General features: G+C 69.8%; 53 protein-coding genes and 3 pseudogenes (1 of these 56 cut by a window edge). 22 read left to right on the top strand and 34 right to left on the bottom strand.

From position 1 onward, the window contains the following. Positions 1-209: the start of a GTP-binding protein gene (locus ACZ4Z5_RS09595; protein WP_468259103.1), read on the bottom strand. Its footprint begins 979 nt before the window's first position; the window shows 209 of its 1,188 coding nt (coding positions 1-209); it begins with the start codon at positions 207-209; its stop codon lies beyond the left edge, outside the window. Further along, on the bottom strand, positions 206-376 hold the full coding sequence (gene rpmF, locus ACZ4Z5_RS09590; protein WP_360583757.1) for a 50S ribosomal protein L32: 171 nt from the start codon (positions 374-376) through the stop codon (positions 206-208). Before rpmF ends, ACZ4Z5_RS09595 begins: the two co-directional genes overlap by 4 nt. A 468-nt stretch (positions 377-844) precedes the next feature. On the opposite strand from rpmF, the gene ACZ4Z5_RS09585 reads away from it, so the two are divergent. The 3 genes from ACZ4Z5_RS09585 (at position 845) to ACZ4Z5_RS09575 (ending at position 2,807) form a co-directional block, all read left to right on the top strand. Next, positions 845-1,180: a hypothetical protein gene (locus ACZ4Z5_RS09585; protein WP_468259101.1), complete on the top strand. Its 336-nt coding sequence runs from the start codon at positions 845-847 to the stop codon at positions 1,178-1,180. Between the two features lie 560 nt (positions 1,181-1,740). Beyond that, on the top strand, positions 1,741-2,133 hold the full coding sequence (locus ACZ4Z5_RS09580) for a hypothetical protein (RefSeq protein WP_468259099.1): 393 nt from the start codon (positions 1,741-1,743) through the stop codon (positions 2,131-2,133). Positions 2,134-2,138: 5 nt separating this feature from the next. After that, entirely contained in the window at positions 2,139-2,807 is a 669-nt protein-coding gene (locus ACZ4Z5_RS09575) for a nucleotidyl transferase AbiEii/AbiGii toxin family protein (protein WP_468259604.1), read from the top strand. A gap of 175 nt (positions 2,808-2,982) precedes the next feature. Here the strand turns inward: ACZ4Z5_RS09575 and ACZ4Z5_RS09570 are convergent, their stop codons facing one another. The 3 genes from ACZ4Z5_RS09570 to ACZ4Z5_RS09560 all read right to left on the bottom strand — a co-directional run bounded on the left by ACZ4Z5_RS09570 (position 2,983) and on the right by ACZ4Z5_RS09560 (position 4,609). Further along, entirely contained in the window at positions 2,983-3,600 is a 618-nt protein-coding gene (locus ACZ4Z5_RS09570) for a hypothetical protein (protein ID WP_468259096.1), read from the bottom strand. Between the two features lie 143 nt (positions 3,601-3,743). Continuing rightward, a complete protein-coding gene (locus tag ACZ4Z5_RS09565; RefSeq protein ID WP_468259094.1) occupies positions 3,744-4,142 on the bottom strand; it encodes a hypothetical protein in 399 nt (132 codons plus the stop codon). Then, positions 4,139-4,609 carry a hypothetical protein gene (locus ACZ4Z5_RS09560; protein WP_468259091.1) on the bottom strand — a complete coding sequence of 157 codons (471 nt, stop codon included), beginning with the start codon at positions 4,607-4,609 and terminating at the stop codon, positions 4,139-4,141. Before ACZ4Z5_RS09560 ends, ACZ4Z5_RS09565 begins: the two co-directional genes overlap by 4 nt. Before the next feature lie 30 nt (positions 4,610-4,639). On the opposite strand from ACZ4Z5_RS09560, the gene ACZ4Z5_RS09555 reads away from it, so the two are divergent. The 6 genes from ACZ4Z5_RS09555 to ACZ4Z5_RS09530 all read left to right on the top strand — a co-directional run bounded on the left by ACZ4Z5_RS09555 (position 4,640) and on the right by ACZ4Z5_RS09530 (position 9,278). Further along, positions 4,640-5,095, top strand: a complete 456-nt coding sequence (locus ACZ4Z5_RS09555) for a hypothetical protein (protein ID WP_468259088.1) — start codon at positions 4,640-4,642, stop codon at positions 5,093-5,095. After that, on the top strand, positions 5,092-5,973 hold the full coding sequence (locus ACZ4Z5_RS09550) for an aminoglycoside phosphotransferase family protein (protein ID WP_468259085.1): 882 nt from the start codon (positions 5,092-5,094) through the stop codon (positions 5,971-5,973). Before ACZ4Z5_RS09555 ends, ACZ4Z5_RS09550 begins: the two co-directional genes overlap by 4 nt. Next, positions 5,970-6,701: a glycosyltransferase gene (locus ACZ4Z5_RS09545; protein WP_468259082.1), complete on the top strand. Its 732-nt coding sequence runs from the start codon at positions 5,970-5,972 to the stop codon at positions 6,699-6,701. The genes ACZ4Z5_RS09550 and ACZ4Z5_RS09545 overlap by 4 nt, the downstream gene beginning before the upstream one ends. A gap of 186 nt (positions 6,702-6,887) precedes the next feature. Continuing rightward, on the top strand, positions 6,888-7,601 hold the full coding sequence (locus ACZ4Z5_RS09540) for a PIG-L deacetylase family protein (protein ID WP_468259601.1): 714 nt from the start codon (positions 6,888-6,890) through the stop codon (positions 7,599-7,601). Further along, positions 7,598-8,212: a dTMP kinase gene (locus ACZ4Z5_RS09535; protein WP_468259079.1), complete on the top strand. Its 615-nt coding sequence runs from the start codon at positions 7,598-7,600 to the stop codon at positions 8,210-8,212. Before ACZ4Z5_RS09540 ends, ACZ4Z5_RS09535 begins: the two co-directional genes overlap by 4 nt. A 7-nt stretch (positions 8,213-8,219) precedes the next feature. Next, entirely contained in the window at positions 8,220-9,278 is a 1,059-nt protein-coding gene (locus tag ACZ4Z5_RS09530) for a glycosyltransferase (protein WP_468259076.1), read from the top strand. Here ACZ4Z5_RS09530 and ACZ4Z5_RS09525 read toward each other — a convergent pair. Continuing rightward, complete coding sequence (locus ACZ4Z5_RS09525) at positions 9,248-10,327, bottom strand: phosphotransferase (protein ID WP_468259074.1); 1,080 nt, start codon at positions 10,325-10,327, stop codon at positions 9,248-9,250. The genes ACZ4Z5_RS09530 and ACZ4Z5_RS09525 overlap by 31 nt on opposite strands. Before the next feature lie 136 nt (positions 10,328-10,463). Then, a pseudogene (locus ACZ4Z5_RS09520) lies at positions 10,464-10,682 on the bottom strand (ABC transporter permease); the annotation flags it as partial. 294 nt (positions 10,683-10,976) lie between these two features. Here ACZ4Z5_RS09520 and ACZ4Z5_RS09515 point away from each other — a divergent pair. Beyond that, complete coding sequence (locus tag ACZ4Z5_RS09515) at positions 10,977-12,710, top strand: AIPR family protein (protein WP_468259072.1); 1,734 nt, start codon at positions 10,977-10,979, stop codon at positions 12,708-12,710. 395 nt (positions 12,711-13,105) lie between these two features. Here the strand turns inward: ACZ4Z5_RS09515 and ACZ4Z5_RS09510 are convergent, their stop codons facing one another. From ACZ4Z5_RS09510 to ACZ4Z5_RS09495, 4 genes are all read right to left on the bottom strand, one after another. Beyond that, positions 13,106-13,936 (bottom strand): hypothetical protein, encoded by an 831-nt coding sequence (locus ACZ4Z5_RS09510; protein WP_468259069.1) that lies wholly within the window; start codon positions 13,934-13,936, stop codon positions 13,106-13,108. A 114-nt stretch (positions 13,937-14,050) separates the two neighbouring features. After that, a complete protein-coding gene (locus ACZ4Z5_RS09505) occupies positions 14,051-14,419 on the bottom strand; it encodes a hypothetical protein (RefSeq protein WP_468259067.1) in 369 nt (122 codons plus the stop codon). A 144-nt stretch (positions 14,420-14,563) separates the two neighbouring features. Beyond that, positions 14,564-15,892 carry a class I SAM-dependent RNA methyltransferase gene (locus tag ACZ4Z5_RS09500; protein ID WP_468259064.1) on the bottom strand — a complete coding sequence of 443 codons (1,329 nt, stop codon included), beginning with the start codon at positions 15,890-15,892 and terminating at the stop codon, positions 14,564-14,566. Between the two features lie 102 nt (positions 15,893-15,994). Beyond that, positions 15,995-18,040 carry an APC family permease gene (locus ACZ4Z5_RS09495; RefSeq protein ID WP_468259062.1) on the bottom strand — a complete coding sequence of 682 codons (2,046 nt, stop codon included), beginning with the start codon at positions 18,038-18,040 and terminating at the stop codon, positions 15,995-15,997. Positions 18,041-18,563: 523 nt separating this feature from the next. Between ACZ4Z5_RS09495 and ACZ4Z5_RS09490 the strand changes: the two genes are divergently transcribed. Both ACZ4Z5_RS09490 and ACZ4Z5_RS09485 read left to right on the top strand, forming a co-directional pair. After that, positions 18,564-19,232, top strand: a complete 669-nt coding sequence (locus ACZ4Z5_RS09490; protein WP_468259059.1) for a potassium channel family protein — start codon at positions 18,564-18,566, stop codon at positions 19,230-19,232. Continuing rightward, positions 19,232-19,909 carry a potassium channel family protein gene (locus ACZ4Z5_RS09485; protein ID WP_468259057.1) on the top strand — a complete coding sequence of 226 codons (678 nt, stop codon included), beginning with the start codon at positions 19,232-19,234 and terminating at the stop codon, positions 19,907-19,909. Before ACZ4Z5_RS09490 ends, ACZ4Z5_RS09485 begins: the two co-directional genes overlap by 1 nt. 194 nt (positions 19,910-20,103) lie before the next feature. Here ACZ4Z5_RS09485 and ACZ4Z5_RS09480 read toward each other — a convergent pair whose 3' ends face one another. The 7 genes from ACZ4Z5_RS09480 to ACZ4Z5_RS09450 form a co-directional block, all read right to left on the bottom strand. Continuing rightward, positions 20,104-20,841, bottom strand: a complete 738-nt coding sequence (locus tag ACZ4Z5_RS09480) for a DUF3159 domain-containing protein (RefSeq protein ID WP_468259054.1) — start codon at positions 20,839-20,841, stop codon at positions 20,104-20,106. Between the two features lie 3 nt (positions 20,842-20,844). Further along, entirely contained in the window at positions 20,845-21,243 is a 399-nt protein-coding gene (locus ACZ4Z5_RS09475; protein WP_468259051.1) for an OB-fold nucleic acid binding domain-containing protein, read from the bottom strand. Positions 21,244-21,410: 167 nt separating this feature from the next. Then, positions 21,411-22,136, bottom strand: a complete 726-nt coding sequence (locus tag ACZ4Z5_RS09470; protein WP_468259048.1) for a response regulator — start codon at positions 22,134-22,136, stop codon at positions 21,411-21,413. Between the two features lie 166 nt (positions 22,137-22,302). Then, positions 22,303-24,849, bottom strand: coding sequence for a DUF4118 domain-containing protein (locus ACZ4Z5_RS09465; RefSeq protein WP_468259046.1), 2,547 nt, complete (start codon positions 24,847-24,849; stop codon positions 22,303-22,305). A 298-nt stretch (positions 24,850-25,147) separates the two neighbouring features. Continuing rightward, the gene (locus ACZ4Z5_RS09460) at positions 25,148-25,918 is read right to left on the bottom strand and encodes a DUF3710 domain-containing protein (protein ID WP_468259043.1); all 771 of its coding nucleotides are present in this window, start codon (positions 25,916-25,918) and stop codon (positions 25,148-25,150) included. Between the two features lies 1 nt (position 25,919). Further along, on the bottom strand, positions 25,920-26,441 hold the full coding sequence (gene dut, locus ACZ4Z5_RS09455) for a dUTP diphosphatase (protein WP_468259041.1): 522 nt from the start codon (positions 26,439-26,441) through the stop codon (positions 25,920-25,922). Next, positions 26,441-27,025 (bottom strand): PaaI family thioesterase, encoded by a 585-nt coding sequence (locus ACZ4Z5_RS09450; RefSeq protein WP_468259039.1) that lies wholly within the window; start codon positions 27,023-27,025, stop codon positions 26,441-26,443. The genes dut and ACZ4Z5_RS09450 overlap by 1 nt, the downstream gene beginning before the upstream one ends. Positions 27,026-27,083: 58 nt before the next feature. On the opposite strand from ACZ4Z5_RS09450, the gene ACZ4Z5_RS09445 reads away from it, so the two are divergent. After that, complete coding sequence (locus ACZ4Z5_RS09445) at positions 27,084-27,560, top strand: DUF3093 domain-containing protein (RefSeq protein WP_468259036.1); 477 nt, start codon at positions 27,084-27,086, stop codon at positions 27,558-27,560. A gap of 263 nt (positions 27,561-27,823) precedes the next feature. Here ACZ4Z5_RS09445 and ACZ4Z5_RS09440 read toward each other — a convergent pair whose 3' ends face one another. From ACZ4Z5_RS09440 to ACZ4Z5_RS09425, 4 genes are all read right to left on the bottom strand, one after another. After that, positions 27,824-28,699, bottom strand: a complete 876-nt coding sequence (locus ACZ4Z5_RS09440; protein WP_468259033.1) for a hypothetical protein — start codon at positions 28,697-28,699, stop codon at positions 27,824-27,826. A 12-nt stretch (positions 28,700-28,711) separates the two neighbouring features. Beyond that, positions 28,712-29,008 carry a DUF4193 domain-containing protein gene (locus ACZ4Z5_RS09435; protein ID WP_468259031.1) on the bottom strand — a complete coding sequence of 99 codons (297 nt, stop codon included), beginning with the start codon at positions 29,006-29,008 and terminating at the stop codon, positions 28,712-28,714. Positions 29,009-29,401: 393 nt separating this feature from the next. Next, positions 29,402-30,634, bottom strand: coding sequence for a sensor histidine kinase (locus ACZ4Z5_RS09430; RefSeq protein WP_468259028.1), 1,233 nt, complete (start codon positions 30,632-30,634; stop codon positions 29,402-29,404). Positions 30,635-30,639: 5 nt separating this feature from the next. Then, positions 30,640-31,293, bottom strand: a complete 654-nt coding sequence (locus ACZ4Z5_RS09425) for a response regulator transcription factor (protein WP_468259026.1) — start codon at positions 31,291-31,293, stop codon at positions 30,640-30,642. A 355-nt stretch (positions 31,294-31,648) separates the two neighbouring features. Here ACZ4Z5_RS09425 and ACZ4Z5_RS09420 point away from each other — a divergent pair, with 355 nt between their 5' ends. Continuing rightward, entirely contained in the window at positions 31,649-31,822 is a 174-nt protein-coding gene (locus ACZ4Z5_RS09420; RefSeq protein WP_468259024.1) for a hypothetical protein, read from the top strand. A 124-nt stretch (positions 31,823-31,946) separates the two neighbouring features. Here the strand turns inward: ACZ4Z5_RS09420 and ACZ4Z5_RS09415 are convergent, their stop codons facing one another. Continuing rightward, complete coding sequence (locus ACZ4Z5_RS09415; protein ID WP_468259022.1) at positions 31,947-32,747, bottom strand: inositol monophosphatase family protein; 801 nt, start codon at positions 32,745-32,747, stop codon at positions 31,947-31,949. A gap of 10 nt (positions 32,748-32,757) precedes the next feature. Then, a complete protein-coding gene (locus tag ACZ4Z5_RS09410) occupies positions 32,758-33,885 on the bottom strand; it encodes a ferrochelatase (RefSeq protein WP_468259019.1) in 1,128 nt (375 codons plus the stop codon). A gap of 291 nt (positions 33,886-34,176) precedes the next feature. On the opposite strand from ACZ4Z5_RS09410, the gene ACZ4Z5_RS09405 reads away from it, so the two are divergent. From ACZ4Z5_RS09405 to sepH, 3 genes are all read left to right on the top strand, one after another. Further along, the gene (locus tag ACZ4Z5_RS09405; RefSeq protein WP_468259017.1) at positions 34,177-35,412 is read left to right on the top strand and encodes an MFS transporter; all 1,236 of its coding nucleotides are present in this window, start codon (positions 34,177-34,179) and stop codon (positions 35,410-35,412) included. Continuing rightward, positions 35,384-36,691, top strand: coding sequence for a D-arabinono-1,4-lactone oxidase (locus ACZ4Z5_RS09400; protein ID WP_468259014.1), 1,308 nt, complete (start codon positions 35,384-35,386; stop codon positions 36,689-36,691). Before ACZ4Z5_RS09405 ends, ACZ4Z5_RS09400 begins: the two co-directional genes overlap by 29 nt. Positions 36,692-37,114: 423 nt before the next feature. Beyond that, the gene (gene sepH / locus ACZ4Z5_RS09395; RefSeq protein WP_468259011.1) at positions 37,115-38,188 is read left to right on the top strand and encodes a septation protein SepH; all 1,074 of its coding nucleotides are present in this window, start codon (positions 37,115-37,117) and stop codon (positions 38,186-38,188) included. Between the two features lie 570 nt (positions 38,189-38,758). Here sepH and ACZ4Z5_RS09390 read toward each other — a convergent pair. Next, the gene (locus ACZ4Z5_RS09390; protein ID WP_468259009.1) at positions 38,759-39,592 is read right to left on the bottom strand and encodes a sulfurtransferase; all 834 of its coding nucleotides are present in this window, start codon (positions 39,590-39,592) and stop codon (positions 38,759-38,761) included. 184 nt (positions 39,593-39,776) lie between these two features. Between ACZ4Z5_RS09390 and ACZ4Z5_RS09385 the strand changes: the two genes are divergently transcribed. Beyond that, on the top strand, positions 39,777-40,568 hold the full coding sequence (locus tag ACZ4Z5_RS09385) for a VOC family protein (protein ID WP_468259006.1): 792 nt from the start codon (positions 39,777-39,779) through the stop codon (positions 40,566-40,568). Here ACZ4Z5_RS09385 and ACZ4Z5_RS09380 read toward each other — a convergent pair. The 3 genes and pseudogenes from ACZ4Z5_RS09380 to ACZ4Z5_RS09370 form a co-directional block, all read right to left on the bottom strand. After that, positions 40,525-41,089 (bottom strand): annotated as a pseudogene (locus tag ACZ4Z5_RS09380) (thymidine kinase); the annotation flags it as partial. The gene ACZ4Z5_RS09385 and the pseudogene ACZ4Z5_RS09380 sit on opposite strands and share 44 nt — an antisense overlap. Positions 41,090-41,199: 110 nt before the next feature. Next, the gene (locus tag ACZ4Z5_RS09375; RefSeq protein WP_468259003.1) at positions 41,200-41,700 is read right to left on the bottom strand and encodes a hypothetical protein; all 501 of its coding nucleotides are present in this window, start codon (positions 41,698-41,700) and stop codon (positions 41,200-41,202) included. Continuing rightward, positions 41,701-43,692: a pre-toxin TG domain-containing protein gene (locus ACZ4Z5_RS09370; protein WP_468259001.1), complete on the bottom strand. Its 1,992-nt coding sequence runs from the start codon at positions 43,690-43,692 to the stop codon at positions 41,701-41,703. Between the two features lie 304 nt (positions 43,693-43,996). On the opposite strand from ACZ4Z5_RS09370, the gene ACZ4Z5_RS09365 reads away from it, so the two are divergent. Continuing rightward, on the top strand, positions 43,997-44,260 hold the full coding sequence (locus tag ACZ4Z5_RS09365) for a hypothetical protein (protein ID WP_468258998.1): 264 nt from the start codon (positions 43,997-43,999) through the stop codon (positions 44,258-44,260). A 563-nt stretch (positions 44,261-44,823) separates the two neighbouring features. Here the strand turns inward: ACZ4Z5_RS09365 and ACZ4Z5_RS09360 are convergent. The 4 genes from ACZ4Z5_RS09360 to ACZ4Z5_RS09345 all read right to left on the bottom strand — a co-directional run bounded on the left by ACZ4Z5_RS09360 (position 44,824) and on the right by ACZ4Z5_RS09345 (position 51,819). Then, complete coding sequence (locus ACZ4Z5_RS09360; RefSeq protein ID WP_468258995.1) at positions 44,824-45,696, bottom strand: hypothetical protein; 873 nt, start codon at positions 45,694-45,696, stop codon at positions 44,824-44,826. After that, positions 45,693-46,724, bottom strand: a complete 1,032-nt coding sequence (locus tag ACZ4Z5_RS09355; RefSeq protein ID WP_468258993.1) for a hypothetical protein — start codon at positions 46,722-46,724, stop codon at positions 45,693-45,695. Before ACZ4Z5_RS09355 ends, ACZ4Z5_RS09360 begins: the two co-directional genes overlap by 4 nt. A gap of 1,253 nt (positions 46,725-47,977) precedes the next feature. After that, positions 47,978-50,737: an ATP-binding protein gene (locus tag ACZ4Z5_RS09350; protein ID WP_468258990.1), complete on the bottom strand. Its 2,760-nt coding sequence runs from the start codon at positions 50,735-50,737 to the stop codon at positions 47,978-47,980. A gap of 41 nt (positions 50,738-50,778) precedes the next feature. Beyond that, a complete protein-coding gene (locus ACZ4Z5_RS09345) occupies positions 50,779-51,819 on the bottom strand; it encodes a hypothetical protein (protein WP_468258987.1) in 1,041 nt (346 codons plus the stop codon). Between the two features lie 697 nt (positions 51,820-52,516). Between ACZ4Z5_RS09345 and ACZ4Z5_RS09340 the strand changes: the two are divergent. The 3 genes and pseudogenes from ACZ4Z5_RS09340 to ACZ4Z5_RS09330 form a co-directional block, all read left to right on the top strand. Beyond that, positions 52,517-52,810 (top strand): annotated as a pseudogene (locus ACZ4Z5_RS09340) (site-specific integrase); the annotation flags it as partial. Positions 52,811-52,912: 102 nt separating this feature from the next. Continuing rightward, positions 52,913-53,401, top strand: coding sequence for a MarR family winged helix-turn-helix transcriptional regulator (locus ACZ4Z5_RS09335; RefSeq protein ID WP_468258985.1), 489 nt, complete (start codon positions 52,913-52,915; stop codon positions 53,399-53,401). After that, positions 53,398-54,690 carry an MFS transporter gene (locus ACZ4Z5_RS09330; RefSeq protein WP_468258982.1) on the top strand — a complete coding sequence of 431 codons (1,293 nt, stop codon included), beginning with the start codon at positions 53,398-53,400 and terminating at the stop codon, positions 54,688-54,690. Before ACZ4Z5_RS09335 ends, ACZ4Z5_RS09330 begins: the two co-directional genes overlap by 4 nt. 81 nt (positions 54,691-54,771) lie before the next feature. Here the strand turns inward: ACZ4Z5_RS09330 and ACZ4Z5_RS09325 are convergent, their stop codons facing one another. Then, positions 54,772-54,921 (bottom strand): hypothetical protein, encoded by a 150-nt coding sequence (locus ACZ4Z5_RS09325; protein WP_468258980.1) that lies wholly within the window; start codon positions 54,919-54,921, stop codon positions 54,772-54,774. A 109-nt stretch (positions 54,922-55,030) separates the two neighbouring features. After that, a complete protein-coding gene (locus ACZ4Z5_RS09320) occupies positions 55,031-55,681 on the bottom strand; it encodes a thymidine kinase (protein ID WP_468258977.1) in 651 nt (216 codons plus the stop codon). Between the last annotated feature and the right edge of the window lie 115 nt (positions 55,682-55,796).

Below are 55,796 nucleotides of genomic sequence, written 5' to 3'. Positions count from 1 at the left end.
TCCTCCGTCCGCGACAGCGCCGCCTCGCCACCGCGCACCAGCGCCGCGTCGATGTTGATCTCACTCATGTCGTTGACGATGACCGCTACCCGCAGGCCGTCACGGTTGCTCAGCACGTGGTTGAGCAGCGTGGTCTTGCCTGCCCCGAGAAAGCCCGACAGCACGGTCACCGGCAGCCGCCGGTCGGCGGTGTCACCCCTCACGCTCATCCCTCGGGACGCAGCAGACCACGCTCGTACGCCTTCAGCAGCCTCTGCGGTACGAGGTACACGGAGCCGTCCACCGTCAGGGGCACGAGCTGAGGCGTCGTGGCCTTCCACTGGGCGCGGCGGTGACGCGTGTTGCTGCGGGACATCTTCCGCTTGGGGACGGCCATGAACTACCTCCGGGGGAGCAGGGGAACGACCGACACCCTACCTGGAAATGGATTCCATTACCAAAAGGGTCAGCGCACCCTGCAGTCCTCCAGAGGGGCCGCCCGCAGGACGTCGTCTCCCACGCGCGGCAGGTGCGGGGGTGGTTGACCAGCCGGGCCGAGTTGCCGACCACGGCGATGCTGCTGGTGTTGTGCAGCAGGGCGGCGAGGACCGGGTTCATGGAGCCACCGGCCCCGGCAACCAGGCCGAGCAGGTTGACGCCGATCGCGAGGCCGTAGTTCTGCCGTACGACGCGTAGGGTGTGGCGGCTGAGTTCGACGACGGCGGCGACCTGGCGCAGGTCGTTTCCGGCGAGGGCGATGTCGGCGGTCTCCGGAGCCACGTGTGAGGCGTGTTCGCCCATGGTGATGCCGACGTCGGCGAGGGCGAGGGCCGGGGCGTCGCAAGTTGCCGTGCTGGAGGCCACCGTGGGCGATCTCGTGTGCCAACAGGTCCCGGGTCAGAGCCTCGAACCGGTCCGCCAGGCGGTCGACGGCGAACCGGTCGGCATGATTTTCCTCGAGCCACGAGGACAGGGCGACGGCCTCGATCCACTCCATCTTGTGGACAGGGTAGAGGTCCTTCCCCACGCGGATGGCGTCGGGAAGGTACTCGAAGCCGAGCCTCCACGGCTGGGAGAGCTCGACCGAGTCCAAACGTGCGAGCCGAGCGCTGATGGCCTGGTAGCGGCTCTCCTGGTCAGGGACGTGACGGGTGAAGCATCTGACCGCGTAGCGCTGCCCCGACGTGGCAGAGGTCAGTGAGAATACGCTCGCGCGTAATCATTGAGGTTATCAACAGAGCCACACCGCTACGTCGAACCCCACCCGCCCGATGTAATGGGCCCTCAGAACGAGCGTCACGGGAGCGTCGACAACCCGACGGGCGTGCGACCGCTGCTCGCGCCGCCGTCGCCTGCCCCCATTTGAATCCGCAGGTCAAGCCCGCATCGCCGACCAGCCCCGCGCTTCACCTGTTGGACGGGCGGTAGCAGGTCGAATGGACGACGAGTGTTACAAAACCGCAGGTCAGTGGCCCTTCACGATCGGCTCCAGGATCGCCACGCACTCCACGTGATGCGTCATCGAAAGGATGTCGGCCTGAACGGATCCCAGAAAATCCCTGGTCAGAGCCGGTTTCTCGGCTCATCGTCCTTCGTGCAGACGCCCAGAGCGTCAAACGAGCGTCAGGGCCGAGAGTCCGTCCTGCTCAGGGTTGAGCAGGCTGCGGCAACCAGCTCACCCGGGGATCCGCCCCCGCTCGCTTCGGACGCCGGCTCGCGCATCATGACCCGCGCCACGTCTCCGGCCGCCATAATGGAGTCATGCCCTCCAGCCCACAGCACCCCGCACCCACCCCGAGGGATGTCTCGGGCGCGGACGCCGAGGACCTCGCGCTGTACCGGGAGAAGTTCCGCCGCCGGCTGCCGGAGTCGCTGGACGAGCTGCACGGGCCGACCCACGGTGTCGTGAAGCTGCCGCTGCACATGGCTTGGTCCGGAATGACCTCATACGACCTGGGCAAACCGCGCCAGCGCATGGGCCTGTACCGCACCGTCCTGCACGAGGGCCTGCAAGACGATCTGCCCCGCTACCTCAACCAGGACCTGCTCCTCCAGCTGTGGCCGGTGCTGCGCACCCTCGTGGGCCGCACCGTGCGCGCCGTATGGGAAGACGCCTTCCCCCGGCTCGCCTCCCGCACCCGGACAGCCGCGTGACGGATATGCCGGAGCTGCACACGCGGCTCCTGGCGGATGTGATCGCGCTCGGCTCCCCGTATCCCCTGGTTCTCACCGGCGGGTATGCCGTGCGGGCGCACCACCTCGTGAACCGCCCCAGCCAGGACCTAGACGTCGCCACCGAGAACCCGGCGCCCATGGCCGACATCGCTGCCACGCTCTGTGCCGGCCTGGAAGCCCGCGGCTGGAAGGTGCACGCGCTGGAGACTGCCCCGCTGTCCGCCCGCTTCACCGTGTCCGACCCGGCCACCGGACAGGAATGTGAAGTCGACATCCTCAAGGAGATCTTCTGGCGGCCGGTCGCCCAGAGCCCGTACGGGCCCGTCCTCGCGGAGGAGGATGTGATCGGGACCAAGGTCCGCGCCCTCGCCGACCGCGGAGCGCCCCGCGACCTGATCGACGTTTTCGCAGCCTCCCGCCGCTGGACCAATGCCGCGCTTGAGGAGTTCGGCCGCCGCCACGCCCGCGGCCGCTTCGAGCGCGAGGACCTGCAGGCGAACCTCACGGGCGCCGAGTGGACCGACGACGAAGCCTTCGCCGCCTACGGGCTCGACGACACCACGATCACCGCTCTCCGCTCCTGGGCCGTGGAATGGGCCGACGACCTCGCGGCCCGTCTCCTCGAAGAGGGTGATGCTCCGGACAACGACTGATCACGCCGTGGGGAGATCGTAGCTGCGAACGATCATCCGGAGCCGACGTTTATGCGTCCCTGCCTGGCCCCTAGAGGTGTTCAGCGACTGGGGTTGCGGAGGCTTGGGGGCGAGTCCGGATCCAATGCCAAAATCCGCCCCTTCACACTGCTGTCTCCGGCAGCCGAACCGGACGTCAGCGACCGATGTAGAGAAACCGTAAGTAACACGCGAACGACAGTCCGCGCTGCCGGAGCCTGGCAGCCTCGACGGAGGCGCTCAGTGCTCCGTGGAGCGCGCTGTTCTGCTGGAGTGCGACCGTACGCCGGCTGAACTCCTGCCGCTGCTGTCGGGCCTGATCGCCAGCAAGCGTGTTCTCTCGGGTGAGCCGCTTCTGATCGTCCTCCATCTGCTTCCGTGCTTTCACACGCAGCGCATCGGTCTCGGACTCCACAGCCTTGCGCTGGGCGGTGAGCTGGGCCCGACGGCTGGCGATGCCCTGTTCGATCGACTGCTGCTCCGACGCACTGAGGGCGGTCGGTTGCCGGGCTTTGGCGGAGGCGACCAGGTCCTTGCGCCAGACATCGAGGGCGATGGCCTTGGCCTCGCCGATGCCGTGGACGTCGATGACACGGCCGCTGCTCAGCACGAGCACGGCGCCGGTGCTGTTGTACTGGGTGTTCTGCACGGACCGGTAGCCAGCGAAGTCGGCTGCCGTACGGATACCCGCCGCCGCCAGCCGCGCGGCGAGTTTCGGTCTGATGCCGTGCGGCGGGGAATGAGCGATCAGCCGTCGGCTGAGCTGATCCCGCACGTACGTGGACTGCTTGTCGGTGAGTGCCTTGGCTAGGGCTCTACGGAGTTCTTCCGAGAGTCCGTCGATCTTCTTGTCTATGTCGCGCTGCTTGCGGACCTTGCGCTTCTCGGCCTCCTTGAGCTCGGCGTGGTACTGGGCTGTTAGCTTGCCCTGGGCTCGCGGGTAAGCAGCGGCCCGCTTGCTTCCGCCTCGTCGAACTTCGCTCGGTCCTTGCGCAGCTTCTCGGCAGCCTTGACCGGGTCACCGAGCTGGGCCAGTTCATTCGTCAGCTCTGCGAGGGCGGCCCGTGACTGCGCCCGCTCCGCGCGTCGGCTTCTGGCGAACGCGGTGAGCGCGATGGCAGCGAGAACGGGCACACCCGGCCCGATCGGTGGCGCCGAGAATCTCGCGACGAACATCAAGACCGTTGCGACCAGCATGAGCGGCCAGAGCACGGCTGTGGCGACATCCAGCGGCGTCCGCATATAGAAGCCGTCCAGTGCCGTGACCGAGGGCACGGTCGGCGTCGGATTGGCCTGCGGAGAGACGTGCCCGGTCATCCATCCGGGCAGTCCACCTGTACTAGGGGGGTCGCTGTGCCACCGCCCGATACCGCTGAGGTTGTCGTCGCGGCGACCCGTTGTCTGGGCACGGCTGCGGCGAGCGGAGGTAGCACGTCCAACGGCTGGAAGGCCAAGGACCGCACCTGGTCGGCGAGGCCGCTCACCGTCCGGTCGGGATGGGCCAGCAGCGTCTGCAGTCTCGTGGAGCCGCCCGGATTCTTGAAATCGTCCTCGGTGAGCAGCAGAAACTCAACGCTGGGCTCGTGCAGCCGATTCCAAAGGGCGGGGTCGGAGGCAATTGTCTTGAGCGACAAGAAGATGACCCAAGCGGAGAACCGGTCCAGCGCTGCCCCGAAGTCATCATTCCCCCGCATGGGCGACTGGTAGTTGCGGTGTCCCCGCTCAGTGCCGCCCATGCCGGCCAACGCCGGGACGTACATTCCGTCGTAGACGACCAGACGCAACGTGTCATCGCTCGCGACGAGCAGGTTGCCGTGCTGGAGGTCACCGTGGGCTATCTCGTGGGTGGCCAGATCACGGGTCAGTGCCTCGAACCGGTCAGCCAGACGGTCAACAGCCTCCCCGACATCCGCCGCAGCGTCGAGCGTGCCCTGGTCCGCCATCGCCGGCACATCCTCCACAACGACCAGGACGCCCTGAACCTATGGCTCCTTCACGCAGGCCGCGTCCGCCCGGTCGACGCCGGATACAACCGATTCGAAGTCGGCCGCTGCCTCGAACGCGGCAACTGGGTACGCCGCGTCGTCAGCCGCCCCCTGCGCCCCGACCCGGCCGCAGCCCTCGTCCACTTCGTGGGCCCGGAGAAACCGTGGCAGGCGGCGTGCCCGCGTACGGACGACGTCCGTGAGTACCGCACGCTCCTGCGGCGGGCCCTGCGGCACACCCGCGCGCTGGGCGCCGCCCACCCCGAGCCTGCGGGGCTTCGATGAGCACGCCCCCGCCGATGGTCTCCCGTGCCTGCGCCGCGCTTCTCGGCACGCCCGCCCGAACTGCGGAGCGCCTGAAGGCGAGTCCCCGCACCGCCGTGTACCGGGTCGGCCTTTCCGACGGCCGGAGCGTGATCGTGAAGCTGTACGCGCACACCGCCCGCCGCAACGCGATCACCGAAGCGACAGCGATCCGCGCAGCTGCCACCGTTGTGCCCGTCCCGAAGATCCTGGGCTGCGGCATCACCTCCGATGACGGAGCCACCGCACTCGTCCAGTCCGACCTCGGCACCTGCACCCTTGGCACCGCGGTGCGTTCCGGCCGCATCCCGCATGCCCGGGCTCTCAAGGACCTTGGCTCCCTCCTCGGTCGGCTGCATCGGGCACCGGTCGCGCGGTCGGCTCCGCGCCGCCCGTTCTCCGACGCCGTCTCCGCCTTGGCCAGCCGCTGCCCGTCCGACCTGCTCGACCAGATCGCCCCCACGCTCGCCCTCATCGCCGACACCCCCGACACAGCACCAACGGTGTGGTGCCACGGAGACCTCCACTTCGACAACGTCGTCCTCGCCGGTCCCCAGGGCACACGCCACCTGGTCGACTTCACCGACGCCGCCCCCGGCCGGCGGGAGTCTGACGTCGCTCACGCCCTCGTCATGACCGCCGCCCACACGCCGTGGGACCGCGACGCGCTCACCAGCAGCTACCCCCTCGCCCTGGATGCCGCCCGCCTGTCGGCATGGATGCTCCTGATCACCGTCCGCTGCTGGGCACATGCCGCCCCCGGCGAGGACCAGGCGCTGTGGTCGAGCCGACTGGCCGACCTCACCCGCCGGACACCCCACCTCGTCCGCCCGCCACTCACGGAAAGGACTGCCCGTTGACCAGCCCCGGATTGACAGTCGTCATCCCCGCCCACAACGAAGCCGCCTACCTGCCCCGCTATCTCCCGACCGTCCTCGTCTCCCTCGCACGGTGGGAGGGGACCAGCGGCGAGCAGGGGGAGGTGATCGTCGTCGACAACGCCTCCACCGACGCCACCGCCGACATGGCCGCCTCCTTCGGCGTCCGGGTGATCAGCGAGAGTGTCCGCAGCATCGGCCGGGTCCGCAACAGCGGTGCTGCCGCCGCCCATGGCCGGCGGCTGTTCTTCACGGACGCCGACGTTGCGCTTCCCCCGGAAGCGATCACCGCGGCAGCGGCCGCGATGGACGCGGGGGCGGTCGGCGGCGCCATCCCGCCCCTCTACACGCCCAAGCGGCTCGGGGCGCGGCTGCTGTGCGCGTACTGGGACCACTACCGCACCGCCCACGGCGGCGCACAGGGCGTCGCCCAGTTCGCCACCGCCACAGCCTTCAAGGAGGTTGGCGGGTACCGCGACGACCTGTTCATGAGCGAGGACGTCGACCTCTTCGCCCGCCTGACTTCCCACGGCCGTGCCACCGCCGCCCCGGTCACGATCCTGGACGACCTGCGCGTACGCCCCTCCACCCGCCGCTACGACCAGTGGTCCAGCCTCCGGATGCTGTGGTGGCAGAACCCCGTGACCGCCCGTCTGCGACTGGGCTCCGCACGCATGTGGCGCCACTGGTACGAGACCACCGTCCGATGAATCAGGAGCCCTCCATGACCGTTGCCCTGCCGGTGCCGGACGCGAAAGGGATCTACACCTTCCCCGACGACCTCGTCCGCGCACATCAGGAGTGGACCGACCACCTCGTCGAACGCCACCGCGCCCACGACCATCACGTCATCGAGCTGATGGCCCCCCCACACACACAACGGCCACCCCCACTTCATAGAGCTGCGCCACCCGGCCGGCCGCCCCGTCCTCGCCATCGAACCGCACCACGACGACTTCGCGCTCTCGGCCTCCGGAACCTTCCTCGCCCACCCCCGCCCGCTCACCGTGGCCACAGTGTTCACCCGCTCCACGAGCGTCCACCCAGCCCTGGAAGGGGCCTACACCACCGAGGCCGCCGTCTCCGACCTGCGCGACCGGGAGGGCGCCGCCGCCCTCGCCCCCTTCGCCGCCAACCGGGTCCTCCTCGGCCACAAAGACGCCGACCCGCCGTACCTGCCCTACAGCCTTGACCGCCTGGAACAGATCACCGACGAACTTCGTGCGGTCGTCGACGCCCATCCCGACGCCGAACTCCTCGCCCCGGCCGCCGTCACCCGACACCCCGACCACCTCCTCGTGCACGAGGCCGCGGTCCGCCTCGGATGCCGATGGTTCTGGGAAGACCTCGCGTTCTGGTCCACCTACGCACTCGCCGGATGCGACCAGCACCTCTTCCGCGCCCGCACCGGCCCGACCCTGACGACCGAACTGGTCGACGTCACCAACGTGATCCTCGACAAGGCCACCGTCCTGCGGATGCACGGCTCCCAGATGCACCCGGCCCGAAAGATGTACCGGCCGATCCGGCACGCCTGGACCGTCGCCGCCGACCTCCCGGCCGACACCGGAACCTACGCGGAGCGCTTCTACCGGACGGAGGCACCATGAAGATCATCGCCCTCGAAGGACCCTCGTACGCCGGGAAGTCCACCGCGATCGAGTATCTGCGCAGGCGTGGCATCGAGGAACGGGCCTTCGTGTCCGACTGCTACGTCCAGCACATCGCCCACCGCGACGACATCCCTCCGGCCCGCACCGACTCCGCGGCTGCACAACTCGCCGCGTTCGAGAAGTTCATGGACATTGAGAACGCCCGCATTCGGGCCGCACTCGCCAGCGCCAGGCCCATTGCGATTCTCGACCGTTCCGTCGACACCCTCCTTGCCCACGCCCATGCCCTCGATGCCCTGTTCGGTTACGACGTCCACGACCAGCTGCGCGACCGGCTCCAGGAGCTGCCGTTCCTGCGCCCCCACCACACCCTCTATCTCGACGTACCCGCCGAAGTACTGAGCCTGCGCCGCAAAGCGGCCGGGCACACGGCGGCGGAGTCCGACTACTTCCTCCACGAGCCCGCATTCCTCGCCCACACCCGGGACTACTTCGTCTCAGGAGCACGCCCGCCGGTATCCCGGGAGGTGACCGTCATCCCCGCCGACACCAGCCCGTCCGACGTCGCGGACGCGGTGGAATCCCTCGTCACGCTGTGGATGAGGTGATCGGCCGATGCCCACCGCCCTCTTCGCCTGGCGGCGCACCCCACCCCCACTCCTCATCGGCGGGGCCGAGGTCACCCAACAACTCCTCGCCGAGGAATTCGCCACGGCCGGCTGGCAGACCGTCTATCTAGGCTCCCACCAAGCACCCTGGGACCAAGCCCCACAACTCCCACAGATATGCGCCTTCCTCGACGCCCACGACACCCCCTACGAGGAGACGCACGGCGAACTGCGCTACCGGTGGAAGGGGGTGGACTGCGTCGCCGTACCGCAGACCCAGACCACGTCGGCCCTTCACAGACTGCTGTCCGAGCTGAGGCCCGACGTCGTGTTCACCTCACAGGAGGGCGCGGCCGACCTCGCCGCACAGGCCCGGCCCGCCGCACTCGTCGCAGGCATCCTGCATTCCGTGTCGAAGACCGGACTCGGAGTCCTCGCCAGCCACCCGCACCACGCTTTGGCCGTCTCCGAATTCGTCCACCGACGAGCACCACAGACCGACGGAACCCATCTCGCCGTCCTGCACCCGCCGTTCGCACCATGCCAGCCGAGCCACCCCGTGGCACGAACCGGGTCAGTGCTCATGGTCAACCCGATCCCGGCGAAGGGCTCCGACCTCCTGCACCAGCTCATCCGCGCCATGCCCGAACAGCACTTCACCCTGGTCGAAGGCTGGTGGAACACCGCAGACCAGTTCACCGCGTACCCCAACGTGACCTTCGTCCCACGGGTCTACGCCATGAGCCCCCTCTACCGCAGTCACCGCCTTCTGCTGGTGCCCTCCACTGTGGAGGACGCGTTCCCCCGGGTGATCATCGAAGCCGCCCTGCACGGGACGCCGAGCATCCGCACCGACCGGGGCGGCATCCCCGAAGCCATCGGCCCGGCCGGAATCGTCCTGCCCCACACGGCGGGACCACAGGCGTGGGCGGACGCCATCCGTACCGCCGACCACCACGCCTTGGGAGAGCAGGCCCGGCAGCGCGCCGCACGCTTCACCCGGTCGCGTCTGCCGGACCTCGAAGCCCTCGGGATCTATCCGGCGGCGAACGCGTCCTCGACCTGATCGAGCCGGTCCGTCCACCAGTGCAGCAGCGCCTCGTCCGCGGTGAACAGCCCGTCGCAGGAGAAGTCACCGCGGTCGTAGTGGAACTCCAGCTGCCAGAAGTCCGTCATCCGCTTCCACCACAGCCTGCGGACACCATCCGCGAGCGCGGTGTCCTCCAACGGCATCACGGACCGGTACCCACCGACGAAGGCCGAGACGCGCGCGAGGTCGAACACCCCGTCCACCCCGAACTGCACCTGCGCCGTCCGCACGACCTCTTCCGCGTACGGGCGCACGCCGACCCGGTCCCAGTCCAGGACGGCGGCAAGCTCCTCGCCCTCCCACAGCAGGTTCCGGTACTGGACATCGCCGTGCGTCCAGCCGTGCGCGCCTTCGGGAGTCGTGTGCTGCGGGCGGCGGTCGGCTTGCTTGGTGATCAGTGCCCGTCGATGGTCGAGAGCTGCGGCGGCCGCCTCGTCGAAGGCGCTGCCGGTCCCCTTATCTGCCACTGCCGCGGTGAGTCGGTGCGACTTCTCAACAGCCTGCTCCGGCGACGTGACCTCCGCTGTGACCGCATCGGGCACGACGGGCAGCAAGCCTCGGCCACAGGTCCGGCCCAGGCTTACATGCAGACGACCCAGGTGAGCGCCCAGTGACGCTGCCTGGGACAGGCTGAGGTCAATACCCCGGACGTGAGCACCCGCCGCCCACGGGAACAGGCACCAGACACCGCCACCCACCTCCGCGACCAGAGAACCGGCAGAGGTGGTGAAAGGAGGACTGACCGGGATGCCGTCGCCGGCGAGCGCAGCGAGCACGCCGAGGTTGCGGCTCAGCCGGTCAAGTGACACGTCGGTGACCCGCTTAAGAGCAAATGGCCCGACCGGAGTGTCGACCTTCCAGTTCACGTTCATCAGCCCGTCGGCGAGGTAGCGGCGTACCGTCACTTCTCCGATCCCAAAGGCGTCTGCCAGCTCGGCCAGGACGCTGCCCGGGATGACAGTCCGGTCGGCCACGGTCGCATCAGTCACCCGGAAGACGATACGTGGCACAGCACACCCAGCCATGAGGATCACGCGCCTCACCCCATCTGAGGACCTCGGTCACTCCTGGAAGCCCAGATGTGACTTTGAGAGGGAGGCCACGGCTCGGCCCTGCAAGCTCTACCACCGGTGCGTTGGTGGACTGCGGCGCGTCCGTTCATCACCGTCGGCTCGCAGGTCGTTCGGCGAGCGGTCGCAGGCGGTGGGGGTCATCGAACAGGGCGCGTTCAGCGAGGCGGACAGCTGTGAGCGCGGCCAGTGCTGCGGCAGCGAGCAGCATGTACATCACGACGATCTGGTAGCGGATCGCGGTAAAGGGGTCGACTCCGGCCAGGATGATGCCGGTCATCGCGCCGGGGAGGCTGATCACGCCGACAGTCTTCGTCGTTTCAAGTCAAGCCACTGACCAGGCAAAATGGCGTTGGTTGACGTTGAACGTGCGCGAGGGTGATGTGCCCTCCGGGCACAGCTGGGGCCTGCCACGCACTGTCACCGGCCGGCCCGGGCCCGGAAATCGAGGCTCGGCTGGCCGGAGTGTGCGCCCCCGCTTGCATCAAGTCGTCCCTCGGTGCTTCGAGCGCGCCTACCAAGTCGAGCCCTACATCTTGCCGACGTAAGCGTGGCTTCGCCAAGATGATTCCTTGCAGAAGTGCGTGGAACTTGGGGGCTGCAGATGGCTGTGAAGAGTAACGATCAACGCCTGCTCGACCGCATCCTGGAAGATCAGCGGCGGCGGCTTGCCCCAAATCAAAAGATGGACGACTTTTTTAACTACTTCACAGCGAGTACCGCACTACAAGACTTCGACCTAGACATCGATGAACTCCGCGACGGGATAGTTGACGGATCTCACGATTGCGGGATCGACGGTCTATGGGTCTTCGTTGACGATCGATACGTTTCTGCCAGCATCGATCGCCATGTAACCATTCGAGCGAAGAAGATAGAGCTCGTCATTTTGCAAGCCAAGATTTCTCCCGGCTATCAAGAGACGGCTTTCGAGAAGCTCCACTACCATTTGCCGCTACTTCTCGATATGGGCCGAGATGCCAAGGCACTCTCTGACTCGACGAATGCAAAGCTGCTGGATCGCACAGGTAGGTTTCTCACCGTATTAGAGGCCCTCGCCTCTTCCTTCCCGGAAGTTTCAATCCGGGTGATTTACGCTACCCGTTCCGTGGAGGCCCCGCACCCTAACGTGCGAGGGAAAGGGAACAGGCTCGCCGCAGAACTAGCCAAGGTTGCGTCACAAACAAAATGCCATGCTGAGTACCTCGGAGCCGCCGAGCTCAGGGAGATGTCGGGGCGCGGCGCTTCCACCGTCTTGAATATGACGTTCTCAGAGACTCCAGTCAGTACGTCACTCGGTGACGGCTACATATGTCTAGTGCGTCTTGACCATTACTACGATTTCATCACGTCCGACAATGGCGCACTCCGACTTGAGCTGTTTGAGTCTAACGTGCGAGATTATGCAGGCCAGACCTCCGTCAATGCGGCAATCGGTGAAACCCTTAAATCCAATCACCGCGAGGATTTTTGGTGGTTCAATAATGGCGTAACGATCGTCGCGGAGGAGGTCAGCATCGCGGGAAAGAAGATCGTGGTACGAGATCCGCAGATCGTAAACGGGCTGCAGACGAGCCACGAAATATTCAACCATTTCCGCGATTCGGGGCACCACAACGATCGTTCAGTTCTCGTGCGAGTCATGGTTCCCCCTTCCTCTGGACGCGCAAGGGATGTAATCATCCGTGCGACCAACAGTCAGACACAGCTTCCACCGGGCGCTCTGCGAGCCACCGAAAAAATCCAAAAGGACATCGAAGAAGCGCTCTCACGCGACGGATACCGCTACGAGCGTCGGGCGAACTACTACAAGAACTTGGGTTTCCCGCTTGAACAAGTCGTCAGCATGTCCAGATTGGCACGTGAATATACAGCAATTGTGGTGGGGGAACCTCACACAGCGCTAAAGTACTCGGAAACGCTCCTCTTGGATGATTCTCACTACTACAAGGTGTTCTCAAGCGACACAGATATCGACCTCTATAGTCTTGTTCTGGATATTCATACACGCATCGGTGACTTCCTGACGGATTACGCCCAAGATCGGCCGCTGCTGGGTGACACAACGGAAAACTGGCGATATCATCTCGCATACATGAGCGCGTTCACTTTGACGCGTCTAAGGCGGCCCACGCCGGGCGACCTTATAAACATTAAGCTGGAACATTTGTCAGACGCTCTCATGGGAACTATGGCGAACCTTCTGGATCGCGAATACCGGAGCGCCTTGCGTGGGAACAGGACTCAGGGCATTGACAAGGTTGCCCGTAGCCAGGACTTCACAAATAGGTTGCGACAGGCGACCATCGTGATGCGCCGCTTCAAGATCGACCGATAGCCTGCACGCGCTCCAGGAAGCGGAGCAGTGAGAGTCGCGACGGGGCCGGATCGTTCGCGTGTTCGATTCTGTGATCGCGATGGCAATCTGCAATCCGCAGAGGTCACCAGGAGGTGGCGTGGCCCGGGGGTACATGACCTTGGCTGAACTGTGCCGGCGGCATGGCGTCGCCCCGGAGACGGGAACGCAGTGAGCCGGAGGCCGGATCAGCTCCGGTCCCGGCTCACCCGGTTACCGCACCGCGGAGGCGGTGGGCTTTGAACCCACGGTGACATCGCTGCCACGACGGTTTCAAGAGCGTTGTTGCGGCAGCATCAAGCCACCGCCTGACCTCCATCTATGCAGAAGTCACGAGCTACCTCTGCCTATCTGGCCCACAGATGGCCCACAACCGGTCAGTCGAGGTATTCATCTAGGTCGTACGTCTTGCTGAACGCCCGCTGTTCGCCTGACGTGAGGGCGTGGGGAACCAGCGCCTCGGAAACCCTGGCTGCGGCCTCGTCAGATAGAGCACCTTGAGCCCGGAGTTCCTCGACAAGGAGTGTCAGGGCACGCGTGGTTGCGACGGTGGCCTCAGTTGTGCGATCCAATTGAGGCTGATTGATGCGAGCAAACCCAGACACCTTCTGGATGGGAGCGTCCTTGTCAGCCACGAGCGTCAGGTCGTGGCGTCTCACGCCCGGACTAACCTCCTCCCATAGGCATTGGCCAAATCGCATCTGCACAGGAGTGTCGCTGACCCCCTGCCGGATGACGTTGAAGTACCCGTCATCCCCTCGCGCGACGAGCATCTCTTCAAGCCTCTGGACGGCGTCCCCGGTCACTTGAACCACGAACGTAAGCACCAGCGGCTCATCAGGATCAGCCCGTTCCTTGTAATGAGTGGGAACCAGGACGAGATCGCCGACTTCCACAGCAGTGGCTTCAAGCTGTTCGGCTTCCTGCAGCTCCAGGTGGTGCGTGTAGACCTGGGGCTCTGCACCATGCGTGTAGGAGTACCGATTGCCAGACACCAACCAACGCGTGTCCTCCCCTTCTAGGGGATCCCCATCCGTGGACGCAGCTCTGAGTTCGGCCTCCAGCTGCTCATGGCGGTCACCAGACACACGGAGTTCCAGGTTCACTCGCCGAAGCTGGCGTCCGGTGTGGCGCGACGTTACGGCAGGAAGTTCCTCGACTGGGAACTGCCGCATATCTCCGAGGAGATTGAGTGAGATCAGGCTCATATCTCCCACCTTGCCACTAACCGCTGACAATCATCCCCGACGCCCGGTTCTGTACCAACACCGAACCGGGCGCGGGGATAGCTCACCAGGGCAGGGCTATCGCCCGTCCGGACATCATGCGCCTGGACGGGCGGCAACGTCCGCAGGTAGGAGCCGACTTGTGAAGCCACCGACGCAGAGCCGCTCGTAAGCCGCCACGACGACATCCGGCACGTCCTGCTCGATGGCCAGGCCCCAGCCAGGAAAGACGAGCACTCGCTGCAGGGCGCCCACGATCATGTCGACCACCATGCGAGCGTCTCCGATGGAATCGGCGTACTCCTCCAGCCCCATCGACGTGGACGCACACACCACTTCGACCTCGGGCCAGAGACCCCGCAGGTCACAGCGTTGGCTGGTCTCTTCCGGGACATCCGACCAGCAGGATCCAGCAGCTCTGCGCAGAGCGTCACCGACCCTCGGTTCAGCATCGACATGGGCCATCCCGACAGGATCTGACCTGCCCAACAGCACGCCTGACACCCCATCAGAACGAGCGTCAAATGAGCGTCACGAGCGTCATTCCAGCGTCAAGATATCGCCCGTAACGCCCACACTGCGCATAATGCGCACGCACAAAACCGCAGGTCAGGAGCCCTTAGCCACCGGCTCAAGGATGGCAACGCACTCCACGTGATGCGTCATCGGAAACAGATCGAACGCCCGCAGCGTCCGCGGCCGGTACCCGTTCTCGTCGAAATATGCCAGGTCCCGCGCGAGGGCCGCCGGGTCGCAGGCGACGTAGGCGATACGGCGGGCGCCGAGGCCGGAGACGTACTCGACGGTGGAGCGGCCGGCGCCGGCGCGCGGGGGGTCGAGGACGACGAGGTCGGCTTCGGTGATTCCGGTGCGCGGGAGGACTGACTCGACCTTGCCCTGTTCGATGCGGACGCGCGGGAGGTCCTGGAGGTTGTGGCGGGCGTCCTCCACCGCGCGCTTGCCGGACTCGATGCCGAGGACCGCGCCCTTCTCGCCGACGCGCTGGCCGATGGCTCCCGCGAACAGGCCGACTCCGCAGTAGAGGTCGAGGGCCGTCTCGCCCTTGCGCGGCATCAGACCCTGCATCACGGCCGCGACGAGCGTCTGCGCCGCCTTCGGGTGGACCTGCCAGAAGCCGCCCATGCCGACGCGGTAGGTGCGGTCGTCGGCGCGTTCGCGGACGAAGGGGCGGCCGTGGACGCGGTGGACGCTGCCGTCCTTCTCGTGGATGCGCAGGACCGAGACCGGCTTGTCCAGTTCGACGATCGGCAGCCGGGCGCCCGGGCGCGGGGTGAGGATCACCTGGCGGTCCTGGGAACCGGTGGCGGCGATGGCCTCGATCGACGCCATGCCCTCCCAGGTGCGCTTCTCGATGCCGAGTTCGGTCACCCCGGGCGCCGCGATCATGCAGTGGTCGATCGGCTCCACCTCGTGGGACCGGTGCCTGCGCAGACCCGCGCGGCCGTCCGCGTCGACGGCGTACTGCACGCGCGTCCGCCACGCCGGGACCTCGCCCGCGGGCAGCTTGTCGCCCTCCGCCGGCATCACCGTGCCGTCCCAGCCGGCCTCCTCCGGGGTGAGGCCGGCGAGCCGCTTCAGCTGCTCGGCGATCACCTCGCCCTTGAGCCGGCGCTGGGCGCCGGGCTTGGCGTGCTGCCAGTCGCAGCCGCCGCACTTGCCGGGGCCGGCGAACGGGCAGGGGGCCTCGACGCGGTCCTTGGACGCCTCGATCACGCGCACCGCGTCGGCACGCAGGAAGCGGGACTTCTCCTCACCCTCGGTGACCCGGGCGACGACCCTCTCGCCGGGCAGGGCGTGGCGGACGAACAGCACACGGCCGCCCTCGGTGCGGGCGATGCAGTGCCCTCCGTGTGCGACGGGGCCGACCTCGACCTCGTACTCCTCCCCGATCAGCGAGGACTGAGGTGCTTGCTCCATGACGAGGTGGCTCCAGAGAAGTGAGGGGCGGCCGGACGACGACCCACCAGTCTACGTGGTGTGCCGGGTCCGGCCGCCCGCTCGACGGCTCCTGCCGGATGCTCAGTGTCCGCTCGGCGCCTTGGGGCGCTCGTTCACCGGGCCGCGCCGCACCGAACCGGGCGCGTTCCAGTCCTGGCGCTTCTTCGCCCGCTCCTTGGCCGCCTCGGAGGACTCCAGCTGGTAGGGCACGGAGGTGACCATCACGCCGGGGGTGAACAGCAGCCGCCCCTTGAGGCGCAGGGCGCTCTGGTTGTGGAGCAGGTGCTCGTACCAGTGGCCCACCACGTACTCGGGGATGTACACGCTGACCGCGTCGCGCGGGCTCTCCCGGCGCAGGCCCTTGACGTACTCGATGACGGGCCGGGTGACCTCGCGGTACGGCGAGTCGATGACCTTCAGGGGGACGTCGATACCACGGCGTTCCCACTCGTCCCGCAGGGCCTCGGTCTCGGCGGGGTCGACGTTGACGCTGATCGCCTCGAGCTTGTGGGTGCGCATCAGCTTCGCGTACGCGAGGGCGCGCAGCGTGGGCTTGTGGATCTTGGAGACCAGCACGATGGAGTGCACCCGCGACGGGCGTACGTACTCGTCCGGGCGCTCCTCCGCGGCTGCGATCTCCACGGCGACCCGGTCGTAGTGCCTGCGGATCGCGGTCATCGTGGCGTAGAAGATCACCATGCCGAGCAGGGCGACCCAGGCGCCGTGCGTGAACTTGGTGACCAGGACGACGACCAGCACCAGGCCGGTGAAGAAGGCACCGAAGGTGTTGATCGCCCGGGAGCGGATCATGTGGCGGCGGGCGGCGGGGTCCCTCTCGTCGCGCAGATGGCGGTTCCAGTGCCGCACCATGCCGGTCTGGCTGAGGGTGAACGACACGAAGACACCGACGATGTACAGCTGGATCAGCTTCGTCGAGTCGGCCCCGTAGAGCCAGACCAGCAGGACGGCCGCGCCGGCCAGCAGCACGATGCCGTTGGAGAACGCGAGCCGGTCGCCGCGGGTGTGCAGCTGGCGCGGCAGGTAACGGTCCTGGGCGAGGATCGAACCGAGCAGCGGGAAGCCGTTGTACGCCGTGTTCGCCGCGAGGAACAGCACGAGCGCGGTGGCGGCGGCGAGCAGGACGAAGAAGAACGTGCCGTCGCCGAAGACCGCGGCGGCGACCTGGGAGATCACCGGGTCCTGGACGTAGCCGGAGCCGACCGGGGTGCCGTTCCTCAGCAGGTCGTGGGCGGGGTTCTCCGCCATCCTCACGTCGGTGGCCATGGCGAGGCCGATGATCCCGCAGAACATGGTGACGGCCAGGGCGCCCATGAGCAGCAGGGTCGTGGCGGCGTTCCTGCTCTTGGGCTTGCGGAAGGCGGGGACGCCGTTGCTGATCGCCTCGACACCGGTGAGCGCGGCACAGCCGGAGGAGAAGGCGCGCAGCAGCAGGAAGACCAGCGCGAATCCGGCCAGTCCCGCCTCCTCGGCCTTGATCTCCAGGCCGGCGGTCGGCGCCTTCATGGCTTCGCCGAGGACGAGGCCCCGGAACGCTCCCCACGCGATCATGATGAAGACGCCGGCGACGAAGACGTAGGTCGGGATCGCGAAGAGCTTGCCCGACTCCTTCACCCCGCGGAGGTTCATCAGCGTCAGCAGCACGATGATGCCGATCGCACAGGCGACCTTGTTCTCCACGACGAAGGGTATCGCCGAGCCGAGGTTCTCGACGCCGGAGGAGATCGACACGGCCACGGTGAGCACGTAGTCGACGAGCAGGGCGCTGGCGACGGTCAGACCGGCCTTGGGTCCGAGGTTGGTGTTGGCGACCTCGTAGTCGCCGCCACCGCTGGGGTACGCGCGGACGTTCTGGCGGTACGACGCCACGACCGTGAACATGAGCACCACGACGGCGACCGCGATCCACGGGCTGAAGTGGTAGGCCGACACACCCGCGATCGAGAGGACCAGCAGGACCTCTCCAGGCGCATACGCCACCGAGGACAGGGGGTCGGAGGCGAAGACGGGCAGGGCGATGCGCTTGGGGAGGAGGGTCTCCCCCAGTCGGTCACTGCGCAGCGCCCGGCCGATCAGGATCCGTTTGGGAAGGTCGGTCAGTTTGGACACGCAGAGGATCGTATGCGTTCCATATGACGGCTGCCCATCCAGCACCCATCAATCACCGGATCTCCCGGGCTCATCGACGTGGGGCGGGGTGCTGGGCGTGGGGTCGGGCGTGGGGCGGGATGTTCCCGGGGGTACGGCGGGACGTCGGACGGGATGCCGGAGGGGAGTCGGCGGGACATCGGGCCCGGTGCCGGGAGGAGTCGGCGGCGCGACGCGGAGCGGGGTGGAGCCGGCGGGACGCCGGACCGGCGCCGGGCGGAACCGGGCGGAACCGGCAGGACGCCGGACGCAGAGCCCAGCGAAGCCGGCGGGACGTCAGCAGGACGTCGGCTGGACGTCGGCGGGGTATGGGAGGCCCGGCTAATCGGCCCTGGATGCGGGCAATGGTCACCCCGACGCCTAAGCTCGTCGTCGGGGTGACTTCGCACGTTGTTGCCTCGCCGCCGGGGCAGACCGAGAGAGAAGTGTGAGCAGGGTGTTTTCGCGGGTCAGCGGGATGACCAGGACTGCGAGGTAGGGATAGGTGCACATCGTCATCATGGGCTGCGGGCGGGTGGGCTCCGCTCTCGCGCAGACCCTGGAGCAGCAGGGGCACACGGTCGCCGTGATCGACCAGGACCCCACCGCCTTCCGCCGCCTCGGCTCCGGTTTCGGAGGCCGTCGTGTCACCGGGGTCGGATTCGACCAGGACACCCTTCGCGAGGCGGGTATCGAGGAGGCCGGCGCCTTCGCCGCGGTGAGCAGCGGCGACAACTCCAACATCATCGCGGCCAGGGTGGCCCGTGAGATGTTCGGGATCGAGAACGTCGCGGCCCGTATCTACGACCCGCGGCGCGCCGAGGTCTACCAGCGGCTGGGCATCCCGACCGTGGCGACGGTCCGCTGGACCGCCGACCAGATGCTCCGGCGGCTGCTGCCGTCCGGGGCGGAACCGCTGTGGCGGGACCCGAGCGGCGGTGTGCAGCTCGCCGAGGTGCACACCTCACCGGCCTGGATCGGCCACAAGATCAGTGAGCTGCAGGAGCAGACGGGGGTGCGCGTGGCGTTTCTCACCCGGCTGGGAGAGGCGTTCCTGCCGACGTCCCAGACGGTGCTCCAGGAAGGCGACCTCGTGCACGTGATGATGCGTACGGACGAGATCGAGAAGGTCGAAGCGGCCTTCGCACACGGTCCCGAAGGAGGCGGTCACTGATGAGGGTCGCCATTGCCGGAGCCGGCGCGGTGGGCCGTTCCATCGCGGGCGAACTGCTGGAGAACGGGCACGAGGTTCTCCTGATCGACAAGGCACCGACCGCCATCTCGGTGGAGCGGGTGCCGCAGGCCGAGTGGCTGCTGGCCGACGCGTGCGAGATCACTTCGCTCGACGAGGCAGCGCTGCAGCGGTGCAACGTGGTGATCGCGGCCACCGGTGACGACAAGGTCAACCTGGTCGTCTCGCTGCTCGCGAAGACCGAGTACGCGGTGCCGCGGGTCGTGGCCCGGGTGAACAACCCGAAGAACGAATGGCTGTTCAACGAGTCGTGGGGGGTCGATGTCGCGGTCTCGACGCCGCGCCTGATGTCGGCCCTGGTCGAGGAGGCGGTGAGCGTCGGCGACCTGGTGCGGCTGCTGCGCTTCAGCCACGGCGACGCGAACCTCGTGGAGCTGACGCTTCCGCCGGAGTCCGCGGTGACCGGTACCCGGGTGGGCGACGTGGCCTGGCCGGAGGACACCTCGCTGGTCACCATCATCCGCGGCAACCGGGTCCTCACCCCGGGCCGGGAGGAGACCCTGGAGGCCGGTGACGAGTTGCTGTTCGTCGCGGCCCAGGCGCGCGAGGAGCAGCTGGAGGACCTGCTGTCGGTGCGTCGTGAGGACACGGTGGACTGACGGGCGGTCGGCGGCCGAGCGGCCGCGGACGCACATGGGGCCCGGAACCGAGATGGTTCCGGGCCCCATGGCCGTCACGGGCTCGACTGTCGCATGGCCGTACCTCGGCCGTCGCGTCGTCGTACCTCGACTGTCGCGTGGTCGTACATCGCCGCCGCCTGGTGATCGGTACGCGGCGGGCAGCCTCGACGTACCTACGCGTCGTGCGCCTGCGAGGCGGCCTTGCGCTCCTTCTCGGCTGCCTCCTCGGCCTCCATCTCCGCGAACACGTCGATGGGCGGCGGGGCCTTGGAGAGGAAGACCCAGGTGAGGTACACGGCGAGGAGGAACGGCGGGATCTTCAGTGCGACGAGCACCCAGCCCAGCTGGGTGGTGTCCGCCCACCAGTAGAGCGGGAAGAGGATCGCGCACTTGGCGAGCAGGATCAGACCCCAGGCCCATGACGCCTTGGCGTAGGCCTTCTTGCGGCCCGGGTTCCTGGTACGCCAGGAGAGGTTCTCCTTGAAGATCGGACCGAGGATCAGGCCGATCAGCGGGACGCCGGCGAGGGTGGTCACGATGTAGGCCAGCGCCAGGCCGAGCGTGTAGAGCATGCCCGGGAGGTAGAAGTCCTTGGCGTTGCCGGTCATCATCGCGAAGACCACACCGAACGCGACACCGAAGACGCCGCTGAACGCGTGCTTGACGGTGTCCCGGCGGATCAGCCGGACCACCACGCACACCAGCGAGACGCCGAGGGCGGCGATCGCCGAGAGGTGCAGGTCCTTGTTGATCGTGTAGATCGTGACGAAGAGCAGGCCCGGCAGAACGGTCTCCACCATGCCGCGGACGCCGCCGAAGGCTTCGAACAGTGCGGCTTCGGTGACGGCCTTGCTGTCGTCACCGTCCTGGGCGGGCTGGGGGGTGGTGGTCGGCTTGTCGAGAGACGTCACCGGCTACTCCTGTCCGAGTGGTCGGAGTTCGTATTTGGGGTTGAACAGCACCCTGCGGCCGTGGCTCATCGAGATCCGGCCGGACGCTATGAGCTTCCGTCCCGGCTCTATGCCGACGATGCGGCGGCGGCCCAGCCAGACGACGTCCAGCGGAGCGGTGCCGTCGAACAGCTCCGCCTCCAGAGCGGGAACACCTGCCCTGGGACGCAGGGTGACCGTCCGCAAGGTACCAGTCACCCTCACGATCTGACGGTCGTTGCACTCGGCGATACGAATGCACCCCGTGGCCTGCGTGTCCTCCTGCAGCTCCGCGGAATGCAGCTCCTCCTGCGACGAGGACAGCCGGTCGAGCATCCGCCGGAAGCGTCCGGCCGGCTTCTCGGGGCGGGGTTCAGCACTCATACAGGAAGCGTACCGGGCGGGGGTGACGTCGCCTGCGGCCGATCATGTTTTGGTGAAGCGCCGTACCGTTCCGCCGCGGCCGCCGCCGACCGTGGCGTGGGCCACCGCCGAGGCCGCCCGCCGCGACCTGCACCGCGATCACCGCCGCACCCCCGTCCCTGCCGTGATCATTTCTCGAAGCGGTACCCCATGCCCGGTTCGGTGATGAAGTGGCGCGGGTGCGAGGGGTCCGCTTCGAGCTTGCGGCGCAACTGGGCCATGTAGACCCGCAGGTAGTTGGTCTCCGTGCCGTACGAGGGGCCCCACACCTCCTGGAGCAGCTGCTTCTGGCTGACCAGGCGTCCGGTGTTGCGGACCAGCACCTCCAGCAGGTGCCACTCGGTGGGGGTCAGGCGGACGTCCCGGCCGTCCCGGTTGACCTTCTTGGCGGCCAGGTCGACGGTGAAGTCGCCGGTCGCGACGATGGCGAGGTCGTCGTTGCCCTCGACACCGCCGACTGGCTCGGCGCGGCGGACGGCGGCGCGCAGCCGGGCGAGCAGTTCGTCCATCCCGAAGGGCTTGGTGACGTAGTCGTCGGCCCCGGCGTCCAGGGCCTCGACCTTCTCGTCGGAGGAGTGGCGGGCGGAGAGCACCAGGATCGGCACTCGGGTCCAGCCGCGCAGCCCCTTGATCACCTCGACGCCGTCCATGTCGGGCAGGCCGAGGTCGAGGACGACGACGTCGGGGTGGCGTGCGGCGGCGGTCTGCAGCGCCGTGGCACCGTCGGGGGCCGCGTCCACCTCGTACTTGCGTGCCTTGAGGTTGATCACGAGGGCACGGACGATCTGCGGCTCGTCGTCGACCACGAGCACCCTCGTGGGGGTTCTCCGGGCCCCCTCGGGGGAGTGCGGCATGAGGTCCTGCCTTTCTGTTGTGCGCGGCGTACGGGGCGTACGGGGGCCGTTCCGGGGCGGTTCGGGGCGGTCAGGGGGTTCGCGGCGGTTCAGGAGGATGGGAGTGGTTCCCGGGTGAGGTGGTTCCAGGGTGAGGTTCCGGGGGCGGCGGTTCCAGGGGGGCGGTTCAGGAGACGTAGTGGGCGTGTGAGGCCGCGTCGGACGGCGTGTGGCCGGGGGCCGCCCGCAGGGTGAGGACCATGGTCAGACCGCCTCCCGGGGTGTCCTCGGCCGTGAGTGCGCCGTCCATCGCCTCGACGAAGCCGCGTGCGACGGCGAGCCCGAGGCCCACTCCTGCGCCGCGCGGTGCGTCACCGTACCGCTGGAAGGGCTCGAAGATCCGCTCTTTCGCGTCATCGGGCACTCCGTGGCCCCGGTCGATGACGCGCAGTTCGACGCGGTCGCCGAGGGTGCTGGCGGTGACGAGGACGGGCGTTCCGCCGGGGCTGTACTTGACCGCGTTCTCGACGATGTTGGCGACGGCGCGTTCCAGCAGGCCGGGGTCGACGGCGACCATCGGCAGGGTCTCCGGGACCTCCAGCTCGACGCTGTCCTCCGGGACGCCGCCGAGTGCCATGGGCACGACCTCGTCGAGGTCGATCTCCCTGATGAGAGGGGTGACGGTGCCGGTCTGGAGTCGGGACATGTCGAGCAGGTTGCCGACGAGGTGGTCGAGGCGGTCCGTGCCCTCCTCGATGCTCTCCAGCAGTTCCGCCTCGTCCTCCTCGGACCAGTCGATGTCCTCAGAACGCAGTGAGGTGACGGCGGCCTTGATGGCGGCCAGGGGGGTGCGCAGGTCGTGGCTGACCGCGGCGAGGAGCGCGGTGCGGATGCGGTTGCCCTCGGCGAGCTTGCGGGCTTGCTCGGCCTGGTCGACCAGGCGCCTCCGGTCGATGACGACGGCCGCCTGGGCGGCGAACGCACCGAGCACCCGGCGGTCCTCGGCGGGCAGGACCCGGCCGGTCAGGGCGAGCGCCATGGTGTCGCCGACGGGCATGTCGACGTCCGCGTCCTCCGGGCGGGCCGGCGGGTCGGCGGTGCCGACGCTGCCGGTGCAGGTCCACGGGTCGACATCGCTGGCGCGCTCCAGCAGGGCCACCGAGGTCATGCCGAAGGTCTCGCGCACGCGCTCCAGCAGGGCTTCCAGGCTGGTCTCGCCCCGCAGCACGCTGCCGGCGAGGAAGGACAGGATCTCGGACTCGGCCCGTAGCCGGGCGGCCTGGTGGGTGCGGCGGGCGGCGAGGTCGACGACGGAGGCGACGGACACCGCCACCGACACGAAGATCACGATGGCGACGATGTTCTTCGGGTCGGCGATCGTGAGCCGGTGCAGGGGCGGGGTGAAGAAGTAGTTCAGCAGAAGGGAGCCGAAGGCCGCCGAGGCCAGCGCCGGGAGCAGTCCGCCGAGCAGGGCCGCCGCGACCGTCAGCGTCAGGAACAACAGCATGTCGTTGGCGAGGCCGAGGTCCGCGTCGGTGTGGGTCAGCAGCAGCGCCAGCAGCGCCGGGCCCAGGACACCGACCACCCAGCCCCCGATGATCCTGGACCGGCCGAGCCGCGCCCCCCGTGCCACCGGCAGTCCACGGCCCTTGGCGACGTGCTCGTGGGTGACCATGTGGACGTCGAGATCGGGTCCGCAGTCGCGGGCGACGGTGGCGCCCACACCGGGTCCGAGGACGTACTGCCAGGTCTTGCGGCGGCTGGAGCCGAGCACGATCTGGGTGGCGTTGACGCCGCGGGCGAAGTCCAGCAGCGCCTGCGGGACGTCGTCGCCGATGACGTGGTGGAAGGTACCGCCGAGGTCCTCGACCAGGGTGCGCTGGACGGCCAGTTCCTTCGGCGAGGCCGCGGTCAGCCCGTCGCTGCGGGAGATGTAGACGGCCATCACCTCCCCGCCCGCGCCCTTCTCCGCCAGCCGGGCGGCGCGCCGGATCAGGGTCCGCCCCTCGGAACCGCCCGTCAGGCCGACCACGATCCGCTCACGGGCCTGCCACGTGGAACGGATGCCGTGCTCGCCCCGGTACTGCCGCAGGTACTCGTCGACCCGGTCCGCCGTCCACAGCAGCGCCAGTTCCCGCAGCGCCGTGAGGTTGCCCGGACGGAAATAGTTCGAGAGCGCCGCGTCGACCTTGTCGGGCTTGTAGACGTTGCCGTGCGCCATCCGGCGCCGCAGCGCCTGGGGCGACATGTCGACCAGCTCGATCTGGTCGGCACGCCGCACCACCTCGTCCGGGACGGTCTCCCGCTGCCGGACGCCGGTTATCGACTCGACGACGTCACCGAGTGACTCCAGGTGCTGGATGTTGACGGTGGAGATGACGTCGATGCCGGCCTTGAGCAGCTCTTCCACGTCCTGCCAGCGCTTGGCGTTCCGGCACCCCGGGACGTTGGTGTGGGCGAGCTCGTCGACCAGCGCCACCGCCGGACGACGCCGCAGCAGCGCGTCCACGTCCATCTCGGTGAAGACCGCGTCCCGGTACTCCAGCTCCCTGCGCGGCACCTGTTCCAGTCCGTGCAGCAGGAGTTCCGTGCGGGGCCGGTCGTAGTGCTCGACGAAGGCGACGACGCAGTCGGTGCCGCGCTCGATCCGGCGATGGGCCTCGGAGAGCATCGCGTAGGTCTTGCCCACGCCCGGCGCCGCGCCCAGGTAGATCCGTAGCTTGCCGCGTCCCATGCCTCATCGTCTTCCGTCCAGCTGCCGCGCACGCTGCGTCGACTGTACGACCGAATAGTGCGACAAACCGGACAGGAGTACGAGCGGAGGCGTGGTCTTGACAGAACCCTGACGTCAGACCGCCCCGGCCGGAAGCCGATGGGCCGCGCTCCCCTACCGGGAGCGCGGCCCATCCATGACGTCGGCCCACCGCGGGCTTCGGGCCCGTCCGTGAGACCAGCCCACCTACGAGACCAGCCCGTTCGTGCCCGTCTGGCAAGACCCGCCGGTCCGCGGGGCCGGCCCGCCGGGCCCCGGGTCAGCGGACCTCGGTGATCTCCGGGCCGCGCTCCAGCTTGCCCATGCCGCCGGAGAAGCGCGAGCCTTCCTGGGACTCCTGCTGGACACCCTCGGGGACCATCTGCGCGTCGTTCGGCAGCTTCAGGACGATCGGGTCGCGCGGGGCCATCGGGCCATCGCCGCGGACGACGACGGTGTCGCGGAAGATCTGCTCCAGCAGACCGGCCGCCTGCGGCTGCACCGCGCCCTGCCCGGAGATCACACCGCGCAGGAACCAGCGCGGACCGTCGACGCCGACGAAGCGCACCAGCTGCACGCCGTTCGCGCCGTCCGGGAGCTGGACCGGGACCTGGGCCCGCAGCTCCCAGCCCAGGGGGCCCTCCACCTCGTCGACGACTCCGCCCTGCTGGGTGATCCCGGAAGCGATCTCCTCCCGGACCTCGCCCCAGATGCCTTCCTTCTTGGGCGCGGCGAAGGCCTGGACCTGGATGGCGCTGTCGCGCAGGACCACCGTCGCCGCGACGATCGCGTCACCCGCGACCTCGACCCGCAGCTCCATGCCCTCGACCCCGGGCACGAAGAGACCGCCGAGGTCCACGCGCCCCTCACCGGCCGAGGGGACCTCGGAGATGTCCCACGGACCGTCCGGGCGGGGGGCCGGCGGCAGGCTCACCCTGCGCGCGGGGGCGTCCTCCGTGGTGCCGTTGTCCGCCTCGGCACCGTCGACGACCTGCTCGGCCTCGCGCGGTGCGTCCTGAGCGGAACCGCTCTTCTTGCGACGTCCGAACACGTCACTGTCCTTCCCGGTCGGATACGACCGAAGCGTATCGATTCCCACCCTGTGCGCCGCCCACGGCGGCATGGCCGCCGGTGGACCCGAAGCCCCCCTCGGCCCGCGCCGAGCCGGGAAGCTCCGCCACCTCGTGGAAGCGCACCTTCTCGACCTGCTGGACGACCAGTTGGGCGATCCGGTCGAACCGCTCGAACCGCACGCTCTCACGCGGGTCCAGATTGACCACGATCACCTTGATCTCTCCACGGTACCCGGCATCCACGGTCCCCGGGGCATTCACCAGAGCGACACCGCACCGGGCGGCCAGTCCGGAGCGCGGATGTACGAAGGCCGCGTACCCGTCCGGGAGCGCGATCGAGACGCCGGTGGGCAGGACGGCCCGCTCACCGGGCGCCAGCTCGGCGGCCTCCGTGGTGACGAGATCGGCGCCCGCGTCCCCCGGGTGCTCGTAACCGGGCAGCGGGACGTCGGGGTCGAGCCGGCGGATCAGGACGTCGACGGGGCGGCGGAACTCGGACATCAGGGGTTCACCTCGAAGGCGCGGGCGCGCCGGACCTGGTCGGGGTCGGCCATGACCGCGTGGATCTCCTCCTCGCGGCCGTTCTCGATGAAGTGGTCGACCTTGACCTCGATGAAGAGCGCGTCGGCGCGGACCGCGACCGGTCCGTCCGGGCCGCCGATGCGGCCGGTCGCCGTGCAGTAGATCTTCCTGCCGTGGACCGCGAGCACCTCGGCGTCGAGGTGCAGCACGGTGCCCACCGGCACGGGGCGGACGAAGTCGGTCTCCAGCCGGCCGGTCACCGCGATCACCCGCAGCAGCCAGTTCAACGAGCCGAGCGTCTCGTCGAGCGCGGTCGCCAGCACACCGCCGTGGGCCAGGCCGGGCGCGCCCTGGTGGGCGGGACGGACGGTGAACTCGGCGGTGACCCGTACGCCCTCACCGGCCCGGGCCTCCAGGTGAAGGCCGTGGGGCTGCTCCTCGCCGCAGCCGAAGCACTGGCCGTAGTGCGCGCCGAGCAGCTCCCCGGGCGCGGGCGCATCGGGGTGCCGCACCGGTGCCACGGCGTCGGCCGGCGGTGTCAGCACCGCAGAAGTTCCACTCACAGCCGCAGACCTTACCCGCGCGGCTACCCGCCGGTCGCCCCGTGCCAAGCTTGGATTCATGCAGCCTTACGAAGAACGCCTGACCGTGCCCCGTTCCTGGTGGGTGATCACGGCCCTCGTGGGCCTCTCGGGAGGCTTGATCCTGCTGCCGCTGGGCACGCTGCCGATGCTCGGCGGCCTGGTCGCCGCGACCGCGCTCGCGGCGGCGATGGTCAGTTCGTACGGCTCGGCGCGGATCCGGGTGGTGGCGGACTCGGTCGTCGCGGGCGATGCCCGGATCCCGGTGACGGCCCTCGGTGCGGCCGAGGTGCTGGACGCCGACGAGGCACGCGCCTGGCGCTCCCACAAGGCCGATCCGCGGGCGTTCATGCTGCTGCGCAGCTACGTACCGACGGCGCTGCGGGTGGAGGTCACCGACCCGCAGGATCCGACGCCGTACCTGTACCTCTCGACGCGGCATCCGGAGCGGCTGGCAGCGGCCCTGGACGCGATACGCGTCGCCGGGCAGGGCGGCGAGCGGCGTCAGGCCGGCTAGAGGCAATGCCGCTGACTTGACAGGGTTCGCGATGTGCTGACCTGTAACGATGCCCCGATCGGCATGCCCTGGAAGCCCGCAAAGCCAGCGGTATTGCGGCCAGAGGCGGTCCGAGGGCGTATCCCGGATCGGGGGCCTGGCCCTTCCGAAGTTGCCGTGCGAGCCGTCCGTGGTCGCTGTGCGGGGCCCTCCGAGGCCGAGGTGCAGGGCCCTCCGGTCGCCGTGCGGCCCCTCCGAGGTCGAGACGCGGCCGTCCGAAGCGGCTATGCGGGAGGAAGCCCCGGCAGGTCGTCCCACGGGACCTGGCGGGCCCGCAGGTCCTTGCGGATGCGGTGGGCGAGTCTCCGGGTGTCGCGCCGGTTCATGGTGGCGCCCACGGCCGCGCCGATCAGGAACGGGATCAGGTTCGGCAGATTGCGGACCAGGCGCTTGGTGACCTGCTGCCGCAACTCGCGCCTCATCTGCCCGCCCAGGGCGGCGTTGATCGTCATGGGCTTGGTGATGTCGATGCCCCGCTCCTGGGACCAGGAGTTCAGGTAGGCCATCGAGCGTTCGGTGAGGTTCCCCGGCGCGCGGACGCCGTAGACCTCGTGCAGCTCGGCGACGAGCTTCAGCTCGATCGCGGCGACGCCGACCACCTCGGTGGCGAGCTCGGTGAGCATCGCGGGCGGTACGGGCAGCATGGCCGCTGCACCGATGCCCGCGCCCACGGCGGAGGTGCCGTTCGCCGCGCCCGCGACGAGCTTGTCGGCGATCTCCTCGGGCCCCAGGCCCGGGAACTGCCTGCGGAGCGTCTCCAGGTCACGTACGGGCACCCGGGGCGCCCGGTCGATGAGCTGGTCCGCCAGTGCGGCGATCACGGCCCTGGCGCCCGCTCGGCCCCGTCGCAGGCCTCGCCGCACCGTCATGAGCCGGCCGCCGGGCGGCGGGGCGGACAACGCCCCGCCCGGTGGCGCCTCGAGCGAGGCCGGCAGGCCTCGCTCGTCGTCACGTGCATCCGGGGCAGAATCCGCCGGCGGCAGGGCAGTCCGCTCGGAGGGCGCGTCTGCGCCCTCTGCGGGACCCGAGGCTCCCCTGGGTGCCTCGGCCGGACCCTTCCTGCGGAAACGTCGCTTCCGCGGCGGCGTCGCGTCTGCCACGGCCGTACGGGATCAGTCGCAGTCGCGGCAGATCGGCTGGCCGTTCTTCTCGCGGGCCAGCTGGCTCCGGTGGTGCACCAGGAAGCAGCTCATGCAGGTGAACTCGTCGGCCTGCTTGGGCAGCACCCGGACGGCCAGCTCTTCGTTCGAGAGGTCCGCACCGGGCAGCTCCATGCCCTCGGCCGCGTCGAATTCGTCGACGTCGACGGCGGACGTCGACTTGTCGTTCCGCCGGGACTTCAGCTCTTCGATGCTGTCCTGGTCGACGTCGTCGTCGGTCTTGCGTGGGGTGTCGTAATCCGTTGCCATGTCGCTCTCCCCCTCTGGGTGTCTGCGGTGTCTCCAGCGCACGTAACGCGTGAGAGGCCGGACTTGTGCCCGACCTGAGGCGGAGATTTTGCCTCACATCAAGGTCTGTTACTCAATCGACACCCAACCGGACTCCTCACGGGTGACCGGGTCGGGTGGCGAACGGGACCGTACACGGTCCGGGGGCGGCACTTCACACGCACCACCCCGTGTACTTCCCGTGATGTCACCGGTCGGAAACCCGGACGTTTACCGGCGTTCCGGCTGGTGAGACGATCACGGAGAGTGGATGGCCGGAAATTCGCGTCTGTGATCGATCACACACGTGACGCCATGGGACGTCGTCCGAAAATTCCGCGTAAAGCGAACATGCGGCCGGACCGCGAAGTCTGCTCAGACGGGCAGCGTGACACGCATCACGAGACCACCTCCCTCGCGGGGCTCGGCGACGATGCGGCCGCCGTGGGCCCGCGCCACCGACCGGGCGATCGAAAGGCCGAGCCCGACGCCCTTGTCGCTGTTGGTCCGCTCGGTGCGCAGCCGACGGAACGGCTCGAAGATGTTGTCGATCTCGTACGCCGGGACGACGGGACCCGTGTTGGTGACCACCATCTCGGCCTGCCCGCCCCGGACGCCGGTGACGACCTCCACCCAGCCGTCCTCGGGCACGTTGTAGCGCACCGCGTTCTGCACCAGGTTCAGCGCGATCCGCTCCAGCAGGACGCCGTTGCCCTGGACGAAGGCGGGCTCCCGCTCGCCGCGGATCTCCACCCCCTTGGCCTCCGCCTCGCCGTGCGCCTGGTCGATGGCCCGGCTGGCGACCTCCGCGAGATCGACCGGCTTGCGGTCCACGATCTCGTTCTCGCTGCGGGCGAGCAGCAGCAAGCCCTCCACCAGCTGCTCACTGCGCTCGTTGGTGGCGAGCAGGGTCTTGCCGAGCTGCTGCAGCTCCACCGGGGCGCCGGGGTCCGCGAGGTGGACCTCGAGCAGCGTGCGGTTGATGGCGAGCGGTGTGCGCAGCTCGTGCGAGGCGTTGGCGACGAACCGCTGCTGCGCGGTGAAGGCGCGCTGCAGCCGGTCCAGCATGTCGTCAAAGGTGTCGGCCAGCTCCTTGAGCTCGTCGTCGGGTCCGTCCATCTCGATGCGCCGGGACAGGTCCGTGCCGGCGACGTTGCGGGCGGTCCGGGTGATCCGGCCGAGCGGCGACAGCACCCGCCCGGCCATGGCGTAGCCGAAGGCGAAGGCGATGATGCTCAGGCCGACGAGCGCGAACAGGGAGCGGGTGAGCAGCTCGTCCAGGGCCTGCTTGCGCTGGATCTCGACGCAGGCCTCGATGGCGGCGTTCATCCGGCTCGGGGACGCCTGCGTCGGCAGGTTGCACACATTGCTCCGGATCTCGCCGCTGACGATCTCGAAGGCCGGTTCGTTGCCGACGTCGAGTGCCTGCGCGGCCAGCAGGTACATGATCCACAGCAGCAGTACGCCGGCGATCAGGAACATCCCGCCGTACAGCAGCGTGAGCCGTATCCGGATGGTGGGGCGCAGCCCGAGGAAGGACGGCTCGTGCAGCCTGGGCTTCCCCGCGGGTTTGGGAGGCACCGGGTGCGGTGCCGGGGCGAACGTCATCTGCATCAGATCCGGTAGCCGGAGCCGGGCACGGTGACGATGACCGGCGGCTCGCCGAGCTTGCGCCGCAGGGTCATCACGGTGACCCGGACGACGTTGGTGAACGGGTCGGTGTTCTCGTCCCAGGCCTTCTCCAGCAGCTGCTCGGCGGAGACGACCGCGCCCTCGCTGCGCATCAGCACCTCCAGGACGGCGAACTCCTTGGGTGCCAGCTGGACCTCGCGGCCCTCGCGGAAGACCTCGCGGCGGTTGGGGTCGAGCTTGATGCCGGCGCGTTCGAGCACGGGCGGCAGCGGCACCGTGGTGCGCCGGCCGAGGGCGCGGACGCGGGCGGTCAGCTCGCTGAACGCGAAGGGCTTGGGCAGGTAGTCGTCGGCGCCCAGTTCGAGGCCTTCGACGCGGTCGCTGACGTCCCCCGCGGCGGTGAGCATGAGCACCCGGGTGGGGATGCCGAGGTCGACGATGCGCCGGCAGACGTCGTCGCCGTGGACGAGCGGCAGGTCGCGGTCGAGGACGACCACGTCGTAGTCGTTGACCTCGATGCGTTCGAGGGCGGCGGCGCCGTCGTACACGACGTCGACGGCCATGGCCTCCCGGCGCAGTCCGGTGGCCACCGCATCGGCGAGCAGCTGCTCGTCCTCGACGACGAGTACGCGCACGGGTGTGTCCTTCCTGTGAGCCCCGGTGGGGCCTGATGCGGTACTGGGCGGACGCAGTACCTGCCTGTGGATCCCCATCCTGCCCGGCCTGCTCGTAAACCGGCTGTAAGGCGCCGTACCACCGGTCTTCGCCATGAGCAGGGGCCCTTGCGGCGGTCCCCGGGAATTCGATGATTCCGGGGCGAGTTGAGGTTTCCGGGCGGGAGCCGCTGGGGAGGACGACCTCACACCCGCGATCACACCCTGTTTCTGGGGTATCCGTGGCCCGCCTGTCCCCCAGGGGCTGCGGAGCGTGATCGATCAATCGCCGTAGGCACACCCCGGTGCCACCGACCCACGACGAGGGGGCGCATCCATGGACGCTTTCACCGCAGGTCTTCTGCATCGCATAAGGACCACGGAGTCCGACCTCACGCGAGCTCGTGAGACGGGCGACGACTTCCTGGCGGAGGTCGAGCAGGCCGAGCTGGACGACCTTCGTCGTCTGGCGGCGGAGCACGGCGTGGAGGTCGGCGCAGCCGGCGCCTGATCTCCGCGCGGGGCGACCCGCGACCGCACGGCCTGATCCACGCGCATGAGGGCCCCGTCACCGCTTCCGGCGGTGTCGGGGCCCTCATGCGTCCGCCGTGCGTCGCGCCCTCGGGGCGTCCGCGTCAGTCGTGCCAGGCGCCGCATTCCTCCAGGAGCGCCTGGAGGTGTTCGAAGACGCCGGGAGGGGCGGCGACCACCAGTTCGCCGGACGGGGCGCTGCCGGGGCGTCCGCCGGTGAGGGCGCCCGCCTCCCGGGCGATCAGCTCGCCGGCGGCGAAGTCCCAGGGTGCGAGTCCGCGCTCGTAGTAGCCGTCGAGGCGGCCGGCGGCCACGTCGCACAGGTCGATGGCCGCGGAACCGCCCCGCCGGATGTCCCGGAGCCGGGGGATCAGCCGGCTGACGACCTCGGCCTGGTGGCTGCGCACGTTCTGGACGTAGTTGAAGCCGGTTGCCACCAGGGCGTGTCCGAGCTCGGTCGCGGGACGGCAGCGCAGCGGCTGGTCGCCCAGGTGGGCGCCGCCACCCGCGACCGCGTGGTACGTCTCGCCGCGCAGCGGGGCGGCGACGACCCCGACGAGCGTCTCGCCGTTGCGGCGGGCGGCGACGGACACCGCCCAGCCGGGCAGCCCGTAGAGGTAGTTCACGGTGCCGTCGAGCGGGTCGATGACCCACTGGACGCCGCTGCTGCCGTCCGTCGAGGCGCCTTCCTCACCGATGAAGCCGTCGGCGGGGCGGCGTTCGGCGAGGAACCCGGTGATCAGCTTCTCGGCGGCGATGTCCATCTCGGTGACGACGTCGACGGGGCTGGACTTGGTGGCGGCGACACCGAGATCCGCGGGACGGCCGTCGCGCAGGAGCTCACCTGCCCGCCCGGCGGCCTCCAGGGCCAGTTCGAGCAGTTCGGTGGCGAGCGGATCGGTCACGGGGGCTCCTTCAGGCGTACGGGCTGTCGGCGCCGGCGGCGGCCGGCCGGGGCGTGCGGGCGGGGCAGCAGCCCACCGGGCACAGGTCGTGGCTCGGTCCGAGCCCGCCGAGCGCGCAGCGCTCCGGGGACCGGCCGCGCTCGGTGGCGGCGCGTTCCAGGACGAGGTCGCGGACGGCGGCGGCGAAGCGGGGGTCTGCGCCGACGGTCGCGGACCGTACGACGGGGAGGCCCAGGTCGGCTGCCTTGGCGGTGGCTTCGGTGTCGAGGTCGTAGAGGACCTCCATGTGGTCGGAGACGAAGCCGATGGGGGCCATCACCACGGCGGGGACCCCGGCGCCGTGCAGTTCCTCCAGGTGGTCGCAGATGTCCGGCTCCAGCCAGGGGATGTGCGGGGCGCCGCTGCGGGACTGGTAGACGAGCCGCCAGGGGTGGTCGGCGCCGGTCTCCTCGCGGACGGCGTCGGCGATCAGCCGGGCGACCTCCAGGTGCTGCCGGACGTAGGCACCGCCGTCACCGTGCTCCTCGACGGGCCCCGAGGTGTCGGCGGCGCTGTCCGGGATGGAGTGGGTGGTGAAGGCGATGTGGGCGCCCTCGCGGACGTCCTCGGGCAGGGCGGCGAGGGCCGCCAGGACGCCCTCGGTCATGGGGCGCACGAAACCGGGGTGGTTGAAGTAGTGGCGCAGCTTGTCGACGCGGGGCAGCGGGAGGCCCTCGGCTTCCAGGGCGGCTAGGGCGTCGGCGAGGTTCTCGCGGTACTGGCGGCAGCCCGAGTACGAGGCGTAGGCGCTGGTGGCGAGCACGGCGATGCGGCGGCGGCCGTCGGCGGCCATCTCGCGGAGGGTGTCGGTGAGGTAGGGCGCCCAGTTGCGGTTGCCCCAGTAGACCGGCAGGTCCAGGCCGTGCTCGGCGAAGTCCTTGCGCAGTGCGTCGAGGAGGGCGCGGTTCTGCGCGTTGATGGGGCTGACGCCGCCGAAAAGGAAGTAGTGCAGGCCGACTTCCTTCAGCCGCTCCTTGGGGATGCCGCGCCCCCGGGTGACGTTCTCCAGGAAGGGGACCACCTCGTCCGGGCCTTCGGGCCCGCCGAAGGAGAGCAGGAGCAGGGCGTCGTAGGGGGCTGCGTCACGCGGTTCGGGCATGGTCCCGATCCTGCCACCCCCGGCGGGGAGGCGCGGGCTCCGCCCTGCGCGCGCCGGACCCGGCCGGGGGCGGTCCGGGGCGGAGCGGTACGGTCCGGGGACGGCTCACCGGGGTCGAGGGCCGAGGGAGGAACCGCCGCGAGTACGGCCCGGGGACGGGTAACGGCGCACGAGCGACGAACGCCGCGAGTACGGCCCGAGGACAGGGCAGTCGGGCGGAAACCCGGTGCGGACACGCAACCCCGGCACGTAAGCTGTCAAGGCCCGCCACATGCCTTACCGGAGTACCCTGTGCCCAGCCCTTATCGCGCGATCTTCGCCGTGCCCGGATCCATCGGGTTCTCCGCCGCCGGTCTGCTCGGCCGGATGCCGCTCTCCATGCTCGGCATCGGCATCGTGACCATGCTGTCCCAGCTCACCGGGCGCTACGGCCTCGCGGGCGCCGTCGCGGCGACGCTGGCGCTGTCGGCGGCCGTCTGCGGACCCCAGGTCTCCCGGCTGGTGGACCGGCACGGGCAGCGGAGGGTGCTGCGGCCCGCCACGCTGGTGTCGGCCGCGGCGGTCGGCGGGCTGCTGCTGGCCGCGCACCGGGGGGCACCGGACTGGACGTATTTCGTCTTCGCGGCGCTGGCGGGCGCCGTGCCGAGCACGGGCGCGATGGCGCGGGCCCGCTGGACCGCACTGCTCCACGACAAGCCGCGCGAGCTGCACACGGCGTACGCCTGGGAGTCCATAGCCGACGAGCTGTGCTTCATCGCCGGGCCGATCCTGTCGATCGGCCTGTCCACCGGCTGGTTCCCGGAGGCCGGGCCGCTGTTCGCCGTCGTGTTCCTGCTGGCGGGCGTGTACTGGCTGACCGCGCAGCGCGCCACGGAACCGGTTCCGCATCCGCAGGACGAGCAGACGGGCGGTTCCGCACTGCGGTCCCCCGGTCTCCAGGTGCTGGTGGCGACGTTCGTGGCGCTCGGCGCCATCTTCGGTGCGATCGACGTGGTGACCGTGGCGTTCGCGGAGGAGCAGGGCCACAAGGCCGCGGCGAGCGTGGTGCTCTCGGTGTACGCGCTCGGATCCTGCCTGGCCGGGCTGGTCTTCGGGATGCTGCATCTGAAGGGGTCCATGCCGCGTCGCTGGCTGGCGGGCATCTGTGCGATGGCCGTGAGTATGATCCCGCTTCAATTGGCCGGGAACCTGCCGCTCCTGGCCGTGGCGCTCTTCGTCTCGGGTCTTGCCATCGCACCGACGATGGTGACCACCATGGCCCTCATCGAACGCCACGTACCGCACAGCAAGCTGACCGAGGGCATGACCTGGACCGGTACCGGGCTCGCCGTCGGTGTCGCACTCGGCTCCTCGGCTGCCGGCTGGGTGGTCGACGCGGAAGGCGCGCAGCTCGGGTACGGGGTCGCGGTGTCGTCGGGAGCGCTCGCGGCCGTGGTGGCGTTCCTGGGGTACCGCCGGCTGCGCAGGCCGGCGCCGGATCGGGAGGGGCACGGCGCTGATGACCGAAGCGAGGAACCCGTGGCGTAACTGGGCGGGGAACGTCACCGCCCGGCCGGTGCGGGAGGTGTCACCGGCCTCGGCCGACGAACTCGCCGCGGCGGTACGGACCGCCGCCGAGGACGGACTGAAGGTGAAGGCGGTCGGCACGGGTCATTCGTTCACGGCCACCGCGGCCACCGACGGGCTGCTGATACGCCCGGATCTGCTGACCGGGATCCGGGAGATCGACCGGACGGCCGGAACGGTCACGGTGGAGGCCGGCACCCCGCTGAAGCGGCTGAACGCAGCCCTGGCGCGGGAGGGCCTGTCGCTCACCAACATGGGCGACATCATGGAACAGACCGTGGCGGGTGCGACCAGCACCGGCACCCACGGGACCGGCCGGGACTCGGCGTCGATCGCGGCCCAGATACGGGCGCTGGAGCTGGTCACGGCGGACGGGGCACTGCTGACGTGCTCGGAGAAGGAGAACCCCGAGGTCTTCGCGGCGGCCCGCACAGGTCTCGGCGCGCTCGGCGTGATCACCGCGATCACCTTCGCCGTCGAACCGGTCTTCTTGTTGACGGCCCGGGAGGAGCCGATGGCCTTCGACCGGGTCACCGCCGACTTCGACGAGCTCGTCGCGGAGAACGAGCACTTCGAGTTCTACTGGTTCCCGCACACCGGCAACTGCAACACCAAGCGCAACAACCGGAGCGCCGGTCCCGCCGCCCCCCTGGGGAGGCTGAGCGGCTGGTTCGAGGACGAGTTCCTGTCCAACGGCGTGTTCCAGGTGGCGTGTTCCGTCGGTCGTGCCGTCCCCGCCGCCATCCCGGCGATCGCCAGGGTCTCCAGCCGGGCGCTGTCGGCCCGTACGTACACCGACATCCCGTACAAGGTCTTCACGAGCCCGCGACGGGTGCGCTTCGTGGAGATGGAGTACGCCGTTCCGCGCGAGGCGGCGACCGCGGCGCTGCGCGAGGTGCGGGGGATGGTGGACCGGTCACCGCTGCGCGTCGGTTTCCCGGTGGAGGTGCGCATCGCGCCCGCGGACGACATCGCCCTCTCCACGGCCTCCGGGCGCGACACCGCGTACATCGCCGTCCACATGTACCGGGGTACGCCCTATCAGGCGTACTTCACCGCAGTCGAGAGGATCATGACCGCGCACGAGGGTCGCCCCCACTGGGGCAAGATCCACACCCGTGACGCGGCATATCTGGCCGACGCGTACCCCCGGTTCGGGGAATTCACCGCGCTGCGCGACCGCCTCGACCCCGACCGGCTCTTCGGCAATGCATACCTACGAAGGGTTTTGGGTGACTGAGCCCACTTCAGGGCGACTTGCAGCGAAAACAGACGGGGTCGGATCGGGCCATTTCATGAAATGACGTATACATGCGTGCACTTGGGGGATCGGTCCCGATCGGCCCGTCACAGAAGTCCGGCGGCGCGCCGGTCCACTCACATGGCCCGAATGGAGTACTGTGGCAGGCCGTGGGACCGGTCCCCTTCACAGGTACGCCGTCCCCAGGAGGGGGCCGAAAAGCGGCACTCGAACCGGCGGCGCCTTGGCACCGCACGGGCGCCCGTTGCGCAGCGTGACGACCTCGTCACTCAGCGTCGTAAACTGGTAACCGTGCCATAACGGCGAGGCAGGGCCCATGCCCGACACGCCGGTCAACTCGGCAAGGTTGTGGCAGGCTGCACCCGGGCAGGCCACACTCGACTAGCGGAAGCAGCGACGCACGTGACGTCGGCAGGCACCACCCGGGAGGTCCCCATGCCCGAACTGCGTGTCGTGGCCGTCAGCAACGACGGCACACGACTGGTGTTGAAGGCTGCGGACAACACGGAGTACACGCTTCCGATCGACGAACGGCTGCGTGCCGCCGTACGCAACGACCGGCCCCGCCTCGGGCAGATCGAGATCGAGGTGGAGAGCCATCTCCGCCCCCGGGACATCCAGGCACGTATACGTGCAGGCGCCTCCGCCGAGGAGGTCGCCCAGCTCGCCGGCATCTCCGTCGACCGGGTGCGGCGCTTCGAGGGTCCGGTGCTCGCCGAGCGTGCCTTCATGGCAGAGCGCGCGCGCAAGACACCGGTGCGCCGGCCCGGCGAGAACACCGGCCCGCAGCTCGGCGAGGCGGTCGCGGAGCGGCTGCTGCTGCGCGGCGCCGAGAAGGACAGCGTCCAGTGGGACTCGTGGCGGCGCGACGACGGCACATGGGAGGTGCTGCTCGTCTACCGGGTCGCCGGTGAGCCGCACTCGGCGAGCTGGACCTACGATCCGCCGCGCCGGCTGGTGCAGGCCGTCGACAGCGAGGCCCGCGCGCTGATCGGAGACACCGACGACACCCCGGAGCCGACGTTCCCGTTCGTTCCGAGGATCGCCCGGCTCCCCCGCGACCGGCCGCTCGACCGCACCCTGGACCGGCAGTTGCCAGCGCAGGCGAGCGTTCCCGAGGCCGAAGAGGTGCCTGCCGAGCGGGACTCCCTGACCAGCCTCCTGGAGGCGGTGCCGAGTTTCCGCGGCGACATGGTCGTACCCGACCGCGGCAGTGCTGCCGAGCCGGCCGCCGCGGACACGCCGTCCGAGGAGCCCGAGGCGGAGGAGCCCCCGGCCCCGGCGGCCTCCGCAGCCTCGGCCGGTTCCGCCTATGCCGACGTGCTCATGCCCCGTTCGGTCAGCGGCCACCGCGATCGCCTCATCGGCACGACCGACCGTCAGGCCGAGGCGGACGGCGTTCGTCCGGGCCGCCGTGCGGCGGTCCCCAGCTGGGACGAGATCGTCTTCGGCACGCGCCGCAAGAAGAAGGAGTAGCGGGCGGCCTTCGCCCAGCCGGGCCACCACTCCGTTGGGTCCGGGTCCCTTGACGTTCCGTCAGGCACACCCGGGCAGTTGGCGGGGTGGGCGCGCCGGGCCTCTCCTTCATGTGTCCGCGCACGGTTCGTGTGGCGGACGAACGGCGTCACGGGGCCGGCCGGTCGCCACCCGACCGGATGACGCGTCACCGACCGCCCGGCCGTGTAATCCCGCGAACAGGCGTACCCGGGACGGCCGACGGGCCACCGCCGACGTACGGGCGCGCCCGACCGGAACGCATCATGGGCCGCCGCCACGAAGTGTGGTCGGCACGCCCGGGTGGGCGGACGGCTGTCGTGGCGCGGGACCCCACCGAGGCCGCCGACGGGTTCCGCGTCCGCCGGCCGACGAGATTCCGCCTTCGCCGGCCGGCCACCGACACGGCAGCCCGGACGGAACCCCGAGGCGACGACAGCCCGCAGGACCCGCACGGCCCGTCGGTCGGCTCCCCGCCCGTGCCCCGCCGGCCCGCTCGCCCGCCAGACGGCGCCCCGCCCCCTTCCCGCTACCGCTGCCAGACGGATCCGGCTACTGCGGGTCCGGGCCCTTCGCCACCGGGCGGGACTCGTCGTTGGACCACTCCGACCACGAGCCCGCATAGAGCGCGGCGCGGAACCCGGCGACCTCCAGCGCCAGGACCTGGTGCGCGGCAGAGACGCCCGAGCCGCAGTACACGCCGAGGTCGCCCGCCGGGGCCGCCCCGGCGCCCAGCGACGTGAAGCGCTCGGCCAGTTCCCCGCGAGGGCGGAAGAGGCCGCCCTCGGTGACGTTCTCCATGGTCGGAGCGGACACGGCTCCGGGGATGTGCCCACCGACGCGGTCGATCGGCTCGACGTCACCGCGGTAGCGCTCCGCGGCCCGCGCGTCGAGCAGCAGTCCCGAGCGTGCCGTCCGCGCGGCGCCGTCGGCGTCGAGCAGCGGCATCGCACCCGGCACGGGCACGAAGTCGCCCTCGGCGGGCTCCGGCGTCCCGCTGGAGAGCGGCCCGGTCCACGTGGCGAGACCGCCGTCCAGTACCCGGACGTCGCGGTGCCCCGTCCAGCGGAGCAGCCACCAGGCACGGGCCGCCGCCCAGCCCTGTCCCCCGTCGTAGGTGACGACCGGCCGGTCCGCGGACACCCCGGCCCGCCGCATCACCGCACCGAACGCCTCCACGTCCGGCAGCGGATGGCGGCCGGCGGCCCCGGGCGGACCGGCGAGTTCGGTGTCCAGGTCGACGTAGACCGCGCCGGGCAGATGCCCGGCCTCGTACTCGGGGCGCTGGTCCGGCCCGCCGAGCTGCCAGCGGACGTCCAGCAGCACGGGAGGCCGCGGCCCTGCCAGCTCGGCGGAGAGCTCGGATGCGGAGAGGATGGCGTTCATGGGGCCATCCTTCCTCAGCACGGCTGCCGGGCGTAACGACCGGCAGGCGTTCAGGGTCCGGGAAACGGGGCATCCTCCTGCGGGAACCCGCCGAACCCGGCGCGCTGGGGGCGCATGGGTACCAGATGGTGCAAATATCGGCACGCGCGTTCCACGACGGTCGTCACGGTCCGAGGAGAGACGAATGGCAGCGACCCGGCGCACGCCCGGCACACCCTGCTGGGTGAGCCTGATGGTGCACGGTCTTGACGCGACGGAGGATTTCTACGGGGCGCTGTTCGGCTGGGAGTTCCGCCCGGGTCCACAGGAGCTGGGGCCGTACGTCCGAGCCGTGCTGGGCGGAGCACCGGTCGCCGGGCTCGGCCGGCTGCCCGCCGACCGTCATCTGCCCGTCGCCTGGACGACCTACTTCGCCAGCGACGACGCCGACGCGACCGCCGAGTCGATCCGCGGCTGCGGCGGCACCGTGGGCGTGGGGCCGCTGGACTCGGAGGACACCGGCCGCATGGTGATCGCGTCGGATCCCGAGGGTGCGGTCTTCGGCGTGTGGCAGGCGGCCTCGCTGACGGGCACCGCGGTGACCGGCCCGCCGGGGACCCCGGTGTGGAACGAGCTGGTGACCCGGGAGACCACGATGGTCGGCAAGTTCTACCAGATGCTCTTCGGCTACGACATCGAACCGGCCGGCCCGGTCGGCCCCGGCTCCGACCGGGTGACGCTCACACTGTCGGGTCGCCCGGTGGCCTCGGTACGCGGCGTGGGATCCGGCCTGCCTCGGGACCGGGGCCCGCACTGGATGACGTACTTCGCGGTGGCCGACGTCGACGAGGCGGCCCGGCAGGTGGTGGAGCTCGGCGGCCAGCTGCTCCACCCACCGGGCGAGGGCGTCCGCGGGCGTCAGGCGACGGTCGCCGACCCCGAGGGCGCGGTCTTCACGGTCGTACGGTCGGCCGACGGGCCACGGACCGCTCACTGACGTCGACCGGCAGGACATCGGGAGACAGCGCGCCCGCACGGGCGGACGCGGCCGTCATCCGGCGCCGGTGGTGGCGGCGCAGCACCTCGTAACCGACCTCGCCCACGCCCTGGTTGACGTCGCCGATCACCACCCGGGCGCCTTCGACGACCATCTCGCCGCCCACCGTACGCGTGTTGTGGGTGGCACGGGCGCCGCACCGGCACAGCGCCTCGACCCGGAGGACCTCCACGCGGTCGGCGAGCTCCACGAGGCGCCGCGATCCGGCGAAGAGCCTGGAGCGGAGGTCGGTCGTGATGCCGAAGGCGAAGACGTCCCTCTCCAGCTCGTCGACCACCCGGGCCGGCTGGTCGATCTGCTCCGGCGCCGGGAACTGGGCCTCGTCCGCGATGACGTTGTCGACGCGCCCGCCCTTGGACAGGTGGGCGATCAGGCAGGCGTGGAAGTCGAAGCCGTCGGCCGGCCTCGATCGCGTCCCGGACCAGGCCGAGCCTGGAGGAGAGCTTGCCCCCGCCCGCGCGGAGCGCAAGGACACATCGAACTCCGCTCCGACTGCTTGCCGCGAGCGCTGAGACTGAGGCGTGCGATGCCTGGGCCCCGGCCGACGGTTGTCGGCCGGGGCCCGTCTCGGTCAGCCGGTCTCGCGCCACCAGGCGGGAGACACGCTGAGGCTCCACAGATCGCCCGTCGGCCCCTGGGCGTCGGCATCCATCCGGACGATGAGCCGCGCACCGGACTCGGGTACCCGATAGCGGCGGAAGTCCGTGCCCGTCGCGTCGTCATCCGGTTCGACCGAGCAGCCCAGATCGTTGATCGCCGCGGTCAGGTCCTCGAAGCGCACCGAAGGGGCGAAGGCGCCGTATGAGCTGCGTAGGGCGGCGGGTACGGCCGACTCCGCGTCCCACCTCAACCGGTGCACCTGCACGCTGATTCCGAAGCAGGGCCAGGAATCCTGCTCCTCCTGGAACGACAGCTCCACGAGTCCGTAGTCCCGGCGCAGGAGCCCCACGTCCGCGTCGTCGAGGTAGTCGTCCCCGAGCCGGTCCGCCCACTCGGCGGGCTGCGCGCCGACGCCCACGCCCAGTACATCGCCGCGGGTGGCGACGTGCGCGTAGAAATCCAGGTCGGACATCTACATCTTCTCCATTGCCTCGATCAGCGCCTGCAGCTCGGCCGTCCGGTCGTTGCTGAAGCGCCACTGCGGGTTGCGGCCTTCCTTCATGGCCTTGGCGCTGGACTCGAAGACCTCCTTGGCGCCCTTCGTCACCCTGATCATGTCCGCGCGCACCTTGGGGTCGGACTTGATCGCCGCGACGACGGCGTCGACCTGCTTCTGCGTGGCGGTGCCGCGCGACAGGCGGATCGCCTCGCCACGGACGCCGCCCTTGCCGTCCGGGCGCAGGGCCACTTCCATGCCGTCCTTCATGTTGACGTGAGCGCCCTTGGTGACCCAGTCCTGGTCCACCTGGCCGACGTGGTCGATCTCCAGGCTGCACTTGTTCTTCTTGGCATTGTGGACCAGGACGGGCGTGTCGCCGGCGAGCACGTAGTAGGTGTGCAGCCGGGCGACGGTGAGGTTGTGGACCGTCTGCTGCCCGGTGCTCGTCCCGACCGCGGTGACCCGCACGGCCGCGCCCTTGTCGGTCCGCAGCCACGTTCCCGGGGTGAGGTCGACGGCGTCGCTCCAATCGCCGGAACCCTCGCCGGAACCCAGGATCCGGAACGGGTGACGGTCCGTCGCGGTGACGGTGCCGGTACGGTCGCCCGCGTCGCCGTCGGTGTCCACGGTCAGGGTGACCAGGCGCTTCTCGCCCGAGCCGGTGATCAGGTCGGTCACGGGCTGGGGCCCGGTGAAACCGGTCTCGGGGTCCGTGGCCAGGACCTCGTCGCCTTCGCGTACCGACTCGATGGGCAGGGTGGCGCCCGAGGCCATGAGGACCTGGGTCCCGGCCGGGAAGCTGTTGCCGTCGACGCTTCCGGCGACGCAGGTGACCTTGCGGGCGTCCCGTACGTCGTCACCGGTGAGGGCCTTCTTACCGGCCTTGAGCCAGCGCAGCACGACGAGCGCGCCCGTGGCCCGGTCCAGCCCGCTCAGTTCCTCGTCCGTGGCGAGGTCCTTGCCGGTGACAGCCTCGACGATGCCCTTGCCGTCCCCGATGCCGGGCAGGAGGTCGAGCAGCAGGCCCATGCGCCGCTGCTGTTCGTCCGCGTCGAGCCCGGAACCTCCGGAGCTCCATGCGTCCTTGATGTGGGAGAAGTCGAACTCGATGCCCGGCAGCTCGCGAAGCTTCTCGGCGCCCTTCTTGATACCGGGGACGTGTTTGTTGAGCTCGTCCATGCCCTTGTTGGCCTGGCCGATCCCCCGGTTCATCTCCTCCATGCCCTTGTTGGCCTGGCCGATCCCCCGGTTCATCTGGTCGAGCGCGCCGTTGACCTGGCCCAGCGACTTGTTCATGTCGTCCAGGGCCCGGCTCATCTGGCTCAGGCCGGCGTTGATCTTGTCGAGGTCCTCGCCCATCCCTTTCAGGCCGGTCCTGACGGAGTTCGCGGCCTTCTGGAACTCCGGGTCGCCGACGATGGCTGCCAGCGCGAAGATCACTTGCAGGAACGCGACGGTGACCTCGGCGAAGACAATGATCGTCTGGATGGTCTCGTTGACCTTCGCCAGCCGGTGGTCGACGTCCTTCTGCGCGGCCGCGTACGCGGCACGGATCCGCTTCTCCGCCTCGGCCCGGGTGGCCGGGTCGGCGATCTTGGTCGGGTCCTGCTTGACCGCCTCCTTCAGCTGCTCGAAGCCGGCGATCTCCTTGCGCAGGTTCTTGAAGTGCTGCTCGGTGTCCTTGTGCAGGTAGTGGATGCCGTACGCGGCAAGGCCCACCCCGGCGCCGACGCGGATCGCCTTGTCGGCGAACTCCCGGTAGCAGCCGGGCTTCTCCAGCAGCGGCTTGGCGCCGCACCCGGAGTACTCGGCGGCGGCGTTGACGATGGCCGCAATCCGCTCGGCCGCGGAGGCCGCCGCCTGACGGTTCTCGATGCCCGTCGCGGCGACCGCGGTCTTCTCCCCCAGGCCCAGGCAGAGAAAGACCGCCAGGAGCGTCAGAAACGCGGCAGCATGCCGCGTCATACGGTGTTGCATATATGTCCTACGTCGAGGGCCCGCGCATCGCCACGGCTGGTCGACCGTCGGCGCGAACCCAGAGTCCTCGGACGAGAACTCCCCCTTGAAATTACCGACCGGTAGCCTACTTGGGTATCCGACCGCCGATCGGACCGGGGCCACTCGGCCACGGGCGAGCAGAGGTTGCTCGGCGAATACCCGAAGGCCCCCCAGGGGGCCCTCGAAACACTCGGCGAGCAAACACGCACCGGCCTCTACGACTTGCCGGTCGCAGTCACGGCGGGCTGACCTCAGTGAGCGTTCCGAGGGCGTGGGCAGGGCTCAGGGCGAAGCTTCGGCCCTGGTCGGGGTGCTCGGCGGCTGGTCGAACGGTGGCAGTCAGCTGAGCGTCGAGGAGCTGCTGAAGCCGGTCCGCTTCGAACGCGAGGCCCGCTGCCGGGACGGTGTGGCCGCCGGCGTCAACGCTGCCGACGGCCTGGACTTCGGCGGCGGTGCCAAGGACTCCGGCGGCCGCGTCGCCGACCCGTTGCTCGGACCCGACACCGACTTCGGGCGCAAGATCCGCGGCTGGTAAGCCCCGGGCTCCGCCTTACCGCCGGCCGCCACCAGCTCCGCCACTGGGTCCCCCGGCCAGGCCCGCAGCCCCACGGCCGACCCGATCCCCGGCAGGGCCGGCAGCGGGCGCTGCGCCAGCGCCGCGAGATCGCCGACTCACGCCAGCGCCCACGTCACCAGCACCGCACGGCGTCCTGCCCCCCGCCGGGCACGGCGCCGGGCGCCCCGCACCGGTGGGCGTCAGGGCACCCATCCGCTCCGGCAGCCCGGCGGCGCCGAAGTCGTGGCTGTAGACCTCGGACCGGCGCCCGCACCGGTACACGTCGTCGCGGATCTCGCCGTGCGGACGGAAACCGAGGGTGCGCAGCAGCGCCTCGTAGTCCGGGCTGGCGGTGGACACCACCAGAGCACCGGATGCCGTGCCGGATCCAGCACGGCCGCGACCGCGGCGGCCCGGCCGAACCCGTCCACGCTGTCGACGAGGAGCAGGCCACCCGGCCGCCCCGCGAGCCGCCGCAGCATCCCGAGCCGGCCGTCCCCGCTGCGGCGTGAACCTGCGACCCCAGGCCCCCAGGGCCTTGGCTACTGGTTGGCCAGCAGGTCGGTGCGGTGCTGTTCGAGGTCGGTGACACCTTTGAGGCCCGCCGTGACCGTGTACCGGGTGTTCATTCCGTCGGGACCCGTCTCCTCGGTCAGCATGTAGTTGTCCGCGAAGCCCCAGCTGCCGCCTGTGTAGACGCCCTTGATCCTGCCGTCCACCGTCCCGACGGCGTCGAAGGGGCCGCCCTTCCAGCGGAAGGTCCAGTAGGTCCGGTACCAGGCGTCCAACTGCTCCGGGGCGGCCAGGAACTGCCCGGAGCCCGAGTCCCGGGGATCGGCGACAAGACCCTCAGGCCGGTCAGGCCCGGTGGTCAGTGCGATGAGGCCCGAGGCATCTGCCTCGGCAGCAGCCGGATACGTCCGGCCCTGGTAGACCGCGTAGGCCTTGGGGCGGAAATGGTCAACCTCGGCCAGACGCCGCACCAGGGCGTGCAGCGGCTGGAGCAGATCCTCACGGTGCTCCTCCAGCTCGGTGACCTCCTCGCGCGGGAAGACGCCGTAGTAGTCGATGACCAGACGCTTGAGGTGCTCCTTGGCGAAGTGTTCGTCGGAGCCGAGGTAGTCGCCTGAGAGAGTGGTGGGCGTGGCGGCGGTGCAATCGAAAAGCTCGCCCCGCCAGCGGAACGTCCACGTCACGGCGTACCAGGCTTCAAGGCTCTCCGGCGCAACCGGATATCCCACCGACCCGTCCGCGGCCTCGCGCGGCGCGATCCCTTCGGGCGCGGGGCGGCCTGGCTCGGGCATCAGCTCGACGCACGGCCACAGCCCCACGGCGCCACGCGCCCGAAAGAGCTCACCGCGGAAGACAGCGACCTCGCCCTTGACCGGAACGGGGAAACCCGCAGGGTCAGTCATCGTTTTTTCCACAGCCCTTCGTTCTTGTCGAAGAAGCCGACGGCCTCTTCGGTACCGTCGGCGTGCATACGCCAGATTTCAGCATGGTGGGGGAAGCCGGTGGGCTTGGCGATCCACTCCGGGACACCCCCGCCGGTGTAGCCGGTGCCGAGGAACGGGTCATCCCAGGCCCGTCCCTTGCTCTGGCCGGCCATGCCGGCAACGTGGTTGGCCAGCCCCTCGTCGCCGACCGCGCCGAGGCTAGGTTCGGCGCGCATGCCGTGTGGTGCCGGAAAGCGCAGTTGATACGCCTCGGACGCACCCGGAGGGACGGGGGTCCAGCCGGCCCCGCCATCGTCGAGAGCGAGCCCGTCGCGCAGTTGGTCCATGCTGCGCAGGTCGGCGGTGTCGCAGCCGCGCGCGATCGAGCCGCGGAACTCGCCGGGATTGAAGGGATCCTCACCGAGCCTTGTGAGGTTCTTCATATAGGCCTGCGTGACCTTGGGGTCGATCACCTTGGTCACCATGCGGCCCTCGTCGAGCTTGATTGCGTCACGGACCCCGACTACCTCGCGGGCCTGCGCCTCGCTCAGCTCGTTGGTCCGAGTGAGCCGGAGCTTGTCGTGCTCGGAGCGGTCCAGGCCGCGTGCCCCCAGCTGGTCGTCGATCTCCTCCTGATAGCTGGGGCCATCGCGTAGCGCGCTGTTGCCGTACCGTTCGGCTGTGTCCTCGGCCGCTTCGGCCGTCGACTCGGCCTTCGGCTCGTGGGTCTGGCGGATGCTGTTGCCGTCACCTGGCAGGACGGTCTCCGCGGCGGCCGCACCGGGACCGGCGGCCTCGGCCTCACTCCCGGGAGTCTTGGCCTCGAGCCCTTCGACCGGCTTGGCGTCGTTCTCAGCGTGCGCGGCGAGGTTCCGGGCACCTTCTGCCCGCGGCTCCGGAACATCGATCGGCGCCCTCGGCTCCGGGGCCTCATCAGCCGGGTCCAAGGCGTCCGCAGGCGGCTTTGCAGCCTCGGCCCACTCCGGAACAGCCTCCGCCGCAGACATAGGCGCGGGCGGCTCGGGGGTGTCCGTCGGTGCCGTCGGCTCCGGCGCCGAGTCATCGGCGGCATCCGATGCCCGTACGGGTGGCTCGGCCGCTTCGCGGGACTCGGCTCCGGGCGGAGCCGGAGATTCTCCGAGCCCGGTCGCCTCAGCAGGCTCCGGCGCCGCGTCCGGGTCCCGCGCTTCGACCGGGCGCGCGGGCTCCGCTGAGCTGCCCGGGGTATCGGCCGAATCCGAGGAGTCGGCGGGGTGCGAGGCCTCAGCCGGATGCGGGGCACCGGCGGGCTCCGGCTCCTGGGTCGGGCCGGGGGCCTCAGCGGGCTCAGGAGCGTCGGGCCGCTCCGCGGGCGCGGTCGGGGCTATCCTGGACGCCTCACCCGGCTGCTCTACTCTGAGTGATGCGGTGTACGCGGTCGAGTACGGCACGGAGTCGCGGTAGGGCTTGAGTTCCAGTTCCAGCACAGGAAGCTCGTCGTCCGGCTTCGCCGGATTGCCGGAGCCCTCCGGCGTTTCCGCCTCCTCGCCCCCGGCGGGCGCGTCCGGGTGCTGGGGCTCGGGGGCTTCGTCCGACGCCGAGACGGGAGCGGGCGCCTCGTCCGCTTCCGGGGAACCCGAACCGGCCGAGTCAACGGACTCCGCCGGGACCGGTGCTTCCGCCGGATCCGGCGCCACCTCCAGGTCCGCGCTCTCAGCCGGACGCAGGGACTCGGCCGCGTCGGCGCGCCGCGTCTGCTCAGCCGGCTCCGGGGCCTCCTCAGGGTCGACGGCCTCGGCAGGCGTGGGAGCCTCCGCAGGATCGGAGGACGCCGCGTCGGCCGGGGCGGGAGCCTCGCTCGGGCGCGGGGCGGCATCAGCCGCCGGCCCGGACGGTCCGGACGGCTCTTGACGGGCTTCCGCAGCGGCGCCCTGCGGTTTAGCCGGCTCGGGTACTTCGTCCGACGCCGGGGCAGGAGTGGTCGCCTCGTCTGCTTCCTGGGAACCCGAACCGGACGAGTCAACGGCCTCCGCAGGGGGCGGGGCTTCATCCGGATTCGGCGCCGCCTCCGATGGCGCGGGCTCGGCCCGGCCACGGGCCTCGGCCGAGGCCTCGGCAGGGTCTGGAGCTTCGGCAGGGTCGGAAGCTTCGGCACGGCTGGGGGTTTCCCCCGGGTTGGGGGCTTCGGCCCGGTCCGTCGGTGGGGTTGGGTCGGGGGCGTCCGTGGGTTCCGGCGGAGACGGTGCTTCCGGACGTGGGGGCTGCTCTGCCGGGCGGTCGCTCAACGGGCCCCTCCCGGACTGGTGTTGTCGCGATAGAGCCGGACCCAGGGGAGGGTGTTGCGCTGCCAGGCGGCCCGGGCGACATGAACGAAGACGCAGGCCCGGTAGTCGGTCACCGCGGATTCGCTCTCCCCCGCCGACGCGGGCAAGGGCACCGTGTCGGCGAGGGTGCCGACCCAGTCCGCGGTGTCGCGCCACCAATCGGCCTGCTCCCGGGTCGTCTTCGGGTACGACGCCACTCGTTCCTTCAGCTTCGTGCCGTGCTCGGGCCACACCGCGGTGGCCGCCCGAGTGCGGAAGCTGCAGCGGTGGCGGCAGCCTTCGCAGTCGGGGAAGGGGGCCAGTGCGGCGTCGACCGCCTCGTGGTCGGCCGCCAAGACGCGGAAGCGGGTGGCCAGTTCTGCGTCCTTGGCCAGAGGTGCCCGGCTGACGCCTGCCTCCCTCGCCGCCTGCGCACGTACGTCGGGGACGCGGAGCAGTCCCGGACGGTCGATGCGGTCGTGGTGGGCGAAGGCCTGGAAGGGCTCCAGGGAGGCGGCGTACCGCTCCTGGTCGGGAGAGAACCGCATGGTTCCGCCGATGAGGTTGCGGTCCTCGGCGGACGGCAGCCGGTGCATGACCTTGAGATTGGTGTTCTTGTACGCGTCCTCGACGAGCTTGCCTGGAACCTGCTCGACGATGACGATGCCCTCGCCGTACTTGCGGTTCTCCGCGAGGGTGTTGGCGAACGCCTGGGCCGCTCGGGCCTGGGCATTGCCCTCCTTCGCGTCGCCACCGTGGGCTACCGGCCGCCCGAGCAGGCGGTGCGCCTCCTCGATCACGGTGACGTGGGCGAGGGAGCCTCCCTCGCGGTTCGCCTTGTAGTACTCGGTCATCGTCTGCAGGAGCAGCGCTGTGATGAGCGACTGCTCCTTCTCGTTGTCCCCGACTCCGGCAAGCTCGACGATCACCGGCCGCCGCAGCAACTCCTCCACCGGATAGGAGCGGGCCACGTCCAGGGTCGTGCCGCACGCCCCCTCCGCGAGGGACTCCGCACGCAGGCGGGAGGCGGCGACGATGTTGTCGCGCACCTCGCCCGAGTAGTCCAGCTGCTCGCACTGCTTGCGCATCTCCGTGATGAAGTCACGCAGCGTCGGCCAGTTTCCGACGTGGGCCGGATCGGCGACGTCGGTGGGGACGATGCCCTTGCGGGCGTACGTCGCCCGCAGCGCCCGGTTGTAGATGCTGGGCAGCGGGTCCCAGAGGCCGAAGGCCGCGTCGAAGCACGCCATGAGTCCGGCGATGTGGGTGCTGACGCGAACCCCGGCCGGCACCTCGAAGGGGTTGAGGCGCAGCGGCGCGATGGATTCGTCGCCGACGGTGAGGACCAGCAGGTCCTCGAACCCGGGGCGGGTGGCCAGCCAGCGGTAGTCGTCCAAGGCCGAGTTGACGGGTTCGAGGACGAGGAAGGGCACGCGGTGGTCGCGCCACAACTGCTCGCAGAACGCCAGGGTGGTGTTGGTCTTGCCGGAGCCGGTCGTACCCACGATCAGGGCGTGCCGGGTAAGGTCGCCGAGGCCGATGCCCAGGGGGCCGGCGGGCGTGTCGTTGACGAGCTGCTGTCCGAGGGCGATGGCTGGGCCGTCCATGCGGTACGCGGTCTCACCGGCCATGCCGGGGCGCCGTACGGGGAAGCCCGTCATGTGGCCGCTGACGGCCATGGGCAGGCGGAAGGCCGCGACGGCCTCACGGGCATCGACGAGTTCCGGAAGCAGTCGCAGGGGCGGGGAGAGTTGTTCGGGCAGCCGCCAGCAGTGGTCGCCGCCCCAACGCGACTGGTCCAGGGTGGTCAGCTGCCGCCAGGCCGCAGGCAGTTCACCGAGTGCGGGCCAGGCCACGGTGTGGGCCGCACCGTTGATCGTCTCGGTGAGAACGCCGCCCTCGCGAGCCTGCACCGGCGGGGACACCGTGGCACCGACGAGTTCGGCGAGGGATTCCGGCAGGGGCGCCGGCGAGGCGAGCGCGATCCGCATGCGGAACACCCGGTCGGTATAGCGGCGGGCAGCATCGGCATAGATCCGGGAGGCGTCCACGGCGAAGGCGTCGGCGGCGAGAGGGGTGCCCGGGGACCACAGCCCGTCGGGCATCTGCCCAGGTGTGCCCAGGCGTCCGTACTGTGTGGCGATGCGATGCAGGAGCGGGCCGAAGTCGGGCGGTACGACGTACGGCTCCAGGCCGATGCTGAGCATCACGGGGTGCGGGTGCGCGGCGAACGCCTGCCACAGCCCGTCCCATGGTGGGGCCGCCGCGGTGAACGGCTGCGGCGCGAGGTAGTAGTGAACTCCGGCGTCGGGGCGGTTTGGCAGCCCGCTGTGGTAGCGCTTGCGGATCTCCGCCAGCCCCGCCGCCGCATCGGGCGAGAAGGGGGTCAGCAGCCGTGCGGTTTCGTCACCGTCATCGACCGGCGTGGCGTGTACATGCCGGGGTAGCGCTGCCATCCGGTCACGGAGCGCGTGTGCGGCCGCCTCGGCGCGCTCTGCGGTAGGAGCGGCCACCCGACCGAGCAGGGCGCAGGAGAGCCTGCGCTCGACCGGGTCGCTGAGGTAGCGCAGCTCGATCCGTTCACCGTGGCCGGTGTTCCACTGCCCCGTCAGCCAGGCGGTCTCGGCGGCCACCGCCTTGGTCCTGCGCTCCGGTTCGGGCAGGTCCGCGTACTCCTGGGTCTCGGTGAGGTCGGCGGCGGCGTCGACGCGAACGGCCGTCCAGGCCCAGACGGTCACGCCGTCGGTGACGGTGAGAACGCCGTCCGACCCGGCTGTGCTCAGTTTCCACCCCCGGGAGTGGCGTGCGGCGGCGGTGTGTGAGCGGTCGGCGGCGCGGTCGGAGCGGCAGGCGGAGTCGGCGGACCGTAGTGAGGCGGCTGGGTTCCCGGAACCTGCGGAGCCGGGTACGCCGGGTACGCCGGGTTCACACGCGGCGCCGTTGCCGGATTGCCCGTCCCGGGCACGGGCACGACGCCCGGTACCGGACCGCTGCTGTACCCGGTCGCCGGCTCGGTCGCCGTGCCGCCGGACTGGATGGGCGGCTCCTGACCGAAGGTCGACACCATCGAAACCTCGATGCCCTGGACAGCTGCCTCCACGCCCTCACGGGCCGCGGAATGCACGGCCTCCCGCATGGCGCGCGGCCGCTCGGTGCGGAGCATCTGGTTGATCGCACCCGTGCGGTTGAAGATCCCGCCGACAAGATCCTTCAGGAAGTGGCCGATGATCACCGCGCCGGAGCGGCTGCGCCACATCGTCCATCCGACGTAGAGGCTGGTCCCGTAGCCGAAAACCGTCACGTAGGCGACGTACCGGCCGCTCCTGATGACCAGTCGGTTGTTCACGACCTCCGGCATGATGTCGCTGCGGATCCGGACCGGCACCGCGGACACGGGGATCTTCCGCCGCGCGAGGGCGCCGTAGACAGCCGCGTACGCGGAAGACGACGCCGTGTGCTTGTCCTCCAGCAGCGTCTTCCACTCCGAGACCGGTTCGTTGATGCGCGAGGCGAGGAGGACGACCCAGAAGGCGATGAAGCCGAGGATCTGCCCGACGCTCAGCTCGCCCCCCGAGTCGAAGGGGCCGGAATCGGACAGCAGCGCGGGCAGCAGGCCAAAGATCATGAAGACGAGGAAGGAGACCACAAAGGCCTGGAACCAGAGCTGGAACACGGTCCGGAACGGCACCGACTCGTCGAAACTCAGCTCGACGTTCTCATACCGCATCGTCTGGTTGCGGTATGCGGCATTCGGCCCCATCGCCCCCGTAGCCGCCCAACCCGCCGTGCCTCCGGCTTGTATACCGTCCATGGTTCCCATTCCCCCGTCCCAGCATTCCAGTTGATCACACTAGTGCAGGGGTTCGATGTCGACCAAAGCCTCCGACGCATGGCCTTCACGGGTGTTCTGTGCGCGCGGCCGCACACGCCGTCGGCGCCCCGCCCGCGTACAGCTCACGGCTCGGCGCCCGCGATTACGACCCCGCCACCGGCCGCTTCATATCCGTCACCCCACTCGTCGACTACAGCCAGCCCGGTACGCTTCTCCGACCCCGACGGTCTGATCTGGCCCATCCTGGTAGGCATTGCCCTGCGCATCGCCATCCGGGCACACCAGCGCCGACTCGCCCGCGAGGCCCTCCGCAAGGCGATCGAGGCGGAAAAGCGCCGCAAACTAGCCGAAGCACGCAAGCGCGCACTGGAGCGCCGGAAGCGCGCTCAGGCCCGAGCCCAGCGTGAACGCGCCCGCAAGGACGCCGAGGCCGAGCGCGCGGCACAGCGCGCACAAAAACGCGCCGCCGAACGCGCCGCGCAGCGGCCCAGCGGCGCGCCAAGGCCGAACGCGCGGCCGCGAAAAAGGCACAGGCCCAACGCGCGGCTGCGAAGAAGGCCCAAGCCAGGCCCAGGCCGAAGGCACAACCTCGCAGTCAGGCACGGCCCAGGCCGAAGCCGTCCCAGGCAAAGCGTCCGACTCAGAGGGCGACAAGGGAGGTACGCGAAACCGCAAGGGAGGAAGCAGCCCGCGCGACATCTGCCCGGACACCAGGCTCGCCCGCCTCTCCTACGGGCAGACCCGGATGCTGCTGGACGAGCACACGACCCTCGGCTGTGAGCCGGGCACGGGCTGGGATCTGCATGAGTGGCGACACTGCGGTTTGACCCACCTCGGCGAGGGAGGGGCGAGTCTGCTGATGCTGATGGCGAAGTCCCGGCACAAGAAGGCAGAGAACGTACGGAAGTACTTCCACCCCTCCCCTGATGCGATTGCCGAAGTCACCAGTCTGCTCGCGCCGGGCGATCGCCGACGCTGACCGCGGGCGGGGTGCCTTCCCAGAATTAGGGATCAGCGGTACAGCCGCAGGCTCTGGTTCGATCACGAGCTTCAATTATCGCAGCACTGTTATATTAGCGCTGTGACATCTTCAGATCCCACAGCGCTACCCGATCCCTGGCATTCCCTGCACGAGCTTCTGGCAGCCATGGACGCCGAGATCGAGCAGGTCTACGTAGAGCGTGGCATCAAGGGGGTGCGGCCTCGGTTCGCCTATCCGCTGATCCGGCTTGCCCACACCGGACCACTGACTATTCGCGAGCTTGCGAAGTCCCTGGACCGCTCGCACTCCGCGATCAGCCAGACCATCGCCGCCATGCGCAAGGAGGATCTGGTCACCTCCGAGCCGGGGCCTGACGCCCGCACCCGGCGGATCGACCTGACCGAGCGCGGCCGGTCGCTGGTGCCGTTCCTGGAGGCGGAGTGGCGCGCTACCCACGAGACGGTCGCCGAGCTGGACGGCGAGGTCCCGTACGCGATGACCACCGTTGTCGAGGAGGTGCGGCGGGCGCTGGAAAGCCGGTCGATGCGGCAGCGGATCCTCCACCACCTTGTCGAGCCACCGCGATGAGGGGGCGTGTCCGTGTCCGGTTCCTCGACACCCGCCCACTGCGTAGCAGTCAGTCGTTTCGCGACCTGTGGATCGGCACCTCCGCCTCTCAACTCGGCGGACAGATAGCCAACGTGGCGGTGCTGGCCCAGGTCTGGGACCTGACCGGCAGCCCAGTGGGCACCGGTGCCATCGGGCTCGCCACCGGCCTGCCGATGGTGCTGTTCGGTCTGCTCGGCGGCACGTTGGCCGACACCTTTGACCGCCGTACGGTGGTGCGGGCCACCACCTCGGGCCAACTGCTGGCCTCCGCAGGGCTGTGCGCCCAGGCCCTGGCGGACAACCGCAACGTGCTGCTGCTGCTCGCCCTGGTAGCCATGGGGACGGGCTGCAGCGCTCTCGGCGCTCCTGCCCGGCGCACCTTCCCGGTCCGGCTGTTGCCGGGCGACCAGGTCGCGGCTGGTCTTGCGCTGACCAAACTCTCCTTCCAGGCCGCGATGCTGGCCGGGCCCGCGATGGCCGGGCTGATCATCGCCCGCTGGGATTTCCCCGCCGCATACGCGACCCAGGTCGTGGCCATGATCGTCTCGATGCTCGCAGTGGTCCGCCTGCCTGCCATGCGGCCCGAAGGCGCCGACGCGGCAGGCGGCAGGCGCCGGCCGGAGCGTGGCGGTTGGCGGATCGTCCTGCGCCGCCCGACGCTGTGGGGCTCGATGGCCACCGACCTGTCCGCAACGCTGCTCGCCATGCCCATCGCGCTCTTCCCGCTGGTCAACGAGATCCGCTTCGGGGGAAACCCGCAGACCCTCGGCCTGTTCCTCTCGGCCGTCGCGGTCGGGGGGATCACGGCAGGTCTGCTCTCCGGTACGGTGACGCGCTGGCGCCGTGGCGGCCTGGTCCAGCTGTCCGCAGCCGGGGTCTGGGGCCTGGCGCTGGCCTGTTTCGGTCTGGCGGGGCCGTTGTGGCTGGCGCTCGGCTGCCTGGCCGTTGCGGGCGCTGCCGACACCCTGTCTGTCGTCACCCGCAGTGCCCTGGTCCAATTGGAGACCCCGGACGCGTACCGGGGACGGGTTTCCTCGGTAGAACACGTCATCGGTGTCGCGGGCCCCGAACTCGGCAACTTCCGTGGCGGCCTGTTGGCGTCGGCCACCTCCGCCTCCTTCTCCCTGGTCTTCGGCGGACTGTCCGCCATCCTGGCGATCGCCGCCGTAGCCGCGACCAACGCGCCCCTTCGCGCCTACCGCACGCCGCCTGCTGCCGCGAAGCGGACCGTCCCTGGGGTCGCCGACGCGGCGGCGACCGCTGGTTAGGTTTCCTGGTTCGCCTCCAGCCTTGAGCCCGGTGAGAGGGGACGTCAGCATCCTGCGCAGCTGACGAGCCCTCACTGAGTGTCATTCCTTGTCGGCGGCGTCCGGATCGCGCAGTCTCTTCAGCACGGTGGCAAGATCCTGCTGCGATGTCCTGCCTGTCAGAGCACGGACCTTCGCCTTCAGCGACCGGATGGGCCGGTCGGCGATGAAGGTGTAGACGTGCGTTTCCACTGGATGCGGAAGCCCAGGAAGTCGAACCCATCGCTCATGTGCGTGATCCGGGTCAGCTACAGCCTTGAGGCTCCCCTGCAGGCCCCTTCGAGTTCGTCGGCGCCGCAGGTCAGCCTGGCGTGACCGGGAGGACGTCCGGGGAGAGGGCCGCCGCGCGGGCCGAGGCGCTCGTCATCCGCTTGCGGTGGTGGCGGCGGCACAGAACCTCGTAGCCGACGGTCTCCGCGGCCACGCCCACGTCGCCCACCACGACCTGCTCGCCCTCGACGACCATCTCACCGTTTACCGTGCGTGCGTTGTGGGTGGCCCGGGCCCCGCACCAGCACATCGCCTCGACCTGCAGTGTCTCGACCCGGTCGGCCAGCTCGATCAGCCGCTGCGAGCCAGGGAAGAGCCTGGTGCGGAAGTCCGTGGTGATACCGAAGGCGAACACGTCGAGGTCCAGGTCGTCCACGGTCCGGGCCAGCTGGTCGATCTGCTCCGGCAGCAGGAACTGGGCCTCGTCCACGATGACGTAGTCGATCTTTCCGCCCCGCGACAGGCACCCGACGACATAGGCGTAGAGGTCCAGCGTCGGCGTGGCCTCCACCGCCTCGGTGACCAGGCCGAGACGCGAGGACAGCTTCCCTTCGCCGGCCCGGTCGTCCCGCGTGAAGATCACGCTCTGCAGCCCGCGGGCCGACCGGTTGTGGACAATCTGTAGGGCCAAAGTTGACTTTCCGCAGTCCATCGTTCCGGAGAAGAAGGCAAGTTCGGACATCAGGAAAGCGGGACCTTTCGGATCAAGCAGAGATGGCTGACAGACCCGGTACGGACAGCTTCAGCCCCGGACGACACAACCCCACCCACGCCGCGATCAATGGATGGCGAATACC

It is taken from the genome of Streptomyces sp. NPDC030222, from assembly GCF_055573115.1.
This window is presented reverse-complemented; position numbering and strand designations above follow the sequence as displayed.

Excerpts from the sequence above, each read along its gene's own strand:
- rpmF (WP_360583757.1), bottom strand. The coding sequence starts at position 376 with ATGGCCGTCCCCAAGCGGAAGATGTCCCGCAGCAACACGCGTCACCGC.
- ACZ4Z5_RS09580 (WP_468259099.1), top strand. The coding sequence starts at position 1,741 with ATGCCCTCCAGCCCACAGCACCCCGCACCCACCCCGAGGGATGTCTCG.
- ACZ4Z5_RS09575 (WP_468259604.1), top strand. The coding sequence starts at position 2,139 with ATGCCGGAGCTGCACACGCGGCTCCTGGCGGATGTGATCGCGCTCGGC.
- ACZ4Z5_RS09565 (WP_468259094.1), bottom strand. The coding sequence starts at position 4,142 with ATGACCGGGCACGTCTCTCCGCAGGCCAATCCGACGCCGACCGTGCCC.
- ACZ4Z5_RS09550 (WP_468259085.1), top strand. The coding sequence starts at position 5,092 with ATGAGCACGCCCCCGCCGATGGTCTCCCGTGCCTGCGCCGCGCTTCTC.
- ACZ4Z5_RS09535 (WP_468259079.1), top strand. The coding sequence starts at position 7,598 with ATGAAGATCATCGCCCTCGAAGGACCCTCGTACGCCGGGAAGTCCACC.
- ACZ4Z5_RS09530 (WP_468259076.1), top strand. The coding sequence starts at position 8,220 with ATGCCCACCGCCCTCTTCGCCTGGCGGCGCACCCCACCCCCACTCCTC.
- ACZ4Z5_RS09525 (WP_468259074.1), bottom strand. The coding sequence starts at position 10,327 with ATGGCTGGGTGTGCTGTGCCACGTATCGTCTTCCGGGTGACTGATGCG.
- ACZ4Z5_RS09515 (WP_468259072.1), top strand. The coding sequence starts at position 10,977 with ATGGCTGTGAAGAGTAACGATCAACGCCTGCTCGACCGCATCCTGGAA.
- ACZ4Z5_RS09510 (WP_468259069.1), bottom strand. The coding sequence starts at position 13,936 with ATGAGCCTGATCTCACTCAATCTCCTCGGAGATATGCGGCAGTTCCCA.
- ACZ4Z5_RS09505 (WP_468259067.1), bottom strand. The coding sequence starts at position 14,419 with ATGGCCCATGTCGATGCTGAACCGAGGGTCGGTGACGCTCTGCGCAGA.
- ACZ4Z5_RS09500 (WP_468259064.1), bottom strand. The coding sequence starts at position 15,892 with ATGGAGCAAGCACCTCAGTCCTCGCTGATCGGGGAGGAGTACGAGGTC.
- ACZ4Z5_RS09485 (WP_468259057.1), top strand. The coding sequence starts at position 19,232 with ATGAGGGTCGCCATTGCCGGAGCCGGCGCGGTGGGCCGTTCCATCGCG.
- ACZ4Z5_RS09475 (WP_468259051.1), bottom strand. The coding sequence starts at position 21,243 with ATGAGTGCTGAACCCCGCCCCGAGAAGCCGGCCGGACGCTTCCGGCGG.
- ACZ4Z5_RS09470 (WP_468259048.1), bottom strand. The coding sequence starts at position 22,136 with ATGCCGCACTCCCCCGAGGGGGCCCGGAGAACCCCCACGAGGGTGCTC.
- ACZ4Z5_RS09465 (WP_468259046.1), bottom strand. The coding sequence starts at position 24,849 with ATGGGACGCGGCAAGCTACGGATCTACCTGGGCGCGGCGCCGGGCGTG.
- dut (WP_468259041.1), bottom strand. The coding sequence starts at position 26,441 with ATGTCCGAGTTCCGCCGCCCCGTCGACGTCCTGATCCGCCGGCTCGAC.
- ACZ4Z5_RS09445 (WP_468259036.1), top strand. The coding sequence starts at position 27,084 with ATGCAGCCTTACGAAGAACGCCTGACCGTGCCCCGTTCCTGGTGGGTG.
- ACZ4Z5_RS09435 (WP_468259031.1), bottom strand. The coding sequence starts at position 29,008 with ATGGCAACGGATTACGACACCCCACGCAAGACCGACGACGACGTCGAC.
- ACZ4Z5_RS09430 (WP_468259028.1), bottom strand. The coding sequence starts at position 30,634 with ATGACGTTCGCCCCGGCACCGCACCCGGTGCCTCCCAAACCCGCGGGG.
- ACZ4Z5_RS09420 (WP_468259024.1), top strand. The coding sequence starts at position 31,649 with ATGGACGCTTTCACCGCAGGTCTTCTGCATCGCATAAGGACCACGGAG.
- ACZ4Z5_RS09410 (WP_468259019.1), bottom strand. The coding sequence starts at position 33,885 with ATGCCCGAACCGCGTGACGCAGCCCCCTACGACGCCCTGCTCCTGCTC.
- ACZ4Z5_RS09400 (WP_468259014.1), top strand. The coding sequence starts at position 35,384 with ATGACCGAAGCGAGGAACCCGTGGCGTAACTGGGCGGGGAACGTCACC.
- ACZ4Z5_RS09390 (WP_468259009.1), bottom strand. The coding sequence starts at position 39,592 with ATGAACGCCATCCTCTCCGCATCCGAGCTCTCCGCCGAGCTGGCAGGG.
- ACZ4Z5_RS09385 (WP_468259006.1), top strand. The coding sequence starts at position 39,777 with ATGGCAGCGACCCGGCGCACGCCCGGCACACCCTGCTGGGTGAGCCTG.
- ACZ4Z5_RS09375 (WP_468259003.1), bottom strand. The coding sequence starts at position 41,700 with ATGTCCGACCTGGATTTCTACGCGCACGTCGCCACCCGCGGCGATGTA.
- ACZ4Z5_RS09370 (WP_468259001.1), bottom strand. The coding sequence starts at position 43,692 with ATGACGCGGCATGCTGCCGCGTTTCTGACGCTCCTGGCGGTCTTTCTC.
- ACZ4Z5_RS09360 (WP_468258995.1), bottom strand. The coding sequence starts at position 45,696 with ATGACTGACCCTGCGGGTTTCCCCGTTCCGGTCAAGGGCGAGGTCGCT.
- ACZ4Z5_RS09355 (WP_468258993.1), bottom strand. The coding sequence starts at position 46,724 with ATGTCTGCGGCGGAGGCTGTTCCGGAGTGGGCCGAGGCTGCAAAGCCG.
- ACZ4Z5_RS09345 (WP_468258987.1), bottom strand. The coding sequence starts at position 51,819 with ATGGGAACCATGGACGGTATACAAGCCGGAGGCACGGCGGGTTGGGCG.
- ACZ4Z5_RS09330 (WP_468258982.1), top strand. The coding sequence starts at position 53,398 with ATGAGGGGGCGTGTCCGTGTCCGGTTCCTCGACACCCGCCCACTGCGT.
- ACZ4Z5_RS09320 (WP_468258977.1), bottom strand. The coding sequence starts at position 55,681 with ATGTCCGAACTTGCCTTCTTCTCCGGAACGATGGACTGCGGAAAGTCA.